Source organism: Palleronia aestuarii, from assembly GCF_003253995.1.
Lineage (GTDB): Bacteria > Pseudomonadota > Alphaproteobacteria > Rhodobacterales > Rhodobacteraceae > Palleronia > Palleronia aestuarii.
Genome location: NZ_QKZL01000003.1, coordinates 339,390 through 387,343, shown reverse-complemented (window position 1 = coordinate 387,343; position 47,954 = coordinate 339,390). Strand labels below are relative to the sequence as shown.

The 47,954-nt window shown below is 67.8% G+C and carries 44 protein-coding genes, 2 tRNA genes and 1 pseudogene (1 of these 47 only partly in view); 25 read left to right on the top strand and 22 right to left on the bottom strand.

Going from position 1 to position 47,954, the window contains the following annotated elements; genetic code table 11:
- Positions 1–249, bottom strand: a pseudogene (locus LX81_RS05920) (IS110 family transposase); the annotation flags it as partial.
- A gap of 777 nt (positions 250–1,026) precedes the next feature.
- Here LX81_RS05920 and LX81_RS05915 point away from each other — a divergent pair.
- Positions 1,027–1,254 carry a hypothetical protein gene (locus tag LX81_RS05915; RefSeq protein ID WP_111536358.1) on the top strand — a complete coding sequence of 76 codons (228 nt, stop codon included), beginning with the start codon at positions 1,027–1,029 and terminating at the stop codon, positions 1,252–1,254.
- 289 nt (positions 1,255–1,543) lie between these two features.
- Here the strand turns inward: LX81_RS05915 and LX81_RS05910 are convergent, their stop codons facing one another.
- The 3 genes from LX81_RS05910 to LX81_RS05900 all read right to left on the bottom strand — a co-directional run bounded on the left by LX81_RS05910 (position 1,544) and on the right by LX81_RS05900 (position 4,652).
- Entirely contained in the window at positions 1,544–3,379 is a 1,836-nt protein-coding gene (locus LX81_RS05910; protein ID WP_111536357.1) for a hypothetical protein, read from the bottom strand.
- A 280-nt stretch (positions 3,380–3,659) separates the two neighbouring features.
- Positions 3,660–3,734, bottom strand: a tRNA-Asn gene (locus tag LX81_RS05905).
- Positions 3,735–3,782: 48 nt separating this feature from the next.
- The gene (locus LX81_RS05900; protein WP_111536356.1) at positions 3,783–4,652 is read right to left on the bottom strand and encodes an MBL fold metallo-hydrolase; all 870 of its coding nucleotides are present in this window, start codon (positions 4,650–4,652) and stop codon (positions 3,783–3,785) included.
- A gap of 41 nt (positions 4,653–4,693) precedes the next feature.
- Between LX81_RS05900 and LX81_RS05895 the strand changes: the two genes are divergently transcribed.
- Complete coding sequence (locus tag LX81_RS05895; protein ID WP_111536355.1) at positions 4,694–6,013, top strand: ATP-binding protein; 1,320 nt, start codon at positions 4,694–4,696, stop codon at positions 6,011–6,013.
- A 7-nt stretch (positions 6,014–6,020) separates the two neighbouring features.
- Here the strand turns inward: LX81_RS05895 and LX81_RS05890 are convergent, their stop codons facing one another.
- Positions 6,021–6,731, bottom strand: coding sequence for an RlmE family RNA methyltransferase (locus LX81_RS05890; RefSeq protein ID WP_111536354.1), 711 nt, complete (start codon positions 6,729–6,731; stop codon positions 6,021–6,023).
- A 53-nt stretch (positions 6,732–6,784) separates the two neighbouring features.
- Complete coding sequence (locus LX81_RS05885; RefSeq protein WP_111536353.1) at positions 6,785–7,900, bottom strand: Ppx/GppA phosphatase family protein; 1,116 nt, start codon at positions 7,898–7,900, stop codon at positions 6,785–6,787.
- Between the two features lie 235 nt (positions 7,901–8,135).
- On the opposite strand from LX81_RS05885, the gene LX81_RS05875 reads away from it, so the two are divergent.
- The 11 genes from LX81_RS05875 (at position 8,136) to LX81_RS05825 (ending at position 17,553) form a co-directional block, all read left to right on the top strand.
- Entirely contained in the window at positions 8,136–8,432 is a 297-nt protein-coding gene (locus LX81_RS05875; protein ID WP_111536351.1) for a virulence factor, read from the top strand.
- Positions 8,433–8,470: 38 nt separating this feature from the next.
- Complete coding sequence (locus LX81_RS05870; RefSeq protein WP_111536350.1) at positions 8,471–9,394, top strand: methylenetetrahydrofolate reductase; 924 nt, start codon at positions 8,471–8,473, stop codon at positions 9,392–9,394.
- A 3-nt stretch (positions 9,395–9,397) separates the two neighbouring features.
- The gene (locus LX81_RS05865; protein WP_111536349.1) at positions 9,398–10,378 is read left to right on the top strand and encodes a methyltetrahydrofolate cobalamin methyltransferase; all 981 of its coding nucleotides are present in this window, start codon (positions 9,398–9,400) and stop codon (positions 10,376–10,378) included.
- A gap of 96 nt (positions 10,379–10,474) precedes the next feature.
- Positions 10,475–12,511 carry an ASKHA domain-containing protein gene (locus tag LX81_RS05860; protein WP_111536348.1) on the top strand — a complete coding sequence of 679 codons (2,037 nt, stop codon included), beginning with the start codon at positions 10,475–10,477 and terminating at the stop codon, positions 12,509–12,511.
- Positions 12,512–13,095: 584 nt separating this feature from the next.
- Positions 13,096–13,169: transfer RNA gene (locus LX81_RS05855), tRNA-Gly, on the top strand.
- 101 nt (positions 13,170–13,270) lie between these two features.
- Positions 13,271–13,993: a DUF533 domain-containing protein gene (locus LX81_RS05850; protein ID WP_111536347.1), complete on the top strand. Its 723-nt coding sequence runs from the start codon at positions 13,271–13,273 to the stop codon at positions 13,991–13,993.
- 91 nt (positions 13,994–14,084) lie between these two features.
- Positions 14,085–14,504, top strand: coding sequence for a Fur family transcriptional regulator (locus LX81_RS05845; RefSeq protein ID WP_111536346.1), 420 nt, complete (start codon positions 14,085–14,087; stop codon positions 14,502–14,504).
- Positions 14,505–14,583: 79 nt separating this feature from the next.
- Complete coding sequence (eno, locus tag LX81_RS05840) at positions 14,584–15,858, top strand: phosphopyruvate hydratase (RefSeq protein WP_111536345.1); 1,275 nt, start codon at positions 14,584–14,586, stop codon at positions 15,856–15,858.
- Complete coding sequence (locus LX81_RS05835) at positions 15,855–16,460, top strand: DUF7002 family protein (RefSeq protein WP_111536344.1); 606 nt, start codon at positions 15,855–15,857, stop codon at positions 16,458–16,460. The genes eno and LX81_RS05835 overlap by 4 nt, the downstream gene beginning before the upstream one ends.
- Complete coding sequence (locus tag LX81_RS05830) at positions 16,457–17,134, top strand: haloacid dehalogenase type II (protein WP_111536343.1); 678 nt, start codon at positions 16,457–16,459, stop codon at positions 17,132–17,134. The genes LX81_RS05835 and LX81_RS05830 overlap by 4 nt, the downstream gene beginning before the upstream one ends.
- A complete protein-coding gene (locus LX81_RS05825) occupies positions 17,131–17,553 on the top strand; it encodes a cupin domain-containing protein (RefSeq protein WP_111536342.1) in 423 nt (140 codons plus the stop codon). Before LX81_RS05830 ends, LX81_RS05825 begins: the two co-directional genes overlap by 4 nt.
- A gap of 6 nt (positions 17,554–17,559) precedes the next feature.
- Here LX81_RS05825 and LX81_RS05820 read toward each other — a convergent pair whose 3' ends face one another.
- Positions 17,560–17,934 carry a hypothetical protein gene (locus LX81_RS05820; protein WP_111536341.1) on the bottom strand — a complete coding sequence of 125 codons (375 nt, stop codon included), beginning with the start codon at positions 17,932–17,934 and terminating at the stop codon, positions 17,560–17,562.
- A 74-nt stretch (positions 17,935–18,008) separates the two neighbouring features.
- Entirely contained in the window at positions 18,009–18,893 is an 885-nt protein-coding gene (purU, locus tag LX81_RS05815; RefSeq protein ID WP_111536340.1) for a formyltetrahydrofolate deformylase, read from the bottom strand.
- 206 nt (positions 18,894–19,099) lie between these two features.
- Here purU and LX81_RS05810 point away from each other — a divergent pair, with 206 nt between their 5' ends.
- Positions 19,100–20,344, top strand: coding sequence for a glycosyltransferase (locus LX81_RS05810; RefSeq protein ID WP_111536339.1), 1,245 nt, complete (start codon positions 19,100–19,102; stop codon positions 20,342–20,344).
- Here the strand turns inward: LX81_RS05810 and prfB are convergent.
- The 4 genes from prfB to LX81_RS05790 form a co-directional block, all read right to left on the bottom strand.
- Entirely contained in the window at positions 20,341–21,468 is a 1,128-nt protein-coding gene (prfB, locus tag LX81_RS05805) for a peptide chain release factor 2 (protein WP_111536338.1), read from the bottom strand. The genes LX81_RS05810 and prfB overlap by 4 nt on opposite strands.
- 65 nt (positions 21,469–21,533) lie before the next feature.
- Positions 21,534–24,026: a penicillin-binding protein 1A gene (locus LX81_RS05800; protein WP_111536337.1), complete on the bottom strand. Its 2,493-nt coding sequence runs from the start codon at positions 24,024–24,026 to the stop codon at positions 21,534–21,536.
- 128 nt (positions 24,027–24,154) lie between these two features.
- A complete protein-coding gene (locus tag LX81_RS05795) occupies positions 24,155–25,339 on the bottom strand; it encodes an N-acetylmuramoyl-L-alanine amidase (protein ID WP_170133853.1) in 1,185 nt (394 codons plus the stop codon).
- An 89-nt stretch (positions 25,340–25,428) separates the two neighbouring features.
- Positions 25,429–26,568, bottom strand: coding sequence for a pyridoxal phosphate-dependent aminotransferase (locus LX81_RS05790; protein WP_111536335.1), 1,140 nt, complete (start codon positions 26,566–26,568; stop codon positions 25,429–25,431).
- A 132-nt stretch (positions 26,569–26,700) separates the two neighbouring features.
- Between LX81_RS05790 and LX81_RS05785 the strand changes: the two genes are divergently transcribed.
- Positions 26,701–27,444, top strand: a complete 744-nt coding sequence (locus LX81_RS05785; protein WP_111536334.1) for a DsbA family protein — start codon at positions 26,701–26,703, stop codon at positions 27,442–27,444.
- A gap of 72 nt (positions 27,445–27,516) precedes the next feature.
- On the top strand, positions 27,517–28,272 hold the full coding sequence (tpiA, locus tag LX81_RS05780; RefSeq protein WP_111536333.1) for a triose-phosphate isomerase: 756 nt from the start codon (positions 27,517–27,519) through the stop codon (positions 28,270–28,272).
- A 6-nt stretch (positions 28,273–28,278) separates the two neighbouring features.
- Here the strand turns inward: tpiA and LX81_RS05775 are convergent, their stop codons facing one another.
- The gene (locus tag LX81_RS05775) at positions 28,279–29,415 is read right to left on the bottom strand and encodes an FAD-dependent monooxygenase (RefSeq protein ID WP_111536332.1); all 1,137 of its coding nucleotides are present in this window, start codon (positions 29,413–29,415) and stop codon (positions 28,279–28,281) included.
- A gap of 67 nt (positions 29,416–29,482) precedes the next feature.
- A complete protein-coding gene (gene dksA / locus LX81_RS05770; protein WP_111536331.1) occupies positions 29,483–29,905 on the bottom strand; it encodes an RNA polymerase-binding protein DksA in 423 nt (140 codons plus the stop codon).
- 176 nt (positions 29,906–30,081) lie between these two features.
- Between dksA and LX81_RS05765 the strand changes: the two genes are divergently transcribed.
- Positions 30,082–30,921, top strand: a complete 840-nt coding sequence (locus tag LX81_RS05765) for an AAA family ATPase (protein WP_111536330.1) — start codon at positions 30,082–30,084, stop codon at positions 30,919–30,921.
- On the opposite strand, the gene LX81_RS05760 is transcribed toward LX81_RS05765, so the two are convergent.
- Positions 30,918–31,871 carry an SGNH/GDSL hydrolase family protein gene (locus LX81_RS05760; RefSeq protein ID WP_111536329.1) on the bottom strand — a complete coding sequence of 318 codons (954 nt, stop codon included), beginning with the start codon at positions 31,869–31,871 and terminating at the stop codon, positions 30,918–30,920. The genes LX81_RS05765 and LX81_RS05760 overlap by 4 nt on opposite strands.
- 310 nt (positions 31,872–32,181) lie before the next feature.
- Between LX81_RS05760 and LX81_RS05755 the strand changes: the two genes are divergently transcribed.
- The 4 genes from LX81_RS05755 to LX81_RS05745 all read left to right on the top strand — a co-directional run bounded on the left by LX81_RS05755 (position 32,182) and on the right by LX81_RS05745 (position 35,969).
- Positions 32,182–33,144, top strand: a complete 963-nt coding sequence (locus tag LX81_RS05755; protein WP_211322711.1) for a formate/nitrite transporter family protein — start codon at positions 32,182–32,184, stop codon at positions 33,142–33,144.
- A 100-nt stretch (positions 33,145–33,244) separates the two neighbouring features.
- The gene (locus LX81_RS05750; protein WP_234822501.1) at positions 33,245–34,624 is read left to right on the top strand and encodes a DUF2927 domain-containing protein; all 1,380 of its coding nucleotides are present in this window, start codon (positions 33,245–33,247) and stop codon (positions 34,622–34,624) included.
- Entirely contained in the window at positions 34,621–34,785 is a 165-nt protein-coding gene (locus LX81_RS22105) for a hypothetical protein (RefSeq protein WP_170133852.1), read from the top strand. The genes LX81_RS05750 and LX81_RS22105 overlap by 4 nt, the downstream gene beginning before the upstream one ends.
- Entirely contained in the window at positions 34,785–35,969 is a 1,185-nt protein-coding gene (locus LX81_RS05745) for a vWA domain-containing protein (RefSeq protein WP_111536328.1), read from the top strand. The genes LX81_RS22105 and LX81_RS05745 overlap by 1 nt, the downstream gene beginning before the upstream one ends.
- Before the next feature lie 33 nt (positions 35,970–36,002).
- Here LX81_RS05745 and LX81_RS05740 read toward each other — a convergent pair whose 3' ends face one another.
- Positions 36,003–36,344: a hypothetical protein gene (locus LX81_RS05740; protein ID WP_146259391.1), complete on the bottom strand. Its 342-nt coding sequence runs from the start codon at positions 36,342–36,344 to the stop codon at positions 36,003–36,005.
- A gap of 148 nt (positions 36,345–36,492) precedes the next feature.
- On the opposite strand from LX81_RS05740, the gene LX81_RS05735 reads away from it, so the two are divergent.
- Positions 36,493–36,921 (top strand): OsmC family protein, encoded by a 429-nt coding sequence (locus tag LX81_RS05735; protein WP_111536326.1) that lies wholly within the window; start codon positions 36,493–36,495, stop codon positions 36,919–36,921.
- A 32-nt stretch (positions 36,922–36,953) separates the two neighbouring features.
- Here the strand turns inward: LX81_RS05735 and LX81_RS05730 are convergent, their stop codons facing one another.
- Positions 36,954–38,405: an NCS1 family nucleobase:cation symporter-1 gene (locus LX81_RS05730; protein WP_111536325.1), complete on the bottom strand. Its 1,452-nt coding sequence runs from the start codon at positions 38,403–38,405 to the stop codon at positions 36,954–36,956.
- Between the two features lie 359 nt (positions 38,406–38,764).
- Between LX81_RS05730 and LX81_RS05725 the strand changes: the two genes are divergently transcribed.
- Positions 38,765–39,448 carry a M48 family metallopeptidase gene (locus LX81_RS05725; RefSeq protein ID WP_111536324.1) on the top strand — a complete coding sequence of 228 codons (684 nt, stop codon included), beginning with the start codon at positions 38,765–38,767 and terminating at the stop codon, positions 39,446–39,448.
- Here the strand turns inward: LX81_RS05725 and LX81_RS05720 are convergent, their stop codons facing one another.
- Together LX81_RS05720 and LX81_RS05715 are read right to left on the bottom strand one after the other, a co-directional pair.
- Entirely contained in the window at positions 39,449–39,991 is a 543-nt protein-coding gene (locus LX81_RS05720) for an RSP_2648 family PIN domain-containing protein (protein WP_111536323.1), read from the bottom strand.
- A complete protein-coding gene (locus LX81_RS05715) occupies positions 39,988–41,178 on the bottom strand; it encodes an RSP_2647 family RNA methyltransferase (RefSeq protein WP_111536322.1) in 1,191 nt (396 codons plus the stop codon). Before LX81_RS05715 ends, LX81_RS05720 begins: the two co-directional genes overlap by 4 nt.
- 109 nt (positions 41,179–41,287) lie before the next feature.
- Between LX81_RS05715 and edd the strand changes: the two genes are divergently transcribed.
- Both edd and eda read left to right on the top strand, forming a co-directional pair.
- On the top strand, positions 41,288–43,093 hold the full coding sequence (gene edd / locus LX81_RS05710; RefSeq protein WP_111536321.1) for a phosphogluconate dehydratase: 1,806 nt from the start codon (positions 41,288–41,290) through the stop codon (positions 43,091–43,093).
- Between the two features lie 28 nt (positions 43,094–43,121).
- The gene (gene eda / locus LX81_RS05705; RefSeq protein ID WP_211322710.1) at positions 43,122–43,766 is read left to right on the top strand and encodes a bifunctional 4-hydroxy-2-oxoglutarate aldolase/2-dehydro-3-deoxy-phosphogluconate aldolase; all 645 of its coding nucleotides are present in this window, start codon (positions 43,122–43,124) and stop codon (positions 43,764–43,766) included.
- Here the strand turns inward: eda and LX81_RS05700 are convergent.
- The 3 genes in view from LX81_RS05700 to LX81_RS05690 are tightly spaced (at most 58 nt apart) and all read right to left on the bottom strand, a layout consistent with a single transcriptional unit that may run on beyond the window.
- Complete coding sequence (locus LX81_RS05700; protein ID WP_111536320.1) at positions 43,759–44,028, bottom strand: hypothetical protein; 270 nt, start codon at positions 44,026–44,028, stop codon at positions 43,759–43,761. The two genes, eda and LX81_RS05700, sit on opposite strands and share 8 nt — an antisense overlap.
- Positions 44,029–44,051: 23 nt before the next feature.
- Complete coding sequence (locus tag LX81_RS05695; RefSeq protein ID WP_111536319.1) at positions 44,052–46,841, bottom strand: [protein-PII] uridylyltransferase family protein; 2,790 nt, start codon at positions 46,839–46,841, stop codon at positions 44,052–44,054.
- A 58-nt stretch (positions 46,842–46,899) separates the two neighbouring features.
- On the bottom strand, positions 46,900–47,954 hold the 3' portion of the coding sequence (locus LX81_RS05690; protein ID WP_111536318.1) for an NAD(P)/FAD-dependent oxidoreductase. The gene runs 262 nt beyond the window's last position; only the last 1,055 of its 1,317 coding nucleotides appear in the window; its start codon lies off the right edge, out of view — the gene reads right to left on this strand; it ends in the stop codon at positions 46,900–46,902.

Here is a 47,954-nt window from a genome sequence, read left to right as displayed (position 1 = left end):
GAACGGCTTTACGTAGGCGGGCGGGATGAGCCTGACGTCATGGCCGAGCCGTGTCAGCTCCCGCCCCCAGAAATGCGCGCCACCGCAGGCTTCCATCGCCACGAGGCAGGGCGGCAGCTTGCCGAAGAACTCGAGCACCGCGGCCCTTCTGAGCTTCTTGCGAAAGACCACGCCACCTCTGGCGTCAGCGCCATGGACCTGAAACACATTCTTCGCGAGATCCAATCCGACCGTGGTAATCTCCGACATGACCGCCTCCCAAAATGGATTGTTGCGATCCCACCCTGGCACGTCGATGCCGTCGGGGGGCGGTTACAGCATCAAGGCCACTCGCCTGAGAAACATCGGCATAACGTATTTCAGCGGAGGGTAGACTTTCTGCGGCGTTATCGTGCACGCGGTCAGGCTGGAGGATTGAGTTGTTTCCTCGAGCCGCCATCGACCGACATGCCATTGGCCAATGTGAAGCGGTTGCCCACTCAGTGCGCCTCCGAGGTAGCGAAGCGTAGACGTCGGAACCGGGCCTGAAACCGCGCCCCTCCCGCGAGGGTGCGGCTAACAAGCTGGTACGCATGATCAAGAGAGAAGGAGTTTATTTGGCGCCTTTGCAAGCGCTTTCCGTTCCAGAAACGCGGGCCGGTCTTGATCGGCAAGCTCGGTCCCGGATCGCGAAGGAGATCAACTTGAACTATGCAAGCTAAGAAATTCGGGCCGCAGCGGCCGGACGGGGCTTTCGTCGGCTGATTCCATGCCGAATCCGACCGACTGATCTTGCCGGCGGTGCCGAACCCGAGGACGTCAAGGCCGATCCCGTCTTACTACGCCGGCTGCTGACGCTCGAGTATACGGAACACATCAACAGCGCCGAGGTGGCCCGGTTTCGCGTGGTCCATCCCCACCATCCGCGGGCCGACGATGCGCGACCGTGCGAAATCTCTTAAGCGCATACTCGGCGTAATGGGCGAACTCGCCGCTATTGCCGTGCGGGAGGTAGAGTGATGGATGCGATTTACGAAATCGTTGCCGATGCCCTTCGGCGAGCCCGCCTTGTCCGCAAGCGCCTGGACGCCTGGGCAATTTTCGCGTCTCGATCCGCGGCGGCGCACTTTTGCATCCGACATCGTTCGGCGGATCTTAAACCGGGAGATCGTGACCAAGGCATTTCTCAGAGATGTCGAGTTTGCGCCCCTGGTCGATGCGGCGCTCGACGTAGCCGAAGCCTATATAATCGCGAATGCCTTGTTCGAGACATGAGGTGCGCGGCGCCCTTCCAGATGCGCGGCCTTGACGGAGCAAGCAATGTTCGCCGTTGCCGGGTCAGATCACCGGAAGCTCACGCGCCCGTCCCCATCCATCTGCTGCTTCAGCCGGAGCGCGATTCTCCTGAGGCCGAACCTTTTCGCGATCGCGGCCATGGATCGCGATCGCCTGAACGCTCCGTGATCAGCTCACGACGCGCAGCGGCGTTTTCGAATGACCGAGATTGCGGTGGCTGAAAGGACTCTGGACGTGTGCCAAGCTGTAGGGGATCGCCGATACCACGTCATGCAGCGTTTTCATGGCGATGCCCTTCTGAGCGTATTTTTTTTCCTTCATCGAGCCCCTCGTGACCCATCAGCGCTCTTTCAGCGTAGCCGGGGACGAGGTTGTCCATGAGGCGATGGTGGAACGTCGTGCGTAGAGCATGGAAGTCGAGCCCCCTCCAGTAGACCTTGTGGGTCTGCCGGTATTTCGTAAACTCCTTGGTGAAGAGCTCTGTGAAGGTTTCCTTGTGCTTGCCCCGCTTGAGGTGTGGGGACAGACGAGGCTCACCCTGTCGCCGCCGCAGTTCGACCAACTCGATGAGTCCAAGGCGCACGAGTTCCGGGTGGACAGGAATCTCCCGATGTCCAGCGTCGGACTTGATGCTGTTGCCGGGCATGTTGTGGAGCCGGTAATAGTGGATGCCGCCGTCCGTCTCGAAGTCATCGGGGGAGAGCTGGAGGATTTCCTCCTCGCGGCCGCCGCCGAGCAGGGCCATGAGCGGGGCCCAGAACATCGGATCGCCGACCTCATCACAGCCACCCCGAAACACCGGCGTTGCGAGAAAATCATAGATGCGGTCGTCCCAGGGGCGGCGATCCCGCTTCTCCTCGGTTCGGCGCATAGCATCGGCCGTCCTGTTACTGATCATGTGCTTCTGAAAGGGGCTCGTCTCGAGTTCGCCCAGTTTGACGAGCATCTTTGCCGGCCGGTTGAGCGCGCGGGTGTGCTTCAAAATAGTCTCAACCCGGATGCGCGGGATCAGGTTATCGAGCCTCGCCCGTTCGATCTTGGCCGGTGACCCTCCAGAGAAGGTCGCTTCAGCGACCGCGTGTTCGATCCTGCGTTGCTCCTCAGCGTCCGTCTTTGCGACCAGAGCATCCAGATCGCGGGTCTCCGAGCAACTCTTCGCATGGGACTCAGGAATTTTCCGCAATTTTTCTTTCACGTTACGGATCTCTTCGTCGGAAATCTCGCTCAGCAGGCGGTTGCCGAGCAAGCTGACCCAGATTCGCTTGCCGACCTCCATGTTGTTCTTGCTGGACTTTCTCCATTTCTCGCCGACGGCTGCGTCGGGAACCTCCTCCTCCCCGAAATCGTCTGTGTACCCCTCGACCTTCTTCGCGATGTAGAGGTCAAAATAGTCTTCGAGCAGCAGGGCAGCGACGTGCGGAGTTTTAGCCACGGGGGTTACCTCCGGTAGCTGGACGGCGGTCTGCCGCGTGGGTTTCTCTTCAGAATTGGTGGGCCTTTCGACCTGCGTGGCTGGTGACGGTCGAGCCTCCATGGCAGCCATGCGCACTGCAGGAATCCGAGCAGGACCGGGGCAAACGACAGGCTGTGGCGGTGTCGGAAAAACGACCGGAGGCGCAAAGGATCGGGCGGTGTTGGACGGCACGCAGGTGCGCTCCCTCGCATGCGGACCGCGGCCTGATCGGAAAAACGGGCTCTGGGCATCGTAGATACCGGTATCGCGACGCGCGTTTTCCTCAGCGGCATCGAGCATGACCCAAAGGGCGCGGTAGGCCAGTCGCGACCAGTCCTCGTCAGCTTCGTCAAGGTCGATGCCGAGCCTTCTCGCGGCTTCCCGAAGCGGCTCACGCGCCTGCTCCCTGTCCCGTAGGGACAGGGAGTGACGCAGAGTGTCGATCGCCACCTGGGCGCAATGGGCTTCATACGCGGCGGCCTCCACGGCGAGCTGCGGCGCGACCTTGCGGGCAAGCTCGCCTGCGTCAACGAGAAAGCAACCGAGCTCCTCGAGAATTTCTGCCATCATGTCGGGCCCGATCGCCATCGTCATCTCCGTCCGTCGGGCGAAGGCGATGTCTGCCAGAAAGGTCAATTTCTGGGCCAGCACCTTCGCTTCGTTCGGGAGATGCGTTCGAAGCGGGAATAGCAGTGACGATCTATTCGATGGGGTCCACATCCCCGCGGAAAGCCAGCGCCGCGGCCATCGGCGGCGCCAGTGAAAGCCTGTCAGGCGATATTCGAGATGGATTTGATTGATGGAGAAGTTTCGCAGCGCTCCGACTCCTGTGCCAGCGATTGTGCCAGACGGAGTGCCAGGAATCGTGCCAGAAACGGCCGCGCTGCGACTCCCCGAAGGAATTCGTTTGTTTTCAGCTACTTGAGTAAGTTGGCTCCGGCGGTAGGGATCGAACCTACGACCAATTGATTAACAGTCAACTGCTCTACCGCTGAGCTACGCCGGATCACCGCGGGCCGTATAGCAAGGGGTCCCGGCGCCGTAAAGGCCGATTTCACACAAGTTGGAAACGGCAGTCCGATCCGAGAGGGTCAAGCGGCTCGGTACGGTTTTTTTTCGTCAGATCAATAAGGTGGGCAAGAACATTACGCATCGCTGCGGGGAGAAGCGCTGGGGAGAGGTCGTCGTAGATCCGCTCGGCAAGCGAGCGCGCGGTGCTCGGACCGGCCCGAAGGGCCGCAAGGATCTGCCTCGTTCGTTCCTCGCGGTGCGCGACGAGCCACGCGAGCCGTTCCGCAGGGTCGCAGACCGAGTCGCCATGTCCGGGATAGAGGATCCGCGCGCCCCGCCGAGCCAGTCGGGCGCAGGAGGCGAGGTAGGCCGAGAGGTCGCCGTCGGGGGGCGAGACGAGCGAGCTCGACCAGCCCATCGCAACATCCCCCGTCAGGATCGCGTTGCCGGTCGCGAAGGACAGGTGGTTGCCGAAATGGCCGGGCGTCCAGAGCGCGACGGCGGACCAGGTACCGCCCCCGACGACCTCTCCGTCTGCGAGGCAGCGATCCGGCCGGAAGGCACGGTCGACACCCTCTCCGCCGGCGAGGCCGGAAAGCGCCTGCATCGCCGGCGACCGCCCCGCCGCGGCGTCGCCGTAGGCGAGGACGGGCGTGCCGGTGCGCGCGGAAAGCGCGGGAGCCAGTGCGGAATGGTCCAGATGGGCGTGGGTGACGAGGATCGCCTCTATCGTCTCACCAGCCAGTGCGGCGAGGATCGCGTCGAGATGCGCCTCGTCGGGCGGGCCGGGATCGACGACGGCGACCCGCCCGGTCCCGAGGATGTAGGTGTTCGTTCCCGTGAACGTCATCGCAGAAGGATTGGGCGCGCGCAGGCGCCGGATCCCCGGTTCGAGCGTTACTGCGTCGCTCATCGCGCTTTCTCCTTCCGGCCGATCCGCCTAGCGTGCCGCCCATGACCTTCGACTGGCTCAAACGCTACGTACCGCGGTCGCTCTATGGACGGGCGGCGCTCATCCTGCTGCTCCCGGTGGTGACGATCCAGCTCGTCGTCTCCGTCGTGTTCATTCAGAGACTTTTTGAGGACGTGACCGAGCAGATGACGGACAACGTCGTGCTGGAGCTTGCGCGGCTCGTGGATCTGGCGGAAGCCGCGCCCGATCCGGAGGCGGCCCGGGTTGCGATGGCCCCCCTCGCCCGCGCGCTTGAGATCGAGTCGCGATACCCGGACCCCGATCCGGTCCGGGGCGATTCTCGCGTCTTCTACGACCTCTCGGGGCGGCTGGTGATCCGCACCCTGCGCGCCTCCCTCGACGGGATCACCGGGATCGAGCTTGCGGAGGACGACAGCGTGGTGGAGTTGAGCTTGGCGTTGCTCGAAGCTCCGATCGGCTTCACCTTCGATCGCAATCGCGTCTCCGCGAAGAACCCGCATCAGCTTCTCGTCCTGATGATCGGCACGTCGCTTTTGATGACGATCATCGCCTATCTCTTCCTGCGCAACCAGATCCGTCCGATCCGACGACTGGCCGAGGCCGCGACGGCCTTCGGGCGTGGGCGCGTCGTGGCCTACCGCCCGGCGGGAGCGACGGAGGTCCGAAGCGCCGGCGCGGCCTTCCTCGACATGCGCCAGCGGATCACGCGGCAGATCGACCAGCGCACGATGATGCTCTCCGGGATCAGCCACGACCTGCGAACGCCGCTCACGCGCCTGCGCCTCGGCCTGTCGCTGCTCGACGAGGCAGAGGCGGAGGCGATGACGGGAGACGTCGCCGAGATGCAGAAGATGCTCGACGCCTTCCTCGACTTCGCCCGCGACGGGGCGCTCGACGATCCCGTGGAGATCGATCCGGCCGTTCTCCTGCGCGATGTCGCGGAGAATGCCAGCCGGGCGGGACAGGCGGTGCGGATTCACGAGATCGACGGTGCGGAGCCGGTCGTCCTGAGGCCGCTGGCCATCACCCGGGCTCTCGACAACCTCGTCGGCAACGCCGTGCGCTACGGCGACCGGGCGGAACTGTCGCTCGCGGTGGGCCGCAAGGCGCTGGTCTTCACCGTCGAGGATAACGGGCCGGGCATACCCGAGGCGGCACGGGCCGACGCGATCCGGCCTTTCTCGCGGCTCGATCCGGCGCGCAACCAGGATCGCGGCGGCGGCGTGGGTCTCGGTCTTTCGATCGCGATGGACATCGCACGTCAGCACGGCGGCACGCTCAGGCTCGAGGACAGCGAAAGGTTGGGCGGCCTCCGGGCCGATCTCGTTGTCGCACGCTGAGAGACGCTCAGGGCCGGAACCCCGTCGCCACGACGAATTTCTCCGCGCTGTCGGAGCGGCTGGCCGGGGGTTTGATGTTCGCCACCTTGTCGAAGCGTCGCTTGAGAACAGCCTGCAGCTCGCCCTCCGCCCCTCCCGCAAGCACCTTGGCGACAAAGGTGCCGCCCGGGTCGAGCACGTCGAAGGCCAGTTCCGCCGCCGCTTCGCAGAGTGCGACGATCCTGAGGTGGTCCGTTTGACGGTGACCCGAGGAGGAGGCCGCCATGTCGGAGAGGACCACGTCGGCATGTCCGCCGAGCCAGTCCTTCACCCGCTCGTCGGCTCCCTCCTCGAGGAAATCGAGGACGTGCAGCTCGGCCCCGGCGATCGGTTCGACCTCCTGGATGTCGACGCCGATCACAAGGCCCCGCGCCTTGCCCGACCGCGCCCCGTCGGCGTTCGTCCGCTGTACCGCGACCTGGCTCCACCCCCCGGGCGCACAGCCGAGATCGACGACGCGCGCGCCCGGGACGAGAAAGCGGAAACGGTCGTCGAGTTCGATGATCTTGAAGGCGGCCCGCCCGCGATAGCCTTCGGCCTTGGCGCGCTTCACGTAAGGGTCGTTCAGCTGACGCTGAAGCCACCGCGTGCTCGAAAGCGTACGGCCGCGGGCCGTCTTGACCTTGACAGTGAGATCGCGTCGGCCGCGACCGGAGCTCTTGCCGGGTTTCTTGTCCATAGATCCCGTCATGGTCCGACCGGGCGCGGAACTCAAGCCATCCCGGTCCACGCCTAGTAAGGACCTTCCTCCAGAACGCCGTCGGCCGACATCTGCGCATAGAGCAATCCCTCGCGCAGACCACGGTCGGCAACGCTGAGCCGGTCGGTGGGCCAGACACGCAACAGCGCCTGCAGGATCGCGGCGCCGGACATGATGAGCGTATGCCGGTCGCGCCCGATCCGCGGATCGGTCCGCCTCCCCTCGGGTCCGAGGGTGAGGTAGTCGCGGATCACCGCGTCGATCTGATCGGAAGTCATCCGGAGACCGTCGACGCGGTTGCGGTCGTAGCGGCGCAATCCCAGGTGGCTCGCCGCGACTGTGGTCACGGTGCCCGACGTACCGATGATCTGGAATCCGGCCCGTGCCTGTTCGCGCGCATAGGGTGCGAAGCTCGCGAGGTTCTCCTCGAAATACCAGCTCATCAGTGCGAACCGGGCGGCGTCGTTCTTCACGTCGTCGAACTGTTCGCGCAGGGTCGCCACGCCGAGCGGCACGGAGATCCAGTCCACGACGCGCGCCGCGGGGAAAGGCGAATCGTCCGCCGGCTTGAACCCGGCATGAAGCCGCATGATGGCACGGGGCCGGTCGAGCTTCGGCACGCGCGTCAGGTCGATCCAGACGAGTTCCGTCGAGCCGCCCCCGATATCGACGACGAGGAGCTGTTCGGTCTTGATGGAAACGAGCGGAGCGCAGGAGATGACAGCGAGGCGCGCCTCCTCCTCCGGCTCGATGATCTCGAGCTGCAGCCCCGTCTCCCGCCGGATCGTCGCCATGAACTCCGCGGCGTTCTCCGCGCGGCGGCAGGCCTCGGTCGCGACGAGGCGCATGCGGGACACGGAATGCTTCCGGAGCTTCGACTGGCAGATCCGGAGCGCATGGGCCGTGCGCCCCATCGAGGCCCGGCTGAGCCGCCCGGTCATCTCGAGCCCCTGCCCCAGTTGCACGGATTTCGAGAAACTGTCGACGACGTGGAATTGCGCTCCCTTCGGCTGCGCGATAAGCATCCGGCAGGAATTGGTTCCGAGATCGAGCGCGGCGTAGAGCGACGCAGGATCCACCTTTGCGGTGGCCTCCGGCTCTACCGGCTTCGGGTACGCCCCCGCTCCGATGGGACGCTTGGGCGCCATGCTCGATCCTCCTGGAATGTTCGTTAAGACTAAGGACGGGTTTGTGATCGCGCAACCCTTGCGTAACCCGATGCGGGTCGGGACGACCGACGCGACACCTCCGGTCTCCTGCTTTACTCTGCACGGAGTGCCGTTCGCTGGAGCGGCCGCGTCGCGGGCAGGGCGTCAGATGTCGAAATTCGACATCTTCGACATCAGATTGTCCGTATGAGAAGGCAACAACGAGGACGAGTTCATGGCGGACGTCACCATCCTTTACTGGCGCGACATACCGGCGCAGGTCATCGTCGGAAAAGGACGCCGCGGTACCAAGCGGCCCCTGCCCGAACGGTTCGAGCAAGCGATCGACCGCGCCGCGATGAAGACCGGCGCGGCCGGAACGGACGCCTATCTCGCCGAATGGCGGCGGGCCGACCCCTACCCGGTCGAGGGCGAGGACGTCACGGTCGCCGAAGCCGAGGTCGCGCGCATCGATGCCGAATACGATTCCCAGCGCATCCGCGCCCTGATCGCCAACGACGGATGGGCGTGAGCCGCCGCCGCATTTCCCTTCGCCCCCTGGAGAGCCTGATGTCGATCCTGAATTTCAAACGGTCGAAACCCAAGTCCATCGCGGATACCGGCACGACCGCAGCGTTCCTGCAGGGCTACTCGATCGAGGTGATGCCGCGCACCGCGGAGAAGATCGAGGATTTCCGGGCCATCCTGCCCGCAGCCACCCGCGTCTACATCGCCCATATCGACGGGACCCCGATCGAGGACATGGTGGCGACCGCGAAGCGCATCGCGGACGAAGGTTTCCCCGTCATGCCGCATTTCCCGGCCCGGTCCATCGCCGACCGCGCGACCCTCGCGGACTGGATCGCGCGCTACCGCGGCGAGGCGGGCGTCGATCAGGCGCTGCTCCTTGCCGGCGGCATCTCCGAGCCGCGCGGCGAGTTCTCCGACTCGATGCAACTCATGCAGACCGGCCTCTTCGGCGACTTCGCCCGCCTGCATGTCGCCGGTCACCCGGAGGGCAACCGCGACATCGACCTCGACGGCACCCAATCGAATGTCTCGAAGGCCCTGAGCTGGAAACAGGGCTTCTCGGACACGACCGACGCCGAAATGGCCATTGCCACGCAATTCTGCTTCGAGGCCGCGCCGGTCATCGAATGGGCGGAGGCGCTTCGGACATCCGGCATCACCCTGCCCGTCCATATCGGCGTCGCCGGCCCTGCGAAGCTGCAGACGCTCATCAAGTTCGCCATCGCCTGCGGCGTCGGCCCCTCGCTCAAGGTGTTGCAGAAGCGCGCGATGGATGTGACGAAGCTGCTCATGCCCTACGAGCCGACGGATTTCGTGGCCGAGCTTGCCGCCTACAAGGCCGCTCATCCCGAATTCCTCGTCGAGAGCGCGCACATCTTCCCGCTCGGCGGGATCAACGCGACCGCCGACTGGACTGCGACCCACGGCACGGCGCCGGCCCGGCTCCGCGCCTCCAAAGGATAGAGAATGACCCGCACCGTAATCGAATCGAAGACCAAGACCGTCACCATCGGCTTCGACGAGCCCTTCTGCGTCATCGGGGAGCGCATCAATCCCACCGGACGCAAGAAGCTCGCCGCCGAACTCGAGATGGACGATTTCTCCACCGTGGAGCGCGACGCGCTGGAGCAGGTCGCCTGCGGCGCGATGGTCCTCGACATCAACTCCGGTGCGGTCTTCACCAACAAGATGGCCGAGGATCCGCGCTACGCGGACAACAACTTCGTCGAGCCCATGCTGATGCCGGAACTGATCAGGCGGGTGCAGGCGCTCGTCGACGTGCCGCTCTGCATCGACAGCTCGGTGCCAGGCGCGCTCGAGAACGGTCTCGAGGCGGCGGAGGGTCGTCCGCTCCTAAATTCCGTCACCGGCGAGGAGGAGCGGCTCGAACTCGTGCTGCCGCTCGTCAAGAAGTACAACGTGCCGGTCGTGGCGATCTCCAACGACGACACCGGCATCTCCGAGGATCCGGAAGTGCGCTTCGCGGTCGCAAAGAAGATCGTCGAGCGGGCCGCGGATTTCGGCATTCCCGCGCATGACATCGTGGTCGATCCGCTCGTGATGCCCATCGGCGCGATGGCGACGGCCGGCCATCAGGTCTTCACGCTCGTGCGCCGCCTGCGCGACGAGCTTGGCGTGAACACCACCTGCGGCGCGTCGAACATCTCCTTCGGATTGCCGCACCGGCACGGGATCAACGCGGCCTTCCTGCCGATGGCGATCGGCGCGGGCATGACGAGCGCGATCATGAACCCCGTGCGGATGGCGGAAATGGAGGCGATCCGCGCCGCCAACTTCCTCATGAACCACGACGATAACGGGTACGAATGGATCCGCTTCTCGCGTGTTCTCGACGCCGTCGAGGGCGGGGAAACCTACGCCGAGGCGGCGAAGGCCCAAATGGCCGAGGGCGGCACCCGCGGTGGCCGCCGCCGCCGTCGCGCCTGACGCACGGGCCGGCGCGCGGGAGGCCGCGGGGCCGGTCTGGACTCTCGCGCCGCCTTGCCCTTTGAGGGACCCGCGCCATCCCGAAAGGCTCCCGCAATGGACACCGCATCAGACCCGCTCGTCATCTTCACGCCCTCGGGCAAGCGCGGGCGGGTCACCGCGGGCACCAGCGTTCTCGCCGCGGCACGCAAGCTCGGCGTCGATCTCGACAGCGTCTGCGGCGGCCGGGGGATCTGCTCGAAGTGCCAGGTCGTTCCGGGCTACGGGCAGTTCTCCAAGCATGGCGTGACCGTCGCCGACGACGCGCTGTCGGAGTGGAACGCGGTCGAGGCGCGCTATGACGAAAAGCGCGGCCTGAAGACGGGGCGCCGTCTCGGCTGCCAGGCACAGATCCTGCGCGACGTGGTGATCGACGTGCCCGCGGGCAGCCAGGTCCACCGGCAGGTCGTCCGCAAGGCCGCCACCCAGCGCGACATCACGCTCGACCCGGCCACCCGCCTCTATCTCGTGGAGGTAGACGAGCCCGACATGCACACGCCCACGGGCGATCTGCAACGGCTCAACCGCGCGCTCGCCGCGCAATGGGAGATCGGTCCGGTCACGGCGGACCTGCCTGTCCTGCAGCGGCTGCAGCCCGCGCTCCGGCAGGGCAACTGGCAGGTGACCGTCGCCGTCCATCAGGATCACCAGGGCGCGCCCCGCCTCGTCGACATCTGGCCCGGCTTCTACGAGGGCGGGCTCTACGGCCTCGCCATCGACCTGGGCTCGACCACGATCGCGGCGCATCTGTGCGACCTGAAGACCGGTGAGGTCGTGGCGTCCTCCGGCATCATGAACCCGCAGATCCGCTTCGGAGAGGATCTGATGAGCCGGGTGAGCTACGCGATGATGAACCCGGGCGGCGATGCGGAGATGACGCGGGCCGTGCGGGGCGCGATGGACGATCTCGTGACCGAGATCGCCACGGAGGCGGAGATCGAGCCCCGTGCGATCGTCGAGGCGGTGATCGTCTGCAATCCGGTCATGCACCACCTCCTCCTCGGTATCGATCCCGTGGAACTCGGCCAGGCACCCTTCGCGCTCGCCACGTCCGACAGCCTGTCGCTCGCCGCGTCCGACCTCGATCTTAGCGCGATGAACGCCGCCGCGCGCGCCTATCTCCTGCCATGCATCGCGGGCCATGTCGGCGCCGACGCCGCCGCCGTCGCGCTGAGCGAGATGCCGGGGCAGTCCGACGACCTGGTCCTCGTCGTGGATGTCGGCACCAACGCGGAGATCCTGCTCGGGGACCGTTCCGGCGTCCTCGCCTGCTCCTCGCCCACCGGGCCTGCGTTCGAGGGGGCGCAGATCTCCTCGGGCCAGCGCGCCGCGCCGGGCGCGATCGAGGCGATCCGGATCGATCCGGAAACGAAGGAGCCGCGTTTCCGCGTCATCGGCTGCGATCTCTGGTCCGACGAGGACGGGTTCGCGGAGGCCATCGCGACCACCGGCATCACCGGCATCTGCGGCTCGGGGATCATCGAGGCGGTCGCGGAAATGCGGATGGCGGGCCTTCTCGACGCAAGCGGCCTCATTGGATCGGCCGCGCAGGCCGGCACCGAGCGTCTGCAGCCCGAAGGCCGCACGCAGGCCTACCTGATCCACGAAGACGCGGACCGGCGGATCACGGTCACGCAATCCGACATCCGTGCCATCCAGCTGGCCAAATCCGCGCTCTACGCGGGCGCGCGCCTGCTGATGGACGAGCGGGGTGTCGACCGTGTCGACCGTGTCGTTCTTGCCGGCGCGTTCGGGGCACATATCAGCCCCAAGCACGCCATGGTCATCGGCATGATCCCCGACGTGCCGCTCGACAAGGTCACGAGCGCCGGGAACGCCGCGGGAACGGGGGCCCGCATCGCCCTTCTCGACCGCTCTGCACGCACCGGGATCGAGGGGATCGTCCGCGAAATTCGGAAGGTCGAGACGGCAATCGAACCGCGTTTCCAGGAGCATTTCGTCGCCGCGAACGCGATCCCGCACGCGACGGACATGTTCCCGGAACTCGCGCGGATCGTGACCCTGCCGCATGTCGCGTTCAACACCGCGGGTCTTTCGGGCGGACGTGCGCGCAAGCGGCAAAAACGGACCTAAAAAATTTCGCGAAAATCTCGATCGGGGTGAAACTTCTTCAGATCGCCTCCCGTGCTTCAATCAGAAAGTGCGTAGACGAGGTGAACGAAGGAATGAAGATGGACCGGTCCCGTAACACCCACGAACATGTCACGGTGCCTCTGGCCCTTAGCGAAAACCGGATCGGTCGCGAATAGCGCGGCTTGCTCTTGGTCAATTGCGCGTCCTTATGCCGAATACTTCAGCACGATACGGCCACCCGTGGCCTATGGCACGGGAATGACCGTTTTCGACAGGTTGCAATCCGCTGATCGCATGGGTCATTCCGACCCTGTCGACCACGAATTGCACCATACTTCCGACTGTGACGTATGAGCAGTCGCACGGGGTCATCTGAGTGCGTGGATGACGTGTCGCGTCGTTAGTCGCGATGGGAGTAGTGAGTGTAGCGTAGCGATTTCAGGGGTTTAACGAGTCTCGAAGTGAGTGTGCTGGTAAGTGGTTGGGAGGTCGCGTCCGGTCGGGCGCGACCTCTTTTTATTGCGGGATGGGACGGTTCAGGCCGCTTGACGTGTCCGCGCGTTCTGACATAGGACGTCCTGCGGGCGGGTGTAGCTCAATGGTAGAGCAGGAGCTTCCCAAGCTTAAGACGAGGGTTCGATTCCCTTCACCCGCTCCAGCCGCATCGATCCGATGGTCGATGCTCCCCGCCTCCCCGATCTTGTCAGCCCGCATTCGGCTTCCCACCTCTTCGGTAGGATAACCACCGAGGGGAACAGGATGTCGCTGAAGAACATGGCCGTGAAGATGGCGCTGGCCTTTGCCGCCGCGAAGGGCGTGCAGGCTTTCTCGCAATCTGGCGGGATCGAGGGGATGAAGCGGCGCCTGAACGAGCAGCAGCGCGCACGCGGCGGTTCCGGCAGCGGCTTGGGCGGACTTCTCTCCGGCGGCGGATCGAGCGGCGGGCTCGGCGGATTGCTGGGCCAGCTCGGCCTCGACACAACGAGTTCGGGCAGCTCGGGCCAGGGCAATTCGCTCGGCGGTCTGCTCGGCGGGCTCGCCGGCGCCTCCGGAGGCGCGGCCGCTGCAGGACGGATGGAAGGCCTTCTCGACACGACGCGACGGACGCCCGAGGGTACCGAGGAGGAGGAACAGGTCTCCGGCCTGATGATCCGCGCGATGGTCCAGTCGGCCCGGGCCGATGGCGAGATCGACGCGCAGGAACGGGCCACGCTGATGGAGGTGATCGGCGACAGCGACGCGGAGGAGACCGCCTTCATCGAGGCGCAGATGACCGCACCGGTTGATCCAGAGGCCCTCGCCCGCGACACGCCGAAGGGTCACGAGGTCGAGGTCTACACGGCGAGCGTGATCGCGATCGAGCCCGATAATCGTGCCGAGGCCGAGCATCTTGATAAGCTGGCGCGGGCCCTTGGCCTTGCGAAAAGCACCGTCAACGACATCCACGCCGCCCAGGGCAAGGCGCCACTCTACACCGTCTGATCGCCACGGAGCGCGGCCGGTCCGTCACGAAAAGGCTGGCCGCGCCGCGCCCGATTGTCTAGAAAACCGGGCACGTTCCGGAGCCTCGCCGATGTCCGACACCATCCTCGACCGCTGCGCCGCCCACGGTTTGCGCATGACCGATCAGAGGCGCATCGTGGCCCAGGTGATCGGCGAGGCCGTCGATCATCCCGATGTCGAGGAGCTCTATGCCCGCGCCTCCCGGCGCGATCCGAACATCTCCATCGCAACCGTCTACCGCACCGTGAAGCTCTTCGAGGAGACGGGCATCCTCGAGAAGCACGAGTTCCGCGACGGGCGCGCGCGGTACGAGGATGCGGAGCGGGAGCATCACGACCATCTCATCGACATGCAATCGGGCCACGTGATCGAGTTCGTCGACCCCGAGATCGAGGCGCTGCAGGAAAAGATCGCGCAGCGGCTCGGTTACGACCTGATCGGCCACCGGCTGGAACTCTATGCCGTTCCCCGCCGAAAGGGGCGCAGCTGAGCCCGCGTGCGTCGGGCCCTGTTCACGTCGCGGTGACGCTCTGCTATGCCCGGCACGATATCCAGAGGCGGAGCGCATCATGACCACGATCATCGACATCATCGGACGCGAAATCCTCGATAGCCGGGGCAACCCGACCGTCGAGGTCGACGTGGTTCTCGAAGACGGCACGCTGGGCCGCGCCGCGGTGCCCTCGGGGGCCTCCACGGGCGCCCACGAGGCGGTGGAGCGGCGCGACGGGGACAAGTCCCGCTACATGGGCAAGGGTGTTCTCGAGGCGGTGGCGGCAGTGAACGGGGAACTCGCCGAAGGGCTCGTCGGCATGGACGCGACCGAGCAGGAAGCGCTCGACGCCACGATGATCGAGATGGACGGCACCGACAACAAGGGCCGCCTCGGTGCCAACGCGATCCTCGGCGTCTCCCTCGCCGCGGCGAAGGCGGCGGCGGAGGCATGCGGGCAGCCGCTCTTCCGCTACGTGGGCGGCACCGCGGCCCGCGCCCTGCCGGTGCCGATGATGAACATCATCAACGGCGGGGAGCATGCCGACAACCCGATCGACATCCAGGAATTCATGATCATGCCGGTCTCTGCGCCGAACATCCGCGACGCAGTGCGGATGGGTGCGGAGGTGTTCCATACGCTGAAGAAGGAGCTGACCGCGGCCGGCATGTCGACGGGCCTGGGCGACGAGGGCGGCTTCGCGCCCGCGCTCGGCTCCACCCGCGACGCGCTCGACTTCATCCTGCGCTCCGTGGAGAAGGCCGGCTACACCCCCGGCGACGACGTCATGCTGGCGATGGATTGCGCCGCGACCGAGTATTACGAGAACGGCAAGTACGAGATGAAGGGCGAAGGCGCGTCCCTCTCGTCCGAGGAGAACGTGGCCTATCTCGAGAAACTTGTCGCCGATTACCCGATCCTCTCGATCGAGGACGGCATGTCGGAGGACGATTGGGACGGCTGGAAAATGCTGACCGACGCGCTCGGCGACAAGGTGCAGCTCGTGGGTGACGACCTCTTCGTCACGAACCCCACGCGGCTGCAGGACGGGATCGACAAGGGCTGCGGCAATTCGCTGCTCGTCAAGGTGAACCAGATCGGCACGCTGTCGGAAACGCTGCGCGCCGTCGACATGGCCCACCGCGCACGGATGACCGCCGTCATGTCGCACCGCTCCGGCGAGACGGAGGACGCGACGATCGCCGATCTCGCCGTCGCCACGAATTGCGGGCAGATCAAGACCGGCTCGCTCGCCCGCTCCGACCGGCTCGCCAAGTACAACCAGCTCATCCGCATCGAGGAGATGCTGGGCGAGACCGCGCGCTATGCCGGCCGCTCGATCCTGAGATGAGCCGGGAGGCGTTCGTGGCGCTCACGGGCAGGCGGCTCGTCCACCGCACGCTCGCCGCGAACCGCGCGGGGATCGAGGCCGAGGGCCTTCTCCGCGCGGGCGAGATCGCCCGTCGGGCCGGCACCGATCGCTCGATCGCCCTGCGCGCGAAAGCCCTCACCTTCATGCTTGGCGAGCGGAGCGCGACGCTGAACCACCAGCTTCCGCTCCGCGCCGGCAGGAACGCGGATTTCCTCGACGGCTGCTCCATCCATACCTGGGCGGAGCAGCTCGACGAACGCGTTTTCCTCTGGCCAGCACGGGGCGGTGCAGCCTTCGGCACGAGCCTCGGGGATCGTGGCCAGGCTTGGGAGATCGCCCTCGACGCGGGCGCGCTTTACGATGCGCTTGCGGACCGGATCGACCTCGCGCCCATCAATACCGGAAACGCGAGGCGCCGTCCGACGCCTCGTGGCGATTGGATCTACGTCCTCGCGACCGAAGCCCGGCGATTTCGGCGCAACCGCATCGAACGGGGCCGCGCGGCGAAACCCGACCGGCTCGTGGAAGTCTCCGTCCGGGGCGACATTCCGGCGGATCTCCTGCGGCGGATCGCGGGATGATCCGGGCGCTCATCTTCGACGTTTTCGGGACCTGCACAGACTGGCGCAGCTCGGTGGCGCGCGAGGTAGCGGCGGCGCTGCCCGGCCTCGACGCCACGGCCTTCGCCGATGCCTGGCGCGGCGAGTACCAGCCCGCGATGGAGCGCATCCGCTCCGGCGCCCGGTCCTATACCGCGCTCGACGACCTGCATCGGGAGAATCTCGATACGGTCTGCACGCGCTTCGGCGTCACCCCGGACGATCCCGCCGATCTCGCCCGCGCCTGGGAACGGCTCGATCCCTGGTCCGACGTCCCCGAGGGGCTCGCGCGGCTGCGACGGGACCGCATCGTCGCCCCCTGCTCCAACGGATCCATCGCGCTCATGACGCGCCTCGCGCGCCATGCGGGCCTCGGGTGGGATTGCATCCTCGGAGCGGAGATCGCGCGGGCCTATAAGCCCGATCCGGCCGTCTACCGCGCCGCCTGCGCCGCGCTGCGGCTCGCCCCTCAGGAGGTGATGATGGTCGCGGCCCATAACAGCGACCTCGCCGCCGCTCGCGCGGAAGGGCTCGCCACGGCCTTCGTCCTGCGCCCGACGGAGCACGGACCCGAGCAGGCGACGGACCTTGCCCCCGAGGCGGATTGGGATGTGAGCGTGGGGAACTTCACCGAACTCGCGGAGGCCCTTGCGTGACCGCCGAGGAGATCATCGCCGAACTCGACCTCGCGCCTCATCCGGAAGGTGGGCACTTCCGGCAGACCTGGATCGCGGACGGCCCCGGACGGCCCACCGGCACCTGCATCTACTTCCTGCTCCGTGCCGGAGAGGCGAGCCATTGGCACCGCGTGGATGCCACGGAGATCTGGCACTTCTACCGTGGCGATCCGCTTGTCCTCTCGATCGCCGCGGATGCGGAAGGACCGGCCCGCGACCACCTGCTCGGCCCGGAGATCGGTCCCGGGCGCGGTCCGCAGGCGATCGTTCCCCCGGGTCACTGGCAGGCGGCGCGGACCACCGGCGAATGGACGCTCGTGGGCTGCACGGTCAGCCCCGCCTTCCGCTTCGAGGGGTTCGAGCTCGCCCCGCCGGGCTTCGACATCCCCCGGCGCTGAGCCGCGTCAGGGGGCCGTCGCCTCCAGCTCTTCGACCGACATGTCGGTTACGAAGGCGAATTCCTGATCCGGCGTGGAGACGAGGTTGGCGTTCTCCACCGGAAGGAAGATCTCCCGCCCCTCGACGTCTGCGATGATCCCGATAAGCTGACCGGCCCGGGACAGGACGACATCGTCGATCGTTCCGATCTCCGTCCACGTGGTCTCGATCGTGTCGAAGATCGCCCCCGGCGTGAGGGTGCGGTCCGACCCGAGCGAATAGACCGGCCCCCCGGTCATCTGATCGACCCGTATTCCGTCGCCGCTGACGATGAGGTCCTGTGCCGCGGCCAATCCGGTCGAGAGACCGAAGGCAAGCGTGATCAGCAAGGGCGTTCTCATGGACCGGTTCCTCCGAGATTTCCATACACCTGACAACCGCGATCTCGCGAAGCGGTTCCCCGCCCCCTGAACACTCAACCCATGCGGTCGGAGGAATAGGACCCCGGCGAGGCGGGAAAGACCACCGTCTTGTTGCCGTTGAGAAAGCTGCGCCGCCGCGCATGGGCGTGGATCGCCCGCGCGAGCACGGCCGCCTCCACGTCGCGACCGAGAGAGACGTAATCGTCGGCCGATTGCGCATGGGTCACGCGCACCGTGTCCTGCTCGATGATCGGCCCCTCGTCGAGATCGCCGGTCACGTAATGGGACGTCGCGCCGATCAGCTTCACGCCCCGCAGGAAGGCCTGCTTGTAGGGGTTCGCGCCCTTGAAGGAGGGCAGGAAGGAATGGTGGATGTTGATGATCCGTCCCGACATCTTCGTGCACATCTCGTCCGACAGGATCTGCATGTATCGGGCGAGCACGACGAGCTCCGCCTCCGTCTCCTCCACGATCGCCATGATCTGCGCCTCGGCCGCGGCCTTGTTCTGCGGCGTCACGCGGATGCAGTGGAACGGGATGTCGTGGTTCACGACGACCTTCTGGTAATCCATGTGGTTGGAGATCACCGCAACGATCTCGATCGGCAGCGCGCCGATCCGCCAGCGGTAGAGCAGATCGTTGAGGCAGTGGCCGAACCGGGAGACCATGATGACGACCCGCATCTTCTGCGCCTCGTCGTAGAAGGCGTGCTCCATCTCGAACGTCTTCGACAGTTCGGAGAAGGCCGCGTCGAGATCGGCGAGCCCCTTGCCTGCTTCGGAGGAAAAGCTCATCCGCATGAAGAAGTTGCCGGTCTCGATATCGTCGAATTGCGAGGCGTCGTGGATATTGCAGCCCTGCTCGGCGAGGAAGCCCGAGATCGCGGCGACGATGCCGCGGCGCGAGGGGCAGGTCACGGTGAGGCAGAGCTTGTTCATTCGGTGTCTCCTGTCGCGGCGGCGTGGTGGGCCGGCGCCTGCCTGTTTCTGTCGTCACGGGCCCACGCTCACGCGGCCGGGTCCTGTCGCGTCCTAGGGGGATTGTCGCCCGTCCACTTCTGCGAATGCGACCTTTCCCGGCAACGCCCGACCTCGGACGATGTCGCGGTGTGACAGCCCGGAAAAGCGCGCTAGGCTGAGGCCATATGAACCGTCCTATTCTCCTCACGACGCTCGGATCGCTCGGCGATCTCTTCCCCATCCTCGCGCTCGCCCGCGCGCTCCGGGACCGGGGCGAGACGGTGCGCCTCCTCCTTCTGCCCGACGATGCGCGCGTCGCGGCGGAGCACGGGATCGACGCCATCGCCTTCGGGCCAAGCTCCGAAGAGGTGACCGCGCGGCTCGGCATGACGCGCAGCGAGATCGCGGCCTCCGTCTTCCGTGACCCGTCGGAAATCCTGCGCCGCGCGAGCTATCCGATCCTGGCGGAGCTTACCCGCGCGATGCTGCCCCATGCCGAAGAGGCCCGCCTCGTTGCGGGCACGGCGCTCGCCATGACGGGCCCGCTCGCGGCGGAGAAGGCCGGGCGGCCCTATGTCCCGCTCCTCCTGCAACCCGTGATGATGCATTCGGCGCTCGACCCGCCGCGCGTACGCGGCCTCGTCCCGCCGATGGTCCCCGATCCCGCGAATGCGTTCTCGCGGGGCTGGAACCGCATCTGGCTCAAGGTCGTGCGGCTCGCGATGCTGCGCCGTCATGGATGGGCGCAGAACCGGGTCCGCCGCGAACTGGGCCTGCCCCTGAGCGGCGCGGCCCCCCTCTTCGGCCACGCGGTCACGCCGCCGCTGCGCCTCGGGCTCTGGGATCCGGTGCTGGCCCCGGCGCCCGATGATGTTCCCGATCTTGCCGTAACGGGTGCGGCCCGGCTCGATCAGCGGGGGCACGTGCCGCCCGCCCTCCAGCGCTTCCTCGACGACGGCCCGCCGCCCCTCGTCGTCTCCCTGGGCTCGGTCGCGCACGAGCTCGGCGGGTCCGGGTTCTGGGAAAAGGCGGTCGCGCTCGCACGCGGGGCGGGATTACGCGCGGTACTTCTGTCGGGCGAGGTTCCGGTCGCCGAAGCGGACGATCTCTGCGCGGTGCCGTATGTACCCCATGCCATGCTCTTCCCCCGCGCGGCGGCGATCCTCCATCACGGCGGGATGGGGACGCTGGGACAGGCGCTCCACGCCGGGCGCCCCCAGCTCATCCTGCCGATCGGAGCCGATCAGCCCGACAACGCGCATCGCGCGGAGGCGTTGGGCATCGCGCGCCGCATCGACGATCCCGGGCGGGCGAGCGGTGCGCTCTCGGACATGCTCCGGCCGGAGACCGCGCGGCGCGCGGGGGAAGTCGCGGCGCGCCTGATCCCCGACGGCGCGGCGCGCGCCGCCGAGCGTCTCGCCGCGCTCTAATCCTCCGCCGTGGCCTCCGCCCGGCTCTTGCCCGAGACGTCGAGCGCCAGGGTCGCGGCCATGAACCGGTCGAGATCGCCGTTCAGCACGCCCTGCGTGTCCGACGTCTCCACGCTCGTCCGCAGATCCTTCACCATCTGGTAGGGCTGCAGCACGTAGGAGCGGATCTGGTTGCCCCAGCCGGCATCGCCCTTGGCCTCGTGCGCGGCGGTGATGTCGGCGTTCCGGCGGTCGAGCTCCATCTGATAGAGCCGCGATTTCAGCGCCTTCATCGCGATGTCGCGGTTCTGGTGCTGCGACTTCTCGGAGGAGGTTACCACGATGCCGGTCGGGATGTGGGTAATCCGCACGGCCGAGTCGGTCGTGTTGACGTGCTGCCCGCCCGCGCCGGACGAGCGATAGGTGTCGAGCCGGATGTCGGAGGGGTTCACCTCGATCTCGATATTGTCGTCGACGACCGGATAGACCCAGACCGAGCTGAACGAGGTGTGCCGCCGCGCCGCGCTGTCATAGGGCGAGATCCGCACGAGCCGGTGCACGCCGCTCTCGCTTTTCAGCCAGCCATAGGCGTTGTGGCCCGAGATCTTGTAGGCGGCCGACTTGATACCCGCCTCCTCGCCCGCGCTCTCCGATTGCAGCTCGACCTTGTAGCCCTTACGCTCCGCCCAGCGGACATACATCCGCGCGAGCATCGCGGCCCAGTCGCAGCTCTCCGTGCCGCCCGCGCCCGAATTGATCTCGAGGAAGGTGTCGTTGGCATCCGCCTCACCGTCGAGCAGTGCCTCGATCTCGGCGGCCGCAGCGCGCTCCGAAAGGTTCGCGAGCGCCGCCTCGGCCTCCGCCACGACCTCCGCATCGCCTTCCGCCTCGCCCATCTCGATGAGCTCGACATTGTCCGACAGGTCGCGCGACATGCCGTCGTAACGCTCCATCGCATCGACGAGCGCCTGGCGGTCGCGCATCAGCTTCTGCGCGCTCTCGGGATCGTCCCAGAGGGTCGGATCCTCTACCCGGGCGTTGAATTCCTCGAGCCGGTAGGAGGCCGTCTCCCGGTCCATCCGCTGCGCGAGGAGGTCGAGCGACTTTCGGATCGTCTCGACGGTATTCTGGGTCTCGGAACGCATGGCTCACTCCTCGGTCGTCAGGAGACCCGCCTACCAAGCAGGCGGCCGGGGAACAAGGCTGAGGCTCAGTAGAGCCCGCCGGAGCTGAGCGTGCCGAAGGTCGCCCTCTCCCGCGGGATCGTCACCGTCTGGCCGGAGGCGTTCTGGACCTGCTGTCCGCCGCCACCTGCCTCGTCGAAGAGCGGCAGGTTCGCCCCCATCGCGAAACCGCCGTCGAGCGCCACGCCGAAGAGCGGCTCCTCGCCCAGCCGGAAATATTCCGACACGACGTTGTCGCCCGACACGCCATCCGACAGCCGGGCGCCGGTGAAGCGGTCGATCTTGAGGAAGTGTCCGCCGGGCGGCACCTCGAACGGGCCGCCGCCGTATTTCGCGATCGCCTCCTTCATGAAGGAATTGAAGACCGGCGCGCAGATGCCGCCGCCCGACGCGTTCGACCCGAGGCTTCGCGGCTGGTCGAAACCGATGTAGCAGCCCGCCGCGATGTTGGAGGTGAAGCCGACGAACCACACGTCCTTGGCGTCATTCGTGGTGCCGGTCTTGCCCGCGACCGGAACGGGCAGGTTCACCGCGCCGCGTGCCGTGCCGCGATCGACGACGCCCTTGAGCATGGAGGTGAGCTGGTAGGCGGTGATCGCGTCCATCACCCGCTCCCGATGCGACACGATCCGGGGCGCCTGGCCCAGCGGAAGCGTCGCGTCGTCGCAATCGATGCAGTCGCGCGCATCGTGGCGGTAGACCGTTTCGCCGTACCGATCCTGCACGCGGTCGACGAGCGTGGGCTCCACCCGCTCGCCGCCATTGGCGAACATCGAATAGGCCGCGACCATCTTGTAGAGCGTCGTCTCCTCCGCCCCGAGCGAATTGGCGAGGAACCGGCCCATGTTGTCGTAGACGCCGAACCGCTCCGCGTACTCGGCCACGACGTCCATACCCACTTCCTGCGCGAGGCGGACGGTCATCAGGTTGCGCGACTGCTCGATTCCCGTCCGCACGGTCGTCGGTCCGTAGAACTGGTTGGAGTAGTTCTTGGGCCGCCAGAGCCCCTGCGGCGTGTTGATCTCGATCGGTGCGTCGACGACGATCGTCGCGGGCGAAAAGCCGGAATCGAGCGCCGCGGCATAGACGAAGGGCTTGAAGGACGATCCCGGCTGGCGCGTCGCCTGCGTGGCGCGGTTGAAGACCGAATGCTGGTAGGAGAAGCCGCCCTGCATGGCGAGCACGCGCCCCGTCTCCACGTCCATCGCCATGAACGCGCCCTCGACCTCCGGCACCTGCCGCAGCGACCAGCGGATGAAGCTGTCGTCGGAATCGGACGTCATGCGCCGGACATGCACGACGTCGCCCCGCGCGAACGTGTCGGCGAAGGTGCCGCGCATCCACGAGATGTCCTCGCGCGGGACGCTGGCCTCGCCTTCGCCCTCGATCCCGAGGCCGAGCGACTGGTCGGCCACCGAGAGGACCACCGCGGGGTGCCAGTGGCCGTCGAGGTCGATGTCGCGCGCGACATCGGCCCGCGCGAGCGCCCGCTCCCATTCGTCCAGGTCCTCCTCGGCGATCGTCTCCCCGGTCCCGCGCCAGCGCCCGGTGCCGCGATCGTATTGTTCGAGCGCGCGGCGCAGGTTCTCCGCCGCGGCCGCCTGCAGGTCCGGGTCGATCGTCGCGCGGACCGACAGGCCGCCGGAGAAGAACTCCCCCTCGCCGTAATCGCGGCTGAGCTGGCGGCGGATCTCGTCGGTGAAGTAATCCCGCGGCGGCAACGCGGCGCGGAAGCTCTGGATGTTGCCGCCCTGCACGGTCAGGAGCGGCGCGACGCGCGCGGTGCGGTACTCCTGCTCCGTCAGGAAGGAATTGTCGAACATCTCCCGCAGGACGTAGTTGCGTCGCTCGATCGCGCGCCGCTTCTCGCGGACGGGATGATAGGTCGAGGGTGCCTTCGGGAGCGCGGCGAGATAGGCCGCTTCCTCGGGCCTGAGCTCGGAAAGGGCCTTGTTGAAATAGGTCTGCGCCGCCGCCGCGACGCCGTAGGAATTGGCGCCGAGATAGATCTCGTTGAGATAGAGCTCGAGGATCTTCTCCTTCGACAGCGTCTCCTCGATCCGGGACGCAAGGATCAGCTCCTTGACCTTGCGTTCCGCCGACCGCTCGCCGCCCAGGAGGAAGTTCTTCATCACCTGCTGCGTGATCGTGGAGGCGCCGCGCACCGACCCGCCGCGGGCCGCGTCGAGCGCCGCGGCGATCATGCCGCGCGGATCGTAGCCCTGGTGCTGGTAGAAGTTCTTGTCTTCGGCCGAGATGAAGGCCTGCTTGACCATGTCGGGGATCTCGGAAGCCGGCGCGAAGAGGCGCCGCTCCTCCGCGAACTCGTCGATGATCCGGCCCTCGCCCGAATAGATCCGGCTGATCGTCGGGGGCTGATAACGCGACAGCTGGTCGGTATTCGGCAGATCCCGCCCATACATCCAGAAGATCGCGCCGATGCTGAGCGCCACTGCGAGCGCGCCGAGGGTCAGCACCGTGAAGATGGCGCCGAAGAAGGAGAAGACGAAGCGGATCACGGGGGAGAGGCCTTTAGCCGGTGTTGCCCCGTTTCCATACCAAGATCGCGCGAGAAGATCAAAAGGGCTCTGGGGACTTCGACGACGGTTGACGGCTCCGTGATCTCCCGGAGGGATTCAGGGATCGCTTAATCGGCGAGGGTGCCGGGTACGCCGTCATCCTCCCGCGCCCAGGCGACGAGCGCCTCGTGGATCCCCTCGACGGCCTCCTCCCGCCAGAGCGGGTCGGATAACTCCGCCTCCTCAACACCGTCCGAGAGGAATCCCAGATCCACGGTGACGGAGGGAATGCCGGGCAGGTTCAGCGCATTGACGTCGCGGGTGACGGGCCGTCCCGCAAGGTCGCCCGTGGCCGCGGCGAGGCACAGCGACAGGGCATCGGCCAGCCGTTGCGACCGCGCCAGCGTCTCTTCCGACCCGAGCGGACCCTGCCGGATCATCGACGCATCCGCCGCATGGGCCGCGCCGGGGCTCGTCCAGTCGAGCACCGCCGCCTCCTCCGGATCGAAGGGGGACGGCAGGTAGATCGCGGCGGCGCCCAGGGGCGCGTCGGCGCCCCCCTCCATGCCGGTCCTGAGCGACAGGAGCACGTCGGCCGACGCCGCCCGCGCCACCGCGGCACGCGTATTGATGCCCGCATGCTGCGCGTCCTGCCGCGTCAGGATCACCTCCATGCCCGCGTCGCGCAGCCGGTCGGCGAGGCGCATCGCGAAGGCCAGCGTCCTGTCCTCTCCCGACCCGGCCTCCGGCGCTCCGGGGTCGAGCACGATGCGCAGCGGTTGCACGATCGCCTCCGTCCCCGTCGGGGACGCCGCGGCATCCGTCTCGGGGACGGCGAAGACCTCGCTCTCGAGTTGACCGGAGAGTTCCGCGAAGGTCTCCTCGTCCGTCGGTGCGAGCTGTATCTTCAGCACGGCGGCGGCATCGGTGGCCTTCATGCTCATGCCCGCCGTCTCGATCTGGAACGGCGCGCTGAGGCCGAAGACGAGGCGCGACCAGCCCGGGCGCACCGGTCCCATCCGCATGTCGGCCACGACGTCCGACATGACGATATCCTCGAGGCCGCTCCCCGCGAAATCGATCTCCGCGAAATCGAGGACGAGACGGCGCGGCGCGTCGAGGGTGAAGGCCTGCCAGGGAACCGCCTGGCTTAGCGCGAGTTCGATGTGCAGATCGGAGCCGAAATCGGCGATCCGGCTGATCTCCGTATCGATCCACGCCGTACTCTCGTCCGGCTGGTCCTCCGCAATGGCCGCGGAAAGCGTCGATAGGCAGATCAACCACGGGCCGATCGCCAGCAAGCCGCGTTTCATTGCCTTGCCTCGGTTCTGCCGGGGTCTCGTGACCCTCATTCACCGGAAGGCTAGCAAAGCTCCGCCGGAGGCGAAAGGCAAAATTCCGCCTATCGCGCGGCGTACCATCCGGCGAGGCGGGAGAGCCCCTCCGCGATCTCCAATTCGCTGCCTGCATAGGAAAACCGCATCGTCCGGTGGCCGCGACCCGGATCGAAATCGAGCCCCGGCGTGACGGCGACCCCGGCGCGCTCGAGAATTTCCGCCGAAAGCGCGAGCGAATCTCCGCCCAGATGCGCGACGTCGGCATAGACGTAGAAGGCCCCATCGGGCGGCGCGAAGACCGGAAAACCGGCCCCCGGCAGGCCCTCGATCATCCGCTGGCGGTTCGCGGCATAGACGGCGCGGTTCGCCTCGAGCTCCGCGCGGCATTCGAACGCCGCGAGCGCCGCGACCTGGCTCGCATGGGGTGGGCAGATGAAGAGGTTCTGCGCCAGCCGCTCCACCTGCCGCACGTGGTCCTCGGGCACGACCATCCAGCCGATCCGCCAGCCTGTCATCGAGAAGTACTTGGAGAAGGAATTGATCACGTAGACGTCGTCCGTGATCTCGAGCGCGCTGACCGCACGCCGCCCGTAATCGAGACCGTGATAGATCTCGTCCGACACGACCGAGATCCCCTGCTCGGCCGCCGCGTCCAGAAGCCCCGCGAGCGAGGCGCGGTCGAGGATCGTGCCCGCGGGATTGCCCGGGGAGGCGAGGATCAGCCCGCGCAGCCCCTCGGGAAGCGCGTCCGGCACCGGCTGGAACCGCTCCTCCGCCTGCGTCTCGAACCCTACCGCGTCGAGGCTGAGCGCCTTCAGGATATGGCGGTAGGACGGATAGCCGGGCAGGCCGAGCCCGACCCTGTCGCCCGCCTCGAAGAGCGCCGTGAAGGCCAGCACGAACGCCGCCGATGCGCCCGCCGTCACCACCACCCGCGCGGGGTCGAGATCGACGTCGTGGACCTCCGCGTAATGGCGCGCGATCCGCGCGCGCAGCGCCGGCAGCCCCAGCGCGACCGTATAGCCGAGCGGTCCCGCCGCCATCGCGTCGGAAAGCGCCCGGCGCGCGCCTTCGGGGGCGGGCGTGCCGGGCTGGCCCACCTCCATGTGGACGATCCGCCGTCCCGCCGCCTCGGCCGCACGCGCGCGCTCCATCACGTCCATGACGAGGAAGGGATCGACGTCCCCGCGGTTCGATCTGTGCATGTTTCGCCTCCTGCCGCGATCGCCTCCCCCTGCCCGTGCGTTCCCGCCCCGTCAACTGCGCGTGACCCGTGCTTGCGCGCGGCGCCCGATCTGCGAGAGTGACGCCCGATCCTCAATCTCCGGGAGACCCCGATGCTGAAAGCCCTGCCCGTTCTCCTCGCGCTGGCCGCGACACCGGTCGCGGCGTTCGAGATCGACGCGATGACCGACGCCGAGCGGGAGGCGTTCAACGGCGCCGTCCGCGACTTCCTCGTCGAGAACCCGGAAGTCCTGATGGAGGCGATGGCCGTCCTGGAGCAGCGCCAGGCGGAGGCACAGAGCGCCGGGGATGCGGAGCTCGTCGCGGCCAATCGCGACGCGCTCGTGGATGACGGCTATTCCTGGATCGGCGGCAATCCCGACGGCGACGTGACGATGGTGGAGTTCCTCGACTACCGCTGCGGCTATTGCCGGCGCGCGCACCCGGAGGTGACGGAGCTGGTGGAGAGCGACGGCAACATCCGCCTCATCGTCAAGGAATTCCCCATCCTGGGCGAGCAATCGCTCCTCGCCGCACAATTCGCGATGTCCGTGCAGCGCGTCGCCGGGGAGGACGCCTACGAGAGCGTCCACGACGCGCTGATGACGATGCGCGCCGACGTGACGGAGGCGAGCCTGCGCGCGCTGGCGGAGGACGAGGGCCTCGACGCCGAAGCCGTGATGGCGGGCATGGACGCGCCCGAGATCGAGGCGTCGATCGCGGCCAATCACGCCCTCGGGCAGAGCCTCGGGGTCAACGGCACGCCGAGCTTCGTGGTGGGCGACCGGATGCTGCGCGGCTACGTGCCCCTCGAGGGGATGCGGGAGATCGTGGAGGACGCGCGCGAGGCGGGCTGAGCGCGGGCCTCTTTCGGGCAGCCGCCAAACCGGATAGGTTTTCGGCGAACCCGAACCGCAAGGAGCCCCCGCATGGCCGAACGCCGCAAACTCGCCGCCGGCAATTGGAAGATGAACGGCACCGCCGCCGACATGGCCGAGATCGAGACGCTCGCTCAGGAGCGATCCGATGCGACCTGCGAGGTGCTGGTCTGCCCGCCCGCGACGCTTCTGGAGCGCCTGGCGCGCGCCTGCGAGGGCGGCCCGGTCGTCGTCGGCGGTCAGGATTGCCATGCCGAGGAGAAGGGCGCGCATACCGGCGACGTATCGGCCGCGATGCTGAAGGATGCAGGCGCGAGCTACGTGATCCTCGGCCATTCGGAGCGTCGTCAGGATCACGGCGAGACGAACGAGATCGTGCGCGCTAAGACCAAGGCCGCCTGGGACGCCGGCCTCACCGCCGTAATCTGCGTCGGCGAGACGCTTTCGGAGCGGGAGGCGTCGAACACGCTCGACCTGATCAGCGGGCAGCTCGCGGGCTCCATTCCCGACAAGGCCAACGGCCATAACCTCGTCGTGGCCTACGAGCCCGTCTGGGCCATCGGCACCGGCAAGGTGCCCACGACCGACCAGATCGGAGAGGTGCATTCGATGATCCGCGCCAAGCTCGAGAAGCGCTTCGGCGAGGGCGTCGGGCGCTCCGTCCGCATCCTCTATGGCGGCTCGGTGAAGCCCGACAACGCAGCGGAGATCTTCGCCGTCTCGCATGTGGATGGCGCGCTCGTCGGTGGCGCATCCCTCAAGGCCAAGGATTTCGGCGGCATCATCGCGGCGCTCGACAGCGTCTGAGCCCGGTCAGGGCTGCGTGACGTCGCAGCCGTAGAGCCAGTCGTAGCGCCGGAGCATCGCCCCCGGCGCGACCCTCCCCGCGAGGCGCAGCGCCATGTGCGCCGCGCGGCGTCGGGGCCCGTCCAGGTGGTAGTTCCGCGCGTTGGCCTCGGCGGCCGCGATGGCGCGGCCGACGCGGGGCTTGCGCGCCGCCTCGTAGCGCGCGAGCCCCGCCATCCGGTCCGGTGCGGCGAGCGCCGCGGCGAGGCACCAGGCATCCTCGAGCGCAAGGTTCGCCCCCTGCGCGAGGAAGGGCAGCGTCGGATGCGCCGCATCGCCCAGGAGCGCGCTTGCGCCGTCCTGCCAGCGCGCGGCGACGGGATGGCGGAAGAGCCCCCAGAGATGGACCCCCTCAACCCGGTCGAGAAGCGCCCTGACCGGCCGGGCGAACCCGGCGAAGGCCGCCCGCAGCGCATCCGGGTCGCCCGGAATGTGCCATCCCTCCTCCGCCCAGTCCGTCCGTTCCTCCACCGCGACGAGGTTCACGACACCCGGACGGACGGGATAATGGACAAGGTGCCGGCCCGGTCCGGTTTCGACCCGCGCCTCTGCGGGCGCATCCCCCGGCACGAGCGCGCGCCAGGCCACCTGCCCCGTGAAGAACGCGACCTCCCGGTTGCCGAGCGCGGGCCGAAGGACGGAGTGGATCCCGTCCGCGCCGACAAGCATGTCGAACGTCTCCTCGGTGCCATCCTCGAAGCGCAGGCAGGGCCGGCCGTCCGCGAGCGCCTCGCGCGCCGCATGGTTGGTCCGGATTTCCACCCCCGCCGCCCGCGCCGCGTCCGCAAGGATCGCGATCAGATCGGCCCGGTGGAGCATCCGGAAGGCGCCCCCGGAGAGCGGCATCCGGATGAGGTCGCGATCCACGAGCCCGTCGCGGACCACCACCGCGCGGCTCTCGACGCCCGCCGCCTCGAACGCGGGCCCGAGATCGAGCGCCCTGAGCACCGCCGCCCCGTTGGGAGAAATCTGGACCCCGGCCCCGACATCGCCGATCTCCGGCGCCCGCTCGAACACCTCCGCGACGATCCCGCGTCGCGCCAAAGCGAGCGCGCAGGCGAGCCCGCCGATGCCGCCCCCGAGGATGCCGATGCGTTCCGTCATGCCCCCTCAACGCAAGACACCGGAGCATCGGCCCCGGTGTCTGGTTGTCGCAATGGCGTTTTGCCGATCAATCGTCGCGATGCACCTTCTCGCGCCGCTCGTGACGCTCCTGCGCCTCGAGGCTCAGCGTGGCGATCGGGCGCGCGTCGAGCCGCTTGAGCGAAATGGGCTCTCCCGTCACCTCGCAATAGCCGTATTCGCCATCCTCGATCCGGCGCAGCGCCGCGTCGATCTTGGCCACGAGCTTGCGCTGGCGGTCGCGGGTGCGCAGCTCGAGCGCCCGGTCCGTCTCCTCGCTCGCCCGGTCGGCCACGTCGGGGATGTTGCGCGTCCCGTCCTGCAACCCGGTGATCGTGGACTTGCTGTCGCCCAGCAGATCCTCGCGCCAGCTGAGTAGTTTGCGCCGGAAATAGGCGCGCTGCCGCTCGTTCATGAACGGCTCGTCCTCGGCCGGACGGTATTGGTCCGGCAGGATGGTATCGACCATCATTCCTCAATCCCCTCGTCGTTCGAAGCAGAGCTTCACTCGTGACCGCCACCCGTCGCCTCGGGCCGGGAAATAACGGAAGGCCCCTCTCTTGTCACGCGCCAATCCGGATGCTGGACGCCCCCCGCCCTGCGACCTATCGTGACGGCACGCTCATCGTGCAAGGATATTGAATTAGTATGAAATTTTCATCGACCGACGCCTACGTCGCCACCGACGACCTGGCCATCGCCGTCAATGCCGCGATCACGCTCGAGCGCCCGCTCCTGGTCAAGGGAGAGCCCGGCACGGGCAAGACGGAACTGGCGCGGCAGGTGAGCCTCGGCCTCGGTCTGCCGATGATCGAATGGCACGTGAAATCGACCACCCGCGCGCAGCAGGGCCTCTACGAATACGACGCCGTCTCCCGGCTCCGCGACAGCCAGCTCGGGGAGGAGCGCGTCCACGACGTCTCCAACTACATCCGCCGCGGCAAGCTCTGGGAGGCGTTCGACGCCCCCGAGCGGTCAGTCCTGCTCATCGACGAGATCGACAAGGCCGATATCGAGTTCCCAAACGACCTGCTGCAGGAACTCGACCGGATGGAGTTCCATGTCTACGAGACCGGCGAAACCGTCCGCGCGCGCCACCGGCCCGTCGTCATCATCACCTCGAACAACGAGAAGGAGCTGCCCGACGCCTTCCTGCGCCGCTGCTTCTTCCACTACATCCGGTTTCCCGACATCGACACGATGCGCCGCATCGTGGAGGTCCACCATCCGGGCATCAAGGACCGCCTGCTCACCGCGGCGCTCACGCAGTTCTACGAGTTGCGCGAGCAGCCGGGGCTGAAGAAACGGCCCTCGACCTCGGAGGTGCTCGACTGGCTGAAGCTGCTCCTCGCGGAGGACCTGACGGCCGAGGATCTGCGCCGCGACGGCGCCTCCGCGCTGCCGAAGCTGCACGGCGCGCTCCTGAAGAACGAGCAGGACGTGCAGCTCTTCGAGCGGCTGGCCTTCATGGCGCGGCGCGGCGGCTAGCGCCGGAACCGCCGCAGCCCCGCCAAGAGCCCGAGGCCCGTGACGAGCAGGATCCCCCCCGCCGGGATCGGGACCGGCGCGGGCGCGAGGGCCCGGCGCGCTTCCGCCTCGATCACGCCGTGGACCCGCTCGGACGGATGCACGGCGTCGAAGAAGACCCGCTCGTCGGGATCGTCGCAGAGCGCATCCCCCGTCACCGGCAGGAAGCACGGGATCCGCCCCTCGAGATCGGAGGAAAGAAGCGTGTCGAAGACCGGCGCGGCCTCGACGATCCGCACCTCGGGGCTCTCCAGACCGGCGAGCCCCGCCGTGAGCGCACCGTTGAACCGGGCGGTGGCTTCGGTCGCGAGCGGCGCGAGGTCCGGCGCGCCGAGCGCGTAGCGCGGAACCCGCCCCAGATCGGGCAGCGTGAAGACCAGCACCGTCTCGGCCCCCGCCGCGCCGAGCGCGCCGATCCCGTCCACGAGCCGTGCCGCCGCGGCGTCGAGCCTCGCATCCTGGTCCGCCGCCCCGATGGCCGCGAAGGCGTCGTTCGCCCCGAACCAGACCGAGACGGCATCGCGCCCGCCCGCCGCGAGCGCTGCACCCGCCCGCCCGATCAGGAGCGCGCTCTGCTCTTCCAGATCCGGCACGATGTCGCCCCCCGCACCGGGGGCCGGGTTCGACACCGCCCGCGCGCCGCCGAAGGCCCTATTGGCCGCAGGCAGGCCCGCGGCGGCGAATTCCGCGAGGATCGCCTCGTTCCAGACCGGCCCGTCGGAGAAGCGGCCGTCGAAATAGGGCGGGCTCTGCGGCTGCGTTCCGCCCGTCGCGGCGTAGAGATTGCCGTTGTCGCTGAGCGAATCGCCCAGGACGAGAAAGCTCGAATAATCCTGCGTGAGGGAGGCCGACCGCGCGGCCCCGCACCCCACCGCGACCGATGCCAACAATCCAAGCATCAAGCTTCGCATCGTACTCTCCTCCCCACCATGACACCGTTTCCCGGCAGGACGAGGTTACCCGCTCGACCGCGGCGTGCAAGCGCCACGGGGGTCCGGGCGGAAGTGCAACACTTCCGGACCGCCGCCCGGATTCCGGGCGCCGATCCCGCTCCGCGCGAAACCATCCGGGAGGTGGAGTGTTTCCCGCAAGGGACACATCGGGTCAAAGCGACACGAACGCACGATTATCATTGGATCGCGCGGAACCAATGGTCCTGCTGGGATGGATTGCAGGTTGTATTGCGCGCTCAATCGATCGCGCCGAGCACGGAGAACTGGAATGAGCGGACCCACCAAGGGTGAAGCGGATGCCCGGACGGAAGCCGACGAAGACGAGGAGATGCTGCAGCGCGATCCCGACGAGTCGCTGAGCAACGCGCCCGAACGCGGAGAGACCGTCTCGGACTACTTCTCGTTCAACGAGATCTTCGCCCGGATCCTCGCATCGGCCGATCACGAGCTCGGCGTCTCCAACCGCTACCTCTTCTGGTCCGGGCTGGGCGCCGGCGCGGCGCTGGGCCTGACCTTCCTCGCCCGCGTCGCCTTCACCGAGGTCTCGGGAGAGGAGGAGCCGGGCCTGCTCGGCAACCTCCTCTACCCGGTCGGGTTCCTCATCATCGTCCTCGGACGCTACCAGCTCTTCACCGAAAACACGCTGACGCCGGTGACGCTCCTGCTCACCAAGCTCGCGAGCTTCGCGAGCGTCCTGCGTCTCTGGGGCGTCGTTCTCGTGTCGAACATGGTCGGCGCGGTCGGCATCGCGCTCCTGCTGTCGTTCTTCGACGTCTTCACCCCCGAACGCGTCGCCCTGGCGATCGAGATCGGGCGCCATGCCCATGAACAGACCTTCTTCGACCTCTTCTCGAAGGCGCTGATCGCGGGCTGGATCGTCGCGGCGATGGTGTGGCTCGTCCATGCGGGGCAGGACACGATCTCGAAGGTGATCTTCGTCTACGTGCTGATGTACTTCATCGGCGTGGCGGGCCTCTACCACATCATCACCTCGTCGGTCGAAGTCTTCTACCTCGCCTTCAGCGTGAGCGACGTGCACCTCCTGCCGCTCCTGCCGACCTTCGTGTTGCCCGTCCTGCTCGGCAATACCGTCGGCGGCGTCACCTTCGTCGCCGTCCTGAACTACGCGCTCTTCGCCGAGCATCGCGAATCGAAACTCTTCGAACCCTACGGAGAGCCGCTGAGCTACCGGGACTGGTTCTTCGGCAGCCGGCGCGACTCGGTCAACTGAAGCGCGGCGCCGACCGACCCGTGACAGGAGCGCCGCGGCCCGTCCCGCGGCCTCCATCCGCCCCCCGGCGGCGGTTGCAATTCCGGGCAGGAGGGAAAGGATGACCGCGATGCGATTCCCGCTCCTCCTCCTCGCCGCCGCGGCGCTCGGCGCCTGCGCCGCGCCCGAGCAGGCGATGCGCGCCCGCGACATGCGCCCGGCGGAACTGCCGCCCATCAGGGTCTTCGACGCCCCTCGCGTGACCCCGCCCGCGCGCCCCAATGCCGAGATCGCGCGGGATTTTCTCGACCTTTCCTTCACGCTGGAATCTGGCCGCCCGCTGCCGGTCTTCACCCGCTTCGAAGGCCCGATCGCCCTCCGCCTCACCGGCGCCGCACCGCCTCCGGGTCTCGAGGGCGATCTCGCGCGGCTCCTCGGACGGTTGCGCGGCGAGGCGGGGATCGAGATCGCCCGCGTCGCGCCCTCCGCCGCGGCCCAGATCACCGTGGAGCTCGTCCCCGACCGCATCATGCGCCGCGCCGTGCCGGAGGCCGCCTGCTTCGTCGTCCCCCGCGTTGGCAGCTGGGAGGAGTTCCGCGCCGCGCGCCGGTCCGACCTGCTCGACTGGGCGACGCTCGCGCGACGCGAGCGGCTGGCCATGTTCGTGCCCGCCGATGTCGCCCCGCAGGAGATGCGCGACTGCCTCCACGAGGAGCTCGCGCAGGCGCTGGGGCCGCTGAACGACCTCTACCGCCTCGACGACAGCGTCTTCAACGACGACAATTTCCACACCGTGCTGACCGGTTTCGACATGCTGATCCTGCGCGCGACCTACGCGGCGGAGCTGCGTTCGGGCATGACCCGTGCCGAGGTCGCGAGCCGGCTGCCGCGGATCCTCGCCCGTCTTAACCCGCGCGGCGAGCGCCCGGCCACCGCGCCGGCCGCGCCCACCACCCGCGCGTGGAAGGCGGCGATCGAGCAGGCGCTCGGGCCGCAGGGGGCCATGCCCACACGTCGCCGCGCCGCGGCCCGCGCCATCGCCCTTGCGGAGCAGGCGGGATGGGACGACAACCGCCTCGCCTTCAGCTACTTCGCACTGGGCCGCCTCACGCTCGACGACCCGTCCGAGACCGCCCTCGCCGCCTTTCTCAAGGCGGGACTGATCTATGCCGAAACTCCCGCGACACGAATACACGAGGCCCATATCGCCATGCAGCTCGCCGCCTTCGCCCTCGGAACGGGCCATCCCGACGTCGCGGTCACCATCGTCGACGCCAATACCGACACGGCGATCGGCGCGGAGAACGCCGCGCTTCTCTCGAGCCTTTTGCTCGTCAAGGCAGAGGCCATCGACGCCATGGGCCGGCCCGGGGAGGCGCGGCGGCTGCGCCGCGAGGCGCTGGGCTGGGGCCGCTACGGCTTCGGCGCGGCGGAGCTTTCCGCCCACATGGCCGAGATCGCCTCGATCGCGCCCGAACGGGCGGCGGAGGCGGGCTCGTGATCGTCCTCGCGGGCGCCCTCATCGGCGCGGTCTGGGGCGCGCGGCTCGCCCGCAAGCGTGGCGGAAAGCGGCTCGACATGGCGCAATACGGCGCCGCCTGCGCCATCGCGGGCACGCTTCTGGGCCTCATCGTCACGATCGTCGTGGAACGGCTCGTCTGATGTTCCTGCCCTTCTTCCAGACGCTGCGCAGCTTTCGCGTGCCCGTCTCGATCCGGGAATTCCTCGACTTCCTCGCCGTCCTGAAGACCGGCCTCGTCACCTACGACGTCGACGCCTTCTACGTCCTCGCCCGCACCGCGCTCGTGAAGAACGAGGCGCATCTCGACCGCTTCGACCAGGCCTTCGCCGCGACCTTCCAGGGCGTCGAGGCGATCCCGCCCGAAGCGGTGATGGAGGCGGTGGACATGCCGTCCGACTGGCTCGAGAAGATGGCGGAAAAGCACCTCTCGCCCGAGGAACGCGCGGAGATCGAGGCGCTGGGCGGTTTCGACAAGCTCATGGAGACGCTGCGGGAACGGCTCGCCGAACAGGAGGGGCGCCACCAGGGCGGCTCGAAATGGATCGGCACGGCGGGCACCTCCCCCTTCGGCGCCTACGGCTACAACCCCGAGGGCGTGCGGATCGGCCAGTCCGAGAGCCGCCACCGCCGCGCCACGAAGGTCTGGGACCGCCGCGAGTTCCGCAACCTCGACGACGAGCGCGAGATCGGCACCCGCAACATCAAGATCGCGCTGCGCCGCCTGCGCCGCTGGGCGCGGGAGGGCGCGGCGGAGGAGCTCGACCTCGCCGGCACGATCCGCTCCACCGCGCATCAGGGCTATCTTGACGTCAAGACCCGGCCCGAGCGGCGCAACGCCGTGCGCGTGCTGCTCTTTCTCGACGTGGGCGGATCGATGGACGACCACGTGGCGACCGTCTCCGACCTCTTCTCCGCCGCGCGGTCGGAATTCCGCCACCTCGAGTTCTTCTACTTCCACAACTGCCTCTACGAGGGCGTGTGGCGCGACAACCGCCGCCGCTGGACGCAGCAGATCCCCACCTGGGACGTGATCCACCGCTTCGGCCCCGAATGGCGCTGCATCTTCGTCGGCGACGCGGCGATGAGCCCCTACGAGATCGCCGTTCCGGGCGGCGCCAACGAGCACTGGAACCACGAGACGGGCGCCACCTGGCTCGCCCGCGCCCGCGACCACTGGCCCGCGCATATGTGGATCAACCCCGTGCCGGAGGCCGCCTGGCGCTACACCCAGTCGACCGCGATGATCCAGGAGATCTTCGGGGCGGACCGCATGGTCCCGATGACGCTCGACGGGCTCACCCGCGGCATGAAGGCGCTCGGCTGAGCGCGACACCCCGCGGGCGGCCCCGGCAGGGACCTACATCATCTGTTCCATCGCCTCCATGGCGAGCGCATCCGGCATGTCGGCGCAGGCGGCCATCAGGGCGACCTGATCGGCGTCCATGTCGCCCTCCTCCGTCTCCCCGGCCCCCTCGGCGCTCGCGCCGTCCGGCTCGGCCTCGCCCGCCTCGACCATGGCGCGGTCGTCGGCGGCGAGCGCCTCGCGAAGCTGCGCCATCGCCTCGTCCTGCGCCTCGGGCTCCATCGCCGTCACCTCCGCGCAGGTCAGCGTCGTCGGATCCACGTCCTCCTGCGCCGGAGCCGTCTGCGGCAGCGCGAGAAGCACCCCGAGGATCATCGCATGTCGGCTGGGTCTCATCTTCGTCTCCATTCTGGTCGTTGGCGTGCCTTGGCGCGCGTCGCGCCACCCTCGCACGGATCGCCGACGGCGCCGGACAATTTCACGCGACGGAACAGCAGGACGGGCTGTCACGTTCAGACCCCGACCGAAACAGAAAGGATCTCCAATGATCAAGAAGCATGGCAGCGCGAACTGGAAGGGCAGCCTGAAAGAGGGCAACGGAACCGTCTCGACGCAGACCGGTGTGCTCGACAAGCAGAATTACGGCTTCAAGTCCCGCTTCGAAGGCGGCACGAACACGAACCCCGAAGAGTTGATCGGCGCGGCCCACGCGGCCTGCTACTCGATGGCGCTCTCGATGATCCTGGGCCAGAGCGATCTCACGCCCGACAACATCGACACGAAGGCGACCGTGAACCTCGAGGAGAAGGATGGCGGCTTCGCCGTCACCAAGATCCATCTCGACGTGACGGCGAGCGTGCCGAACGCGAGCGAGGAGCAGTTCATGGAGGCCGCCAACGCCGCCAAGGCCGGCTGCCCGATCTCCAAGCTCGTAACCGGCGCCGAGGTCACGATGGACGCGAAGCTCGTCTGAGACGTCCCCCCGGCGCTGCGCAGGCGGCGCCGTTACTCGGCCGGTGCAGCCTCGCGAGAGGGCGCACCGCGCCGCATCAGGGCGACGTGGATCGCACCGCCGATGAGCGCGCCGATGATCCAGGAAAATCCGCCCAGCGCCCCGAAGGCCGGTACCCAGACCGTCGCGATCGAGAAGATCGCGGCGATCCCGAAGGCGAAGAGCGCCCGCCGGTTCCACCCCCCGTCGTAGTGATATGCCCCGTCCGGCGCGACCGAGTAGAGGTCGGGCAGCGACAGCCGCCGCCGCTGCACGATGTAGTAATCCGCGACCAGGATCCCGTAGAGCGGCGCGAGCACGGCGCCGAGCGTGTCGACGAAGGCCGCGATGCCGATCTGGCTGATGAAGACCACCCAGAACGCGCCGATGAAGAACGCGACGCCCGCCGTGATGAAGCCGCCCGTCCGCGCGGAGATGCGCGCGGGCGCGAGGTTGGCGAGGTCATAGGCCGGCGGGATGAAATTCGCGACGAGATTGATCCCCACCGTCGCCCCGAAGAACGTGAGCGCCGCGATCAGCGTCAGGATCACGCTGTCCACCTGCCCCACGATCTCGGCCGGGTTCGTGAGCGTCGTGCCGAAGAGCGCCGCGGTGCCCGCCGTGATCCACATGGCGAGGAAGGAAAAGAGCGCGAGGCTCACCGGCAGCCCCAGGAAATTGCCGAGCTTCATCTCGCGCTCGGTCCGCACGAAGCGGGAGAAGTCGCCGTAATTGATGACCACCGCGGCGAAATAGGCGATCATCGTGCCCACAACGCCGAGAAAGGCCAGCACGCCGCCCCCGGTGCCCGCAAAGATCGTTCCGAGCTCGGTGGAGAGCCCGTTGCCCGCGACCGCCCAGATATAGAGCGCGAGCGCGATCATCACCACGTAGACGAGCGGCCCGGCCCAGTTCAGGAACTTGGTGATCCACTCGATGCCGCGCAAAAACAGCGCCACCTGGAAGGCCGACACGAAGAGATAGGCGATCCAGTCGATGGCGGTGAGACCGAGGAACGTCCCCGTCCCCTCCCCGCCGAAGATCGCATAGAGCAGCATCGCGACGGCGGTGGAGGCGAAATAGGTCTGCACCCCGTACCAGAAGATCGCGACGATGCCCCGGACGAGCGCCGGAAAGTTCGCGCCCCGGACCCCCATCGCCGCCCGTGCCATCACCGGGTAGGGAATGCCGTACTTCACCGAAGGCGATCCGGTCAGGTTGACGAGCCCCATGACGATCAGCCCCGCGAGGATGATCGCGGCGAAGACCCACCACCCGTTCAGCCCCGAGGTGACGAAGAGCGTCGCGGCGAGCGTATAGCCGAAGAGCGACTGGATGTCGTTCGACCAGACATTGAAGATCTCGAACGCGCCCCAGGAGCGTTTCCGGTGCGGCAGCGGCGCGAGATCGTCGTTGTAGAGCGACGGATGCCCATGGGTGACGCTGAGATCGGTCTCTGGCTGCATGATGGTCCCCCGTCGTGAAATGCGCCCGTCGTCCCACCACCTCCACGGGAGGGCCGACCCGTTCACCGGTATGTGACGTTGGGGAAGGTCGCAATGCCCCATCGTGGCTCGCTCGCCGTTCGATGGCCTCGATGACGCCGATCGCGGCGCCGTTGCGCGTTAATCGGGCGCGCGGCATACGCCTTGTGTACGCTGTCCGTACATCCGCTATACGCAGGTCCGACACCCGCGGTACGCGCGCTGCACGATCCGTGTACGGGCGCCGCACATCCGCGGTACGTCCGGTGTACGCTTCGTGTACGCCCAGTGTACGCATCCGCCGCATTGCGGTGCCCGTCGCGACGCCCCATCTTGGCGGCATGATCAAGGTTCTCCCGATCCTCCTCGCGATCCTCTACGCGATCGCCATGTACCGCTTCTCCGTCTGGCGCACCGCCAAGGAGCTCGACGGAAAGTCCACCGAGCTTGCCGACGGGCGCCTCAAGGCGCTGACCGACAAGATGGCCCAGGCGCTCGATCTCGACCGCATCAAGGTGCATATCTATGAGATCGACCCCGTGAACGGCCTCGCCGCGCCCGACGGGCGCATCTTCATAACCCGCGGTTTCTACAACAGATATCGCGCCGGGGAGGTTTCGGCGGAAGAGCTTTCCTCGGTCATCGCGCATGAACTCGGCCACGTGGCCTTGGGTCATTCGCGCCGCAGGATGATCGACTTCTCCGGCCAGAACGCGCTGCGGACCGCGCTCATGCTGGTCCTCGGGCGCATCATTCCGGGCGTGGGCGCGATCCTCGCCAACGCCCTCACCTCCCTCCTCGCCGCGCGCCTCTCCCGCGGGGACGAGTACGAGGCCGATGAATACGCCTCCGCCCTCCTCCTCAAGGCCGGGATCGGCACATCGCCGCAGAAGTCCTTGTTTCATAAGCTGGAAAAGCTGACCGGCGGCAAGGGAAACGCCCCCGCCTGGCTTCTCAGCCACCCCGCCACCGCCGACCGCATCGCCGCCATCGAGGCCAACGAGCGCAAGTGGCTCGGCTCCTGATCATCGCCCGACGAGCTTGGCAAGCCGCGGCAAACGCGCCCGCTTGAGAAGGCCCCTCAGCTCGATCCGCTCGCCGGAAAGCCGCTCCGCTTCCGCGTGAACGCGCTCGATCACACGCCGGATCCCCGCCTCCTCCCCGGGCCAGGCCTGGCGGAGAAGCTGGTCGGGATCGACCCGCACGATTCCTTCCTCCGACAGGGCTGCCTTCGGAAAATCCCTTGCGTTGAAGGTACATAGGAGGTCCGCCGACCCGGCGATAGCGGCGGCCAGGACATGCACGTCGTCGGGATCGGGCAGGCTCAACCGGTCCAGATCGCCCGCCCGCGGTACCACCTCCGCCGCCGGCCATTCGCTGCGAAGCCGCGCGATCTCGCCGCGTGCGACGTCCTCCGCGCCCGGCCCGAGCTTCACCGTCGCCCGCGCCCATTCCTCGAGGATCCGCGCCGACCACAGGGGCGCATAGAGCCCCTCGCCCGCGCATCCCACCAATATCTCCCGCAAGACAGTCGGATAGAGGACGCAGGCGTCGAAACAGACCCTCATAGCCGGAAGAAGAGCGCCTTGAGATAGCCTGACTCCGCGAGTTGCGGGAGTTGCGGATGGTCCGGCCCGGCAAAGCCTGTATGGATCAGCCGACCCCGCCGCCCCCCGCGTCCGATGCCGCGGGCGGAAGCGGCAAGAAAGGCCTGCAGATCAACCGCATGGGAGCAGGAACAGAGGCAGAGATACCCGCCCTCCTCGACCAGCGGCGCGGCCAGTCGCGCGATCCGCTCATAGGCGCGAAGACCGGCCTCCCGTGCCTGTTTCGACGGTGCGAAAGCGGGCGGGTCGCAGATCACGAGCCCGAACCGCTCCCCCTCCGCTCCAAGGGCCGCGAGGGCGTCGAACGCGTCGCCCTTCCGCGTCCCGAAGCGCTCCGCCATGCCGCCCAGCGCGGCGCCTTCCCGCGCCAGACCGAGCGCCGCCTCCGACCCGTCGACCGAAAGCGCCGACGCCGCCCCGCCGGCGAGCGCCGCCAACGCGAACCCGCCCACATGCGAGAACACGTCGAGAACCGAACGCCCCTGCGCGAGCCGCGCTGCGAAGGCGTGGTTCTCCCGCTGGTCGAAGAAGAGCCCGGTCTTCTGCCCCGAGACGAGATCGGCCATGTAGACCGCGCCGTTCATCGGCACCGCCACCGGCCCCTCGATCGTTCCGCTCAGGACAAGGCTCTCGTCGTCGAGCCCTTCGAGCCCCCGCGCGCGTCCGCTCGCGTTCTTTATCAGGGACTTGGCCCCCGTCACCGCCATCAGCGCATCGGCGATCGGCTCCAGAAGCCGCTCCGTCCAGGCGGCATTGGGCTGAACCACCAGCACGTCGCCGAAGCGGTCGACGACCAGTCCGGGCAGCCCGTCCGCCTCCGCATGAACGAGCCGGTAGAAGGGCGCGTCGTAGAGCATTTCGCGATGGTCAAGCGCCGCGCGGAACCGCAGCTGCAGCCAATCCGCGTCGATCCGCGCTCCGGGATCGCGGTCGAGCATCCGTACCGCGATCTTGGAGCCGGGATTGAGCGTTGCCACCCCCGTCGCCTGCCGTTCCGCATCTTCGAGGACCACGAGACTGCCCGGCTCCATCCGGGAGGTTCGCCGATCGAGCACGACTTCGTTGGAATAGACCCACGGGAATCCGTGACGGATCGCACGCGCATTCGCCTTCGGCCGCAATCTGACGGTGGGATAAGGTTCGCTCATGCGATCCCGCATAGGCCGATGCCCCCGGATTGAAAAGCCGCCGCTCTCTGGTAGCGCTATCCGGCGCGTGCTACATGGTGTTGGACGCCCGAATGACGGAGGATGCGTGATGCCCCTCAATGCGACAATCGCCGAGGTCACGGAACGGATCGTGGCCCGCAGCCGCGAAACCCGCGGCCCCTATCTCGACCGCATGGCCCGCGCCGCGGACGAGGGCCCGAAACGCGCGCACCTGACCTGCGGCAACCAGGCCCACGCCTATGCGGCGATGGGCGAGGACCAGGAGGCGCTCGCGACCTCGCGCCAGCCCAATCTCGGGATCATCACGGCCTATAACGACATGCTCTCGGCCCATCAGCCGTTCGAGCGGTTCCCCGGGCTCATCCGGGATGCGGCGCGGAAGGCCGGCGCCACGGCGCAGGTGGCGGGCGGCGTGCCCGCCATGTGCGACGGCGTCACGCAGGGCCAGGTGGGTATGGAGCTCTCGCTCTTCTCCCGCGACGTGATCGCGCTCGCGGCGGGCGTGGGCCTGTCGCACAACACCTACGACGCGGCCCTCTATCTCGGGGTCTGCGACAAGATCGTGCCGGGCCTCGTCATCGCCGCGGCGACCTTCGGCTACATCCCGGCCGTCTTCCTGCCCGCGGGGCCGATGACGAGCGGATTGCCGAACGACGAAAAATCCGCGATCCGCCAGCGCTTCGCCGCCGGGGAGATCGGGCGGGATGAGCTCATGAAGGCGGAGATGGCCTCCTATCACGGGCCCGGAACCTGTACCTTCTACGGCACCGCCAACACCAATCAGATGCTGATGGAGTTCATGGGACTGCACCTGCCCGGCGCCTCCTTCGTCAATCCCAACACGCCGCTTCGCGACGCGCTCACCATCGCGGGCGCCACGCGTGCGACGGAGATCACCGCGATGGGCAACGAGTACCGCCCCGCGAGCCAGGTCCTCGACGAGAAGGCTTTCGTCAACGGCATTGTGGGGCTGATGGCCACAGGCGGGTCGACGAACCTCATCATCCACCTCCCCGCAATGGCGCGGGCCGCGGGGATCCAGCTCGATCTGGAGGATTTCTCCGACATCTCGTCGGTCACGCCGCAGATGGCCAAGGTCTATCCCAACGGGCTCGCCGACGTGAACCATTTCCACGCCGCGGGCGGCCTTAGCTACATGATCGGGGAGCTTTTGGAGAACGGCCTTCTCCACGACGACACGCTTACCGTCGCGGGCGAGGGCCTGCACGACTACACAAAGGAGCCGGTACTAGAGAACGGTGAAGTCGTCTGGCGGGAAAGCGATGGGAAATCGCACAACGACAAAATCCTGCGCCCCGTCTCCGACCCGTTCAAGGCCACCGGCGGGCTCGCGGATCTCAACGGCAATCTCGGCCGCGGGGTGATGAAGGTCTCCGCCGTGAAGCCGGAACATCATGTCATCGAGGCGCCCTGCCGCATCTTCCACGACCAGGCCGACGTCAAGAAGGCCGCCCAGAACAAGGAGATCACGGAGGATACCGTCGTCGTCGTCCGCTTCCAGGGGCCGCGTGCCAACGGGATGCCGGAGCTGCATTCGCTGACGCCGGTGCTCGCGAACCTCCTCGACAAGGGGCTGAAGGTCGCGCTCATGACCGACGGGCGCATGTCGGGGGCGTCGGGCAAGGTACCCGCCGCGATCCATGTCTGCCCCGAAGCCGCCGATGGCGGGCCGATCTCCCGGCTCAGGGACGGCGACATCGTCCGCATCGATGCCCAGGCCGGCACAATCGAGGCCGTGGGCGTCGATCTCGACACGCGGGAGCCCGCTTCCGCCGACCTGTCCGACAACGGCCATGGCGTCGGACGGGAGCTCTTCGAGGTTTTCCGCCGGAATGTCGGCCTCGCCACCCACGGGGCGGGCGTCGTCGTCTGACCTCCCCCAAAAGATCGAAGGATTGCCCATGACGCCACAGGACGCCTCCCGCCGTGCCGAGGAGATCTGCCGCCTCGCCCCGGTCATCCCGGTTCTCGTCGTCTCCGATCCCGCCACCGCGCGCCCGCTCGCCGAAGCGCTCGTCGCAGGCGGGCTCACCGCGCTCGAAGTCACGCTGAGAACGCCCGCCGCGCTCGAGGTGATCGCGGAGATGGCGAAGGTCGAGGGCGGCACGGTCGGTGCGGGGACGCTCCTCACGCCCGAGGACGTGACGAAAGCCGTCGAGGCCGGCGCGAAGTTCGGTGTTTGCCCGGGCGCGACGGACCGCCTGATGAGCGCTGCGGAGGATGCCGATCTGCCGATGCTGCCCGGCACCGCGACGGCGACGGAGGCGATGGTGCTCCTCGAACGGGGCTACACGGTCCAGAAGTTCTTCCCGGCCGAAGCATCGGGCGGCGCGCCCGCGCTGAAGGCCATCGGCGCACCGTTGCCGCAGATCCGCTTCTGCCCTACCGGCGGGGTGAACCTGAAGAACGCGCCCGATTATCTGGGCCTTGCGAACACCCTCTGCGTCGGCGGCTCCTGGGTCGCGCCGGGCGATCTCGTCGCGGCCGGCGATTGGGAGGGGATCACCAGGCTCGCGCGCGAGGCCGCCGCGCTGCCGGTCAGCTGAACCGACCCGCGCTTCCCCCGCGGCGCCCGCGCCTCGGGGGGGCGGCAAGTGCTTCTTTCAGCACTTCGACCATGGGATGGCCGGGCGGGGCGGCCGCGTGACGCGACAGGAGCACGGAGACGCCGTCTTCCGGCCGCATCTCCGGTCCGAGCGAGAGAACCCAATCGAGGAAGATGGATCGGCAATCGGCCTTGGTCAGGCCCTCCATCGCGAAGGCCTCCGCAATGACGCCGTTCGGGTCGTAAGTATCACGTCCTGCCATCGCGTGCCTCCTTCGCTTCGATGTTAATCCCCGTCCCGATCGGGAGAGAGGACGCGGACGACGCAATCGGATGCGCGCGCGGCATGCGCCTGCAGTTCGGCGCATAAGTCGTCCAGCGAGCCGCATCCCGTGTCCCGCAGAACGAAGGCTTCCCCCGTCGCTCCGAGGTCCTCGGGGCGGAACGTATCGGTTCCGAGCAGGCGCGCACCGGCGCGGAACCGGGCGAGGAAGTTGTGTGCGGCCCCAAGCGCCGCCGCATCCTCCGCGCTCGCATGTCCCGCAGCCGCCCCCGCCGCGATCTGGTCCGGAACGCGTGTGGACAGGCAATTCGACATGAGCCCGAGGGCGGTCGCGACGAGCTCGATATCCTGCAATCGCCCGGGGCCGGACTTCGCATCCCAGAGATCGCCGGGCCGGGCGCGCAGAAGCCGCTCGCGCATCGAGGAGGTCTCGCGGCGCACCGCATCGTTGTCCCTTCGTTGTTCGAGGACCGCGCGCCGCACTTCCGCGACATGCGCGCAAAGCGCGTCCGGGCCTGCGAGCGGACGGCCTCGCGTGAGCGCCAGATGCTCCCAGTTCCAGGCTTCCTCCCGCTGGTAGCGGTCGAATGCGGACAAGGCCGTCGCTACCGGGCCCTGCCGACCCGAGGGCCGCAGGCGCATGTCGACCTCGTAGAGGCGACCCTCCGACATCGGGGCCGAGAGCGCCGTCACGAGCGCCTGCGTGAGCCGCGCATAATAGGTGCGCGCCGCGAGCGGACGGGGTCCATCGGATTGCTCGACCCCTTCGGCGTCGTAGATGACGATGAGGTCGAGGTCGGACTTGGCCGTGAGCCGCCCAGCGCCGACGGATCCCATCCCGAGCACCATCGCCCCCGCGCCGGGAGGGATCCCGTGTTTTTCCGCGAACCCGTCGATCACGACCGGCCAGAGCGCGGTGATCGTCGCCGCGGCCAGATCGGCATAGTGCCGCCCTGCCTCGCCTGCATCGATCAGGCCGCGGAGATGATGCACCCCGATCCGGAAATGCCAGTCCCGCGCCCAGGCTCGCGCGGTATCAAGGCGGCTTTCGTAATCCCGCCGGCCCGCCATCCGGTTCGCCAGTTCCGCCGCGAGCGCCGTCTCCCCCGGCCAGTCGGCGAAGAACGACCCGCCGATCACCGCGTCGAGCACGGCGGAGTTCTGGCTCAGATATTGCGCGAGTTCCGCACTCGTCCCGGCGATGTCGGCGATGAGTTCGATCAGCGCGGGGTGCGCCTCGAAGAGGGAGAAGAGTTGCACGCCGGCGGGAAGCCCCCTCAGGAATCCGTCGAAATGCGCCAGCGCCCGATCGCCCCCCGGCCCGCTGAGAAGGTGCCGCAGCACGCGTGGGCGGATCCGGTCGAAGATGTCGAGCGCGCGTTCGGAGCGGAGTGCGGGGTAATGGCGCCATCGCGCCACCATTTCCGCCTGGGCTTCGCTGAGGTCGGGCCCGGCCTCGCGCGGCGGTGCGTCGGGCGAGAAGAAATCCTCGGTCAGCGCGGAGACACGCTCGAGCCGCTCGAGCATCTCCTTTCCGAGGGGTTCGGGATCGCGGTCCATCATCGCCGCAATCCGCGCGAAGCCCTGGCGGTCGTTCGGCAGCGCGTGGGTCTGCTGATCGGCGACCATCTGCACCCGGTGTTCGACCTCGCGATGGGCGCGGTAATCGGCGGCGAGCGTCGCGGAGACGTCGTCTCCGATCCATCCCGCCTGCGCGAGCGCCGAGAGCCCTTCCACCGTTCCCCGAACGCGGAGAGATGGATCGCGGCCGCCGGCAATGATCTGCCGGGTCTGGGTGAAGAACTCGATTTCCCGGATACCGCCCCGCCCGAGCTTCATGTCGTGGCCGTCGAGGGTGATCGGACCGTGCAGCCCTTTCTGGTCGCGGATCCGGAGCCGCATGTCATGCGCATCCTGGATCGCGGCATAATCGAGATGCCGACGCCAGATGAACGGCCTCAGCCGGTCGAGATACCGGTTCCCGGCCTCAAGATCTCCAGCGGCGGGGCGGGCCTTGATGTGCGCGGCACGCTCCCAGGTCCGTCCCAGCGATTCGTAGTACCGCTCCGCCCCCTCCATGGTGAGGATCACGGGCGTGACGGACGGATCGGGACGCAGCCGCAGATCGGTGCGGAAGACGTAACCCTCCGCACTGGTCTCCGAAAGGAGCGCGCAGGCTTTCTGCGTCGCCCGCACGAGCGCCCGGCGCGCCTCCATGTAGAGATCACGTCCGTAGCGGGATTCGTCGAAGAGGCAGATGAGATCGATATCGGAGGAGTAATTGAGTTCGAACGCGCCCATCTTGCCCATCGCGAGAACCACGGCCCCACCCGCCTCGGCAATATCCTCCTCACCCTGCCCGGGCAGGCGCCCGCGCCGGATCTCGACCGCCACCTGCGAGAGGAACGCGCGTTCGAGGGCCAGGTCGGCAAACCGCGTCAGGGCTCCGGTCGTCGCCTCGAGATCGGCGACCCCCGCGAGGTCGAGCAGCGCCGTCCAGAGCGCGACACGTCGCTTGCCGACACGCAGGGCAATCTTCAGATCGGCATCGTCCGCGTCTTTGACGGCGGCGAGGATCCCGGCCAGCACGTCATCCGGGTCGGTCGAGAGCGCTCCGCGAAGCCATTCGGCCTCCCTCTCCATCAGACCCTTCAGATAAGGGCTGCATCCGCCAGTGCCCGAAAGGAGCGCACGGACCTCGCCGGGCTGATCCGAGAAGAGCGTGCCGATCTCCTCCGCGCGGTCGCGTTCGAAGGGGTTTGGTACGCGGATGATGCGGCTTGCGAGTGTCATGGCTCGTGCCTACCGCGACGCGGCATGACGGGTCCAGCCCGAGCCCGCCCGCGCGGGATCAGTGGAGTTTCAGGGCCGGCCGCGTGACCTTGTTCACCTCGTGGGAAAAGATGTGGACGAGCCCCCGCCGCCAGCCATGCACCGAGATGATGTGGAGACGGTAGAGCGACATGTAGGCGAACCGCGCCACCCGCCCTTCGATCGCCATCCGCCCGCCGACGAGATTGCCCATCAACGATCCCATCGCGGTGAACCGGCTGAGCGAGACGAGGGCGCCGCGGTCGCGGTAGACGAAGGGCGTGAGCGGCTCTCCCCGCTGGGCACGATGAAGCTGCGCGACCATGTGGTCGCCCATCTGCTGGGCCGATTGCGCCCGGGGCGGAACGGGCGGCTCCCCGTCCTCGAGGACGCAGTGGCAGCAATCGCCGATGGCGAAGATCCGCGGGTCGGCCGGCGTGCGGAGGGTCGGTTCGACCACGATGCGTCCCTGGTCCGAAAGCTCCAGATCGCTCATCTCCGACAGCGCGTGGTCGCCGCGCACGCCCGTGGCCCAGAGCAGGAGCTTCGCCTCGATCGCACGGCCGTCCTGCATCTCGACCCTCCCGGGCGTGACCTTCGTCACCATCGTATCCGTCCGAACCTCGACCCCGAGCGCCCGGAGCTGATCCTCCACCTTCTCCGACACGTCCTCGGGCAAGGCCGGGACGAGCCGCGGCCCGGCCTCGAGCAGCGTCACCTTCACGGCACTGTCGTCGAAGACCTCGAGTCCATAGGAGCGCAGGGCCTTCGCGGAGGACACAAGTTCGGCCGAAAGCTCCACGCCCGTCGCTCCCCCGCCGACGATGCAGATTGGCAAAGTGGCGGTGGAATCGTCGTGCTGGCGTGTCTCGTTGAGCCGCAGGCAGGCATTGAGCAGCCGACGGCGGAACCGGTCGGCCTGTCGGCGGCTTTCGAGGAACATTGCATGCTCGCGCACGCCCTCGATCCCGAAATCGTTGGAAACGCCCCCGAGGGCGAGGACGAGCCAATCGTACCGGATTTCGTGGCGGTCGACGACGACCTCTCCATCCTCGTCGATCAACGGGGAGGTGACGACCATCTGGCGTTCCCGGT

Coding starts and splice junctions, on each gene's coding strand:
- LX81_RS05915 (WP_111536358.1), top strand. CDS start 1,027: ATGCCCTTCGGCGAGCCCGCCTTGTCCGCAAGCGCCTGGACGCCTGGG.
- LX81_RS05900 (WP_111536356.1), bottom strand. CDS start 4,652: ATGAGCGACGCAGTAACGCTCGAACCGGGGATCCGGCGCCTGCGCGCG.
- LX81_RS05895 (WP_111536355.1), top strand. CDS start 4,694: ATGACCTTCGACTGGCTCAAACGCTACGTACCGCGGTCGCTCTATGGA.
- LX81_RS05890 (WP_111536354.1), bottom strand. CDS start 6,731: ATGGACAAGAAACCCGGCAAGAGCTCCGGTCGCGGCCGACGCGATCTC.
- LX81_RS05885 (WP_111536353.1), bottom strand. CDS start 7,900: ATGGCGCCCAAGCGTCCCATCGGAGCGGGGGCGTACCCGAAGCCGGTA.
- LX81_RS05875 (WP_111536351.1), top strand. CDS start 8,136: ATGGCGGACGTCACCATCCTTTACTGGCGCGACATACCGGCGCAGGTC.
- LX81_RS05870 (WP_111536350.1), top strand. CDS start 8,471: ATGTCGATCCTGAATTTCAAACGGTCGAAACCCAAGTCCATCGCGGAT.
- LX81_RS05865 (WP_111536349.1), top strand. CDS start 9,398: ATGACCCGCACCGTAATCGAATCGAAGACCAAGACCGTCACCATCGGC.
- LX81_RS05860 (WP_111536348.1), top strand. CDS start 10,475: ATGGACACCGCATCAGACCCGCTCGTCATCTTCACGCCCTCGGGCAAG.
- LX81_RS05850 (WP_111536347.1), top strand. CDS start 13,271: ATGTCGCTGAAGAACATGGCCGTGAAGATGGCGCTGGCCTTTGCCGCC.
- LX81_RS05845 (WP_111536346.1), top strand. CDS start 14,085: ATGTCCGACACCATCCTCGACCGCTGCGCCGCCCACGGTTTGCGCATG.
- eno (WP_111536345.1), top strand. CDS start 14,584: ATGACCACGATCATCGACATCATCGGACGCGAAATCCTCGATAGCCGG.
- LX81_RS05835 (WP_111536344.1), top strand. CDS start 15,855: ATGAGCCGGGAGGCGTTCGTGGCGCTCACGGGCAGGCGGCTCGTCCAC.
- LX81_RS05830 (WP_111536343.1), top strand. CDS start 16,457: ATGATCCGGGCGCTCATCTTCGACGTTTTCGGGACCTGCACAGACTGG.
- LX81_RS05820 (WP_111536341.1), bottom strand. CDS start 17,934: ATGAGAACGCCCTTGCTGATCACGCTTGCCTTCGGTCTCTCGACCGGA.
- purU (WP_111536340.1), bottom strand. CDS start 18,893: ATGAACAAGCTCTGCCTCACCGTGACCTGCCCCTCGCGCCGCGGCATC.
- LX81_RS05810 (WP_111536339.1), top strand. CDS start 19,100: ATGAACCGTCCTATTCTCCTCACGACGCTCGGATCGCTCGGCGATCTC.
- prfB (WP_111536338.1), bottom strand. CDS start 21,468: ATGCGTTCCGAGACCCAGAATACCGTCGAGACGATCCGAAAGTCGCTC.
- LX81_RS05795 (WP_170133853.1), bottom strand. CDS start 25,339: ATGAAACGCGGCTTGCTGGCGATCGGCCCGTGGTTGATCTGCCTATCG.
- LX81_RS05790 (WP_111536335.1), bottom strand. CDS start 26,568: ATGCACAGATCGAACCGCGGGGACGTCGATCCCTTCCTCGTCATGGAC.
- LX81_RS05785 (WP_111536334.1), top strand. CDS start 26,701: ATGCTGAAAGCCCTGCCCGTTCTCCTCGCGCTGGCCGCGACACCGGTC.
- tpiA (WP_111536333.1), top strand. CDS start 27,517: ATGGCCGAACGCCGCAAACTCGCCGCCGGCAATTGGAAGATGAACGGC.
- LX81_RS05775 (WP_111536332.1), bottom strand. CDS start 29,415: ATGACGGAACGCATCGGCATCCTCGGGGGCGGCATCGGCGGGCTCGCC.
- dksA (WP_111536331.1), bottom strand. CDS start 29,905: ATGATGGTCGATACCATCCTGCCGGACCAATACCGTCCGGCCGAGGAC.
- LX81_RS05765 (WP_111536330.1), top strand. CDS start 30,082: ATGAAATTTTCATCGACCGACGCCTACGTCGCCACCGACGACCTGGCC.
- LX81_RS05760 (WP_111536329.1), bottom strand. CDS start 31,871: ATGCGAAGCTTGATGCTTGGATTGTTGGCATCGGTCGCGGTGGGGTGC.
- LX81_RS05755 (WP_211322711.1), top strand. CDS start 32,182: ATGAGCGGACCCACCAAGGGTGAAGCGGATGCCCGGACGGAAGCCGAC.
- LX81_RS05750 (WP_234822501.1), top strand. CDS start 33,245: ATGACCGCGATGCGATTCCCGCTCCTCCTCCTCGCCGCCGCGGCGCTC.
- LX81_RS05745 (WP_111536328.1), top strand. CDS start 34,785: ATGTTCCTGCCCTTCTTCCAGACGCTGCGCAGCTTTCGCGTGCCCGTC.
- LX81_RS05740 (WP_146259391.1), bottom strand. CDS start 36,344: ATGAGACCCAGCCGACATGCGATGATCCTCGGGGTGCTTCTCGCGCTG.
- LX81_RS05735 (WP_111536326.1), top strand. CDS start 36,493: ATGATCAAGAAGCATGGCAGCGCGAACTGGAAGGGCAGCCTGAAAGAG.
- LX81_RS05730 (WP_111536325.1), bottom strand. CDS start 38,405: ATGCAGCCAGAGACCGATCTCAGCGTCACCCATGGGCATCCGTCGCTC.
- LX81_RS05725 (WP_111536324.1), top strand. CDS start 38,765: ATGATCAAGGTTCTCCCGATCCTCCTCGCGATCCTCTACGCGATCGCC.
- LX81_RS05720 (WP_111536323.1), bottom strand. CDS start 39,991: ATGAGGGTCTGTTTCGACGCCTGCGTCCTCTATCCGACTGTCTTGCGG.
- LX81_RS05715 (WP_111536322.1), bottom strand. CDS start 41,178: ATGAGCGAACCTTATCCCACCGTCAGATTGCGGCCGAAGGCGAATGCG.
- edd (WP_111536321.1), top strand. CDS start 41,288: ATGCCCCTCAATGCGACAATCGCCGAGGTCACGGAACGGATCGTGGCC.
- eda (WP_211322710.1), top strand. CDS start 43,122: ATGACGCCACAGGACGCCTCCCGCCGTGCCGAGGAGATCTGCCGCCTC.
- LX81_RS05700 (WP_111536320.1), bottom strand. CDS start 44,028: ATGGCAGGACGTGATACTTACGACCCGAACGGCGTCATTGCGGAGGCC.
- LX81_RS05695 (WP_111536319.1), bottom strand. CDS start 46,841: ATGACACTCGCAAGCCGCATCATCCGCGTACCAAACCCCTTCGAACGC.